The sequence below is a fragment of the Pseudomonas sp. FG86 genome (genome assembly GCF_057808775.1).
Window position 1 is genome coordinate 1 of record NZ_JBMDIS010000011.1, and the last position, 55,000, is coordinate 55,000.

Consider the following 55,000-nt stretch of genomic DNA (forward strand, 5'->3'; position numbering starts at 1 on the left):
GCCAGTGGTTGCCTGGGCGTGCGGGTAGCGGGCGATGCCCAGCGTTTTCCGGGAGTGCAGGTTGCGGTCGATGCGGATTGTTCCCCGGATGTGCCGGCTGCGGGCGGTTGCTGCTGTTGTGCGGCGGGCGTTGCCAGTCGTCTTGCGCAGGTTGCCAGTGGTTGCCTGGGCGTGCGGGTAGCGGGCGATGCCCAGCGTTTTCCGGGAGGGCAGGTTGCGGTCGATTCGGGTTATTACCCGGGCGCGCCGGCTGCGGGCGGTTCCAAGCGTAGTTCGCGTTATGGGGCTGTTGGGATGACGGTGGTCTGTAACCGTTCTGGCCGCGTGCGGATGGACAGGTGTCTGCAGTTTCCGGAGAGGGCGTGTTGAACGGCAGGAATCGCAACGCCATTGATCCATTTATCTGTGTCGACATAGGGCTCTCTATTATTTATCGATCATGAATGGCCTGCCTCTTTTGAGTGTGCTCCATGGGGAGACACCCCCTCATCTGGCAGGTGTCATGTAGTGGGTGATAAATCGCGAGACGTTCCGGAAATATCCTGTTGTGGCGTGCCGATCCTGGCGGCCTTACAGGAAAAGTCCTAACGTGGAAGCCATTATTCAGGGGCTAGGCTGGCAGGAGGGCGAACCGACTGACGTCATTCGCAGATCGGTCAACGAACGTAAGGCAATGTCGGAACAGCAAAAGGTTCTCCGCACACACCGCGTAGCTGGTTCTCGAACTGCTCGATAATTGCCGGCCAGCCCTGGTGACTGGCATGCCGACGGGCATTGAGACGTGCCCTGCGTAAATGCTCACGATCTTCCAGCAGCCAATTGGCCGCATCGCAGAACGCTTCCTCATCGCCGGGCATCGCCAGCACACCGTTGTAACCATGGCGGATGTGCTGGGTCGCGGCCGCTTGGTCGTATGCCACCACCGCGAGCCCGGAGGCCATGGCTTCCAGCACCACATTGCCGAAGGTTTCCGTCAGGCTGGGAAACAGGAACAGATCCCCCGAGGCGTAGTGTCGCGCCAGTTCTTCGCCGCGCCGGGTACCGCAGAATATGGCTTGCGGCAGGTCGTGCTCCAGCAGCGCACGTTGCGGCCCGTCACCGACCACGATCAGTTGCAGGCGACGCTGTGGATAAGTATCGCGCAGGGTATCGAAGCAACGCTTGAGCATGCCCAGATTCTTTTCCTGCGCCAGGCGCCCGACATGCAGCACCGCAATATCGTCATTGCCCAGGCCCCAGCTCTCGCGCAATGCGTTATCGCGCTTGGCCGGGTTGAACAGTTGGCTGTCCACCCCACGCGACAACATCCCCAAGCGCTCGAAGTGCCGGCGTTCCAGTTCCAGGCGTTGGCTGGCGCTGGGTACCAGGGTCAAGGTCGAGCGGTTATGAAACCAGCGCAGGTAGTGCGTGACCATGCGGCTCAACAGGCTCATGCCGTACTGGTTCGAGTACTGTTGGAAATTGGTGTGAAAGCCGCTGACCACGCTGATCCCCAGGCGACGCGCGGCGCGTAGCGCCGATAACCCGAGCGGGCCTTCTGTGGCGATGTACAGCACGTCCGGGCGTTGGCGTGTCCAGCGTCGTAGCAGCTTGTGCATTGACGACTGCCCCCACTGCAGGCCTGGATAGCCAGGCAACGGCCAGCCGCGACACAGCAACAACTGGTCGTCGCTGGTCCGGCTCTGATCGGTGCCTTGGCGTGGGCGCACCAGCTCGACCTGATGGCCGCGTGCGCGCAAACCGTCACACAGGCGGCCAAGGGTATTGGCCACCCCGTTGATCTCTGGCGGGAAGGTTTCGGTGATCAGGGTGATGTGAAGCGAAGCTGTCGTCATGACCCACAGTGTCGCCGTGGGCCATGTCGTCATTGTGTCATTGAGATGATGGATTTATGACTTGATTGCCTTTGGCGTGGCCATCGACTCGGCGCCCTGCTCGCGCACCCAGAACAATGTGGCCCCGGCCACTGCCGCCGGCATCATCAACAGGTTGACCACCGGCACCAGCAACACCAGGTAGACGATGCCGCCGAAACTCATGCTCTGCCAGCGTTTCTGGCGCAGCCAGGCGAGCATTTCGTTCCAGCCCAGCTTGTGGTTATCCGCCGGGTAGTCGATGTACTGGATTGCCATCATCCACACGCCGAACAACAGCCACAGCGGCGCGGCGATCAGGTTCACCACCGGAATGAATGACAGGATAAACAGGCCAATGGCCCGTGGCAGGAAGTAGCCCAGCTTGCGCATTTCCCGGGCCAGTGTGCGAGGGACCATGGCCACCAGTTCGCCCCAACTGAACGGCGGGAAGTCATCGGTGCCCCGCACCACGACCTCGACCTTCTCGGCGAGAAAACCGTTGAACGGTGCCGCGATGATATTGGCGAGCATGGTGAAGGTGAAAAACACCATCAGCACCACCAGCACCACGAACAAGGGCCACAGGATATAGCTGAGGAAACTCAACCAGCCGGGCAGGGTCGGCATCAAGGTGTCGACCCACAGGCTGAACTGATGGCCGGCGAAATAGATCAAGCCGACGAACAGCACCAGGTTGATCGCCAGCGGCAGCAGCACAAACAGGCGCAGGCCAGGGCTGAGGACCAGTTTGAGGCCTTCGCGCAAATATTGCGGACCGGAAAGAGCGGGGGCGGGCATGGAGGACTCCGAACAGGATGACGAACGCGCCGACCTTACCGGCTTTGTCGACAGGGCGAAAGCGCGGCTGGTATGACGACATCAACGGTAACAAAGGCGTCGATTAATCGGGTCGACAGCATAGAGACCACCTATGAGCTGGATTGTTATTCCGTATTTCCTTAATCTTGCCTCCCTCGATACGCTGCACCCATTATTTTTCAGGGGCTGCGAGTGAAAGCCTTCCCCAAGTGCTTCGTGGTCCCTTTTTTATTCCAGCCGTCTTGTGGTCCGGGCGGTCGATAGGAGTGATTCATGTCTGATACCCGTCATTCGCGAGTGATTATTCTCGGTTCCGGCCCTGCCGGTTACAGTGCTGCTGTCTACGCTGCCCGGGCCAACCTCAAGCCGCTGCTGATCACCGGCATGCAGGCGGGCGGTCAGTTGACCACCACCACTGAAGTCGACAACTGGCCGGGCGATGTCCACGGCCTGACCGGTCCGGTGCTGATGGAGCGTATGAAAGAGCACGCCGAGCGCTTTGAAACCGAGATCGTGTTTGATCACATCAACAGCGTCGACTTCTCGAAAAAGCCTTACAGCCTGACCGGCGACAGCGGCGTCTACACCTGTGATGCGCTGATCATCGCCACCGGCGCCAGCGCCCGCTACCTGGGCCTGCCTTCGGAGGAAGCGTTCATGGGCAAGGGCGTGTCCGCCTGCGCGACCTGCGACGGTTTCTTCTACCGCAACAAGCCGGTCGCCGTGGTCGGTGGTGGCAACACCGCGGTGGAAGAAGCGCTGTACCTGGCCAACATCGCCAGCACCGTGACCCTGGTTCACCGCCGCGAAACCTTCCGCGCCGAGAAGATCCTGATCGACAAACTGCATGCCCGTGTCGCTGAAGGCAAGATCATCCTCAAGCTCAATGCCACCCTGGACGAGGTCCTGGGCGACAACATGGGCGTGACCGGTGCCCGCCTGAAAAACAACGACGGCAGCTTCGACGAGCTGAAAGTCGACGGCGTGTTCATCGCCATCGGCCACACCCCGAACACCTCGCTGTTCGAAGGCGTGCTGGACGCCAAGGACGGTTACCTGGTGGTACAGGGCGGCCGTGAGGGCAATGCCACCGCGACCAACATCGAAGGTATCTTCGCTGCCGGTGACGTGGCCGACCACGTCTATCGCCAGGCTATCACCTCGGCCGGCGCCGGCTGCATGGCGGCGCTGGATGCCGAGCGTTACCTCGACGGTTTGGGCAACGCTTCGCTCTAAATCCGTTGAGCAAAAAAAAACCGGCTGCGAGGCCGGTTTTTTTGTGAGTGCGATTTAAATGTGGGAGGGGGCTACACCCCGATAGCAGTCTTTCAGCCAAGTATTCGTTAGCTGAGACACCGCTATCGGGGGCAAGCCCCCTCCCACATGTTGATCGACATCTGACTCAGGATTTGCGGGTCAGTGGCTGGGCGGCGAACTTCACGCCTGCCAACCCATGGGCAATCAACGCCCGAATATTGCCATGGTCGCTGCCCTCGGGCGTCGCCACCACCGAGCGGTAATGCTCGCCGAAGGCCAGCAGTGCTTCCTGATCGCTCAAGCCTTCCAGCAGCGCCAGGCCCAGGGTCTTGCATGAACCTTCGTTCTGCCCGGCGGCGTTTTCCACGGTGCCATTGGTAAAGGCCTGCGGCTGGTAGTCATAACCGGCAGTGACGAACGCCAGGGTATCGGCAAAGGCATGTTCGCCGCTGTTGAGGCTGGCGCGCAGGGTATTCAAATCAGTCATGGGTTTTTCCTTGGGCAAACGCCGCCTGTTGCTCGGCGCTGGCTTCTTTCTGGTATTGGGCTTTCCACTCGGCGTACGGCATGCCGTACACCACTTCGCGGGCGTCATCGAGGCTCAGCTCGATCTGGCGCTCGTCGGCCTCGGCCTTGTACCACTTCGACAGGCAGTTACGGCAGAAACCGGCGAGGTTCATCAGGTCGATGTTCTGCACATCCTTGCGGCTGTCCAGGTGCGCCACCAACCGGCGAAAGGCGGCGGCTTCAAGTTCGAGGCGTTGTTGGTCGTTCATAGGGCTCACGCAGATTCAAGAGGTTAGCGGCTGGCCGCCAGGGTAATCGACACCGACTCGGCAAAGCGCAGCGCATGGGGCTTGTCCACTTCGACTTCGGCGTACAGCACCGATTCGTTGCTCATCACCAGGTCCAGCAGTTCCTGGGTCAGGCGTTCGAGCAAGGCAAAGCGGTTGCCTTCGACATGGGCGATGATCGCCTTGGTGATGGTGCGGTAGTTCAGCGCGTGGTCGATATCGTTGTCACGCACGGCTTCCTGGGCGGCATACAGGATGGTCAGGTTGATCAGCACATCCTGCTTGTTGAGGATTTCGTCCTCGTTGATGCCGATAAAGGTGCGCAGGCACAGGTCCTTGACCCGGATGCGCGCCATGCCTGGTTGAAGTTGTGGCATTGCTACTTGCTCCGTCCAATCAGTTGCAGGAACTCCATGCGCGTGGTGTTCGACTCGCGAAAGGCGCCGAGCATCACCGAGGTGTTCATGGTTGAATTCTGTTTCTCCACGCCGCGCATCATCATGCACATGTGCTTGGCTTCGATCACCACGGCCACGCCGGCGGCCTGGGTCACTTCCTGGATGGCGTCGGCGATCTGCCGCGTAAGGTTTTCCTGGATCTGCAGGCGCCGCGCGAACATGTCGACGATGCGCGCCAGCTTTGACAGGCCCAGCACCTTGCCGGTCGGAATATAGGCCACATGGGCCTTGCCAATGAAGGGCAGCAGGTGGTGCTCGCACAGCGAGTACAACTCGATGTCCTTGAGGATCACCATCTCGTCATTGTCGGAGGCGAACAGCGCGCCGTTGACGATTTCTTCGAGGTTCTGCTCGTAGCCATGACACAGGTACTGCATGGCCTTGGCGGCGCGCTTGGGGGTGTCGAGCAAGCCTTCGCGTTCCGGGTCTTCGCCCAGGCCCTTGAGGATCTCGCGGTAATGGTGGGGCAGGGATAAGGTCATACAACATCCTCACAAACGGCTTACTTGATATGCCGCCCGCCGTTGACGGTCAGGGTGGTACCGGTGACATAGGGGTTGTCCAGCAGGTAACGCACGCTCTGGTAGATCACCTCGGGCCCGGGCTCGATGCCCAGCGCCGACTTGGCGAGGACCTTGGCGCGGTAGGCCGCGTCATCGCCCTCGTTGAACATCACCATCGCCGGGGCGATGCCGTTGACCTTGATCCGCGGCGCAAATTGCGCGGCAAACGAAAGCGTGAGGCTATCGAGCCCGGCCTTGGTGGCGCAGTAGGCGATGTGCTGGCGGCTACCTTTGCGCACGACATCATCGCTGATATGCACGATGTCGGCGGGTGAAGAACGTTGCAGCAAGGGTGAACAATGCAGGTTGATCAGGTACGGCGCAAGCATGTGCACACTGAACATGTCGGTCAAGGCACGGCTTTCATCGCCAGGGGTTTCTGCAACCCAGGCCGAGGCGTTGTGGATGATGGCCCGCAGGCTATCAGTTTGGCTCTTGAGTTCAGCGATAAAGGCCAGGATGCCGGCCTCGCTGGAGAAATCGGCAAACAGGCCGATCGCACCACGCTCGCGCAGGGCGTGTACACCGGGGCGTTCACTGCGGTAACTGAAAATGACCGGTTGCCCTTCATCCAGCAAGCGCTGGGCGCAATGCAGGCCGACGCGCTGGCCGGCACCGGTGATCAGGATAGGGGCGTTTGGTGCGGTCATGGGAGGCTCGAATCGCTGGCAGGTTGGAACTATACCAGCGACCGGCCGCCCCTGTATTCACGCTGCGGCTTCGGTGGCCTTGCGCGGTGGCGGTGTGGGATGCAACCAGTTCGCCAGCAGGTGTGTCGACAGTGGGATGAACCAGTACACCATCAGCGGCGTAAGGGCCAGGGTGCTGACCAGCACGCGCGGAGCCAGCTCCAGCTCGCTGAGCAGCGGGTTCAGGACGAAATTGAACAGCAGCGACACCGGGAAAAACGCCAGCCAGATCGCTACCGCCTGTTTCCAGCGTGGCGGTCGCGCACCTGCGGCGCCAAACCAACCGTCGATGCCACGCACGCGATGCTCGGACGGGTCGGCAAACAGTTCGCTGCCACGGCCCAACCACGCGCTGCGTGAAGCGGAGAACTCCCAGGCATGCAAGGTGGTTTCATCGGCGAAACGGAAAATGATCTGGAATTCATCGTCATCGGGCGGTGGGGCCAGCACGCCGGAGCCCAGGTAACCGGGGAAATCGGTGGCCAATTGCTCGCCTTCGCGCAGCCAGGCCATCAGTTCTTCATAGCGCCCTTTGGCCACGCGGCGCGCAACCATCAGGGTGACGGGTGAGGTAGACATTGTGTATCTCCAATATTCGGGTGTGCGGAACCGGGTAGGTGGCACACAGGCGTAGTCGCGGGGTGTTGCGGCTGCGCAAAAAAACAGGCAAGGATTATTCCCGTTTTACCCAAATACACCAGCGACATTGGTCCGAAAATCGGAGAACTTGAAAAAGACAGGTGTAAAGGCGTTAAATGAGCGCCCAGTTAACGTTGGTTTTTTGGTCAAAAATGCCCGTGATTACTGCTCCGCATGATAGTGCTTCGCATCTGGATTCAACCGTTTCCGATAAGCTGTTTCCGATCCGTGAAGTCTCGAGACTGACAGGCATCAATCCGGTCACCTTGCGTGCCTGGGAGCGTCGTTACGGCCTGATCCAGCCCACGCGCACTGAAAGTGGGCATCGCCTCTATTCCCAGGGCGATATAGAGACAGTCCATCGTATTCTCGATTGGATCGAGCGCGGCGTAGCCGTGAGCAAAGTGGGCAAGATTCTCGCTCGCGACGATCAGCAGGCCAAGTCCGTTCGTGCGGAGCGCGATGTCGTCGAAGAGGGCGAATGGCCGCAGTGGCAGGCGCGGCTGATACAGGCCATCAGCGACTTTGACGACCGTCAACTGGAACGTTTGTATGGGCAGGTTCTGGCTACCTACCCACTCGACGTGGTGTTCCAGGACATTCTGATGCCTCTGTGGAATGAGCTGTTGCGTCATGAGGGGCGTTTCGGCCAGGCGAGCGAATGGTTGTTCTTCGACAACTTCCTGCGCGTACGTGCCTTGGAGCGCCTGCAATTGGCGGGTGCTTCACCCGTGCCGCGGGTATTGCTGGCGGCCATGGCTGGCGAGTGCCGTAAGTTGGAGTTGCTGGTGGCGGCGCTCTTGATGAGTCGAGATGACCTGGCCGTTAAAGTGCTGGGCATGGGGCAGCCGTTTGACGAGTTGACACTGGTCTGCGAGAAGACTCGCCCACAGGCGCTGATCCTCTTCTCCAATTACTCGCATAACCATGACTTTGCCGGGCGCTTGAACCGCTTGGCGTTGACCCTGGATTGCCCGCTGTTTCTTGCCGGTGCGGCTTCGGATCTTGCCCAGGACAACCTGGCCGGCACGTCCGTTGGCTGCCTTGGTAATGAAGGTCGCCTGATGCGGCGCCGCTTGCAACAGTTTCTCAGCGGCGGGCTGGATACCTGATATCAGGCATGCATTTGTGGGTGGACCAGGCGGTGCTGGTGCAGGATGAATTGGCGCAGGCGCTCGGTTTCATCCACGTCACCTTGGCTCAGGCGATAGGCAAACAGGCCTCGTGCGGTTTCCCGCTCGAAGGTGCCGCGCAGGGCAATACGTTCATAGCCCGAGGGGCTGAACCACAGGGAAAAGGTTTTCGGCGGCCTGAGCCGGCCACGAATCTCCACCAACACGCCTTTGAAAGACACCTCATGCACCCAGAGTGCGCTGGGTGTTCCCCTGATATTTTCCAGTGCTACCGGTGTTTCCAGGGCCAGGCGCCATGGGCGGATCATCGGCCCGTCTTCGAAAATGCTGGGTACGCCCAGGCGCAAATGCACCGCATGAAACTCATCTTCCACCAAGTGCAGGGGAAAGGTGAGTTGCTGGTTATCGAATTGCGCCTGGAGAGTGACGTGGTCGTGAGCGGCCAGTCGCGTGAGCAAGTCGCGAAGCTGCGCACCGCCGTTGACAGTCAGGCTCGACGACGGATCCCGCAGGTTGAGCTGCGGGTTGTGCTGCATGTTCTGGATGAAATCCAGTTCGTCCTGAGTCAGAAGCGTGTCGCGTTGCATCGGTCATGCCCACGGGGGGAAGTATTAAAATGCCATTATCCGCTTTAATGACCGTATTTTCTAAATTTTGTTAGATCCGCTCGTCGCCTTGAGCGCCGCCAGCTCGGCCTTGACGCTGGCCAGTTCGGCTTCCAATTGCGCGACGCGCTGCTGGGCCTTGACCTGGAGGGTCACGTCCTTTTGCACACCGACGAAATACGTCTGCTTGTCGGCCTCGTTGTACACCGTCGACAACGACAGTTCGTTCCAGAAGTGGCTGCCGTCCTTGCGGTAGTTGCGCAGGATTTCGCGGCAGGTACCGCCCTGTTCCAGGGCATCGCGGATGGCTATCAGGGCCGGTTGGTCGCGGTCGCCCGATTGCAGGAAACGGCAGTCCTGATAGAGGATTTCATCCAGGGTGTAGCCGGTCAGGCGTTCGAATGCCGGGTTGACGTAGATAAGTGGCTTGTCCTTGCCTTCACGCTCCGCGACAACGATGCCGTCGTTGGAAGCGTTGATCACCATTTGCATCAGTCGGGCGTTAATCATTGAGCGGTCCATGGCTTGTGGGTGGAACTGGCAGTTTATGACATGCCCTGAATGTTGCACGGCGTGCGCCGAAAATTTTGCGCCAGCTGCTAATATCCCAGGCTTTCGCTCAACCACAGGATCAGATTGATGAAAGTCGCCATCCTTTCCGGCTCGGTGTACGGCACGGCTGAAGAAGTCGCCCGCCACGCCGCCGGCATCCTCAACGCGGCCGGTTTCGAAGCCTGGCACAACCCGCGCGCCACCCTGGCGGACGTGCAGGCATTTGCCCCTGAGGCGTTTCTGGCGGTGACCTCCACCACCGGCATGGGCGAGCTGCCTGACAACCTGCAACCGCTGTACTCGACTATTCGCGACCAGTTGCCCGCTGCCTGGCGTGGCTTGCCCGGTGCGGTGATCGGCCTGGGTGACGCCAGCTACGGCGACACCTTCTGTGGTGGCGGCGAGCAAATGCGCGAGTTGTTCGCCGAACTGGGCCTGCGTGAGGTGCTGCCGATGTTGCGCCTGGACGCCAGCGAAAGCGTCACCCCCGAAACCGACGCCGAGCCGTGGCTGGCCGAACTGGTCACTGCACTGCGCGGTTGACCGGGAATTCGCGCAGCAATGCCAGCCAGGCCTGCGCGGCTCTCGAAAGATAGGCGCCCTCGCGCCAGATAAAGGCAATGTCCCAGCGTAGGTAGTCCGGCGCCTTGAGCGTCAGGCGTACCACCCCCGGGCGCACCAGCCCACGGGCGACCACGCTGGGCAACAACACCACTCCTTGACCAGCGGCGACCAGCGCCGCGAGAAAATCTGCCTGGCCGCTGCGGCCGATTTCCTTCGGGGTAAAACCCAGTTGCCGGCACGCCTGCATCAGTCGGTCGTTGAGCACAAAGCTGCGCTGGTACATCAGGAACGGCGTGTCGGCCAGTTCCTCCAGGCGTACCTGGGCGTTTTCCGCCAGGGGATGATCAATCGGCAGCAACGCGTCCAGCGGTTCATCGCAGAAAGCCTGCCAGGCGAACGCCGGGTCATTGGGCTTCAAGCTACCACCGACTTCCAGTTCACCATTGAGGATCGCCTGCTCGATATTGCGACTGCCGCCCTCCAGCAACTGGATCGTCACGTTCGGATAACGCCGCCGGTACTCGGCAAACAGTCCGGCAAACAGCGTATCGCCGCCCAGCAGCGGCAGGCCCAGGCGCAGTTCGCCGCGGGTCAGTTGGTGCATGTCGTCCAGCTCGCTGAGCAACTCGGTTTGCAGGCGCAGCATCGCTTCGGCACGTTGCAGCACCACCTGGCCGGCGGCGGTCAGGCGGATCTGCGAGCCGATGCGGTCCAGCAGCGGCGTGCCGAGGCTTTGTTCCAATTGCGCGACCTGCTTGCTGACGGCCGACTGGCTGATATGCAGGGTTTTCCCGGCCTGGGTAAAACCACCCCGGTGGATCACTTCGACAAAGCTGCGCAGCTGTCTGAATTCCATGGTTCATGATTCCAGATTGGAATGGCTGGCAGTCTAACAATTCGCTGTGGGGATGGGGGAAGCTTCTCTAAAATGGAGGCCTGCGAGGATCCAAAGCCCATGAAACGTTTCCGCTTCAAACATTTCAGCCGTTTACTCACCGAACTGGTCGTGCTGCTGGCCATTTACCTGCTGGGCACCCAGTTGGCCGTTTGGCTGGCGTGGCCAGTCCCCGGCGGCGTGGTTGGCCTGGGCCTGTTGCTGGCGACCTTCGCTACGGGCCTGGCCAAGCCGGCAGCCTTGCAATTGGGGGCCGGTGTGTTGATGGCCGAGATGCTGCTGTTCTTTATTCCGGCCTTGATGAGCCTGCTGGACTACGGTGGTCTGCTGCGCAGCGAGGGCTGGCGCATCTTGTTGGTCATTGGCCTGAGCACCTTGGCGGTGATGCTGGTCACGGCGTTCACCGTGGAATGGGTGTGCCGTTGGAGGCTGCGCCATGAAGCTTGAACTGATGCCGGTGTTCTGGCTGGCCTTGACCCTGGGCACCTATGTTTTCAGTCGCTGGATTTACCGGCGAACCGGTCGCTACCTGTTGTCGCCGCTGATTCTGGTGCCAGTGCTGCTGCTGGCGGTGGCCGTACCGCTGAAAACCGCCTACGCCGAATACGCGACCGACACCCACTGGCTGATGGCGGTGCTGGGCCCGGTTACCGTGGCGTTCGCCGTGCCGATCTGGCAGCAGCGGCGCTTGCTGGCGCGGCATTGGCCGGCGCTGTTGATGGGCATGGTCGCGGGCAGCGCGGCGTCGATCGGCACCTCGTTCGGCCTGGCCAAAGCGCTGGCGCTGGACAGCGCTGTGACAATGTCCCTGGTGCCGCGCTCCATCACCACACCGTTTGCCATGCCCGTGTCGTCCGACCTGGGCGGCGTACCGGAACTGACGGCGGTGTTCGTGATGCTCACCGGCGTGTTCGGCGCCATGCTCGGCGGCGTATTGCTCAAGTGGCTGCCGCTGCGTACACCGCTGGCGCGCGGTGCGTTATTTGGCGTGGGCGCCCATGGTGCGGGCGTCAGCCGCGCCCATGAAGTGGGCGGCGAAGAGGGCTCTGTCGCGGGGCTGGTGATGGTGTTGACAGGGTTGCTCAACCTGTTCGCCGCGCCTTTATTGGCGGCGCTTCTCTGACGCGAATTAAACAAAGTTCAACTATTCTCTGTGCTGACTCGTTCGGTCATCAAGCTGGCTGCCAAGGCAACTACGGCAGCCATGAGGTCTGACTAGACTGGCCCTTCACTCAAGAAAAATAATAAAAAACGTGTCAAGGAGGTCATTGCCGTGAGCCTAGCCCCTGCACCATTGCCACAGAACGTCAAAGACCAGGTCAGTGCCGTCGAATGGCAAACCCGTGTCGACCTGGCCGCCTGCTACCGCCTGGTGGCGATGCATGGTTGGGATGACCTGATCTTCACCCATATATCGGCCAAGGTGCCGGGTACCGACGATTTCCTGATCAACCCGTACGGGCTGATGTTCCATGAGATCACTGCTTCGAGCCTGGTCAAGGTCGATCAGGCCGGTAACAAACGGATGGACAGTCCCTACGAGATCAACCCGGCGGGCTACACCATCCACAGCGCGATCCACGAAGTGCGCCATGACGTGGTCTGCGTGCTGCATACCCACACGGCCGCCGGTGTCGCGGTGGCCGCGCAAAAGCAGGGCGTATTGCCGATCAGCCAGCAGTCACTGTTCGTGCTGTCGAGCCTGGCCTATCACGCCTACGAAGGCGTGGCGCTGAACCATGAGGAAAAGGCCCGCTTGCAGGCGGACCTCGGTGAAAACAACTTCCTGATGCTGCACAACCACGGTCTGTTGACGTGTGGCGGCACCATCGCCGATACCTTCCTGATGATGTTCATCTTCCAGCGCGCCTGCGATATCCAGGTGCTGGCGCAAAATGGCGGGGCTGAACTGATTACCATCGCGCCGCAGATCCTTGCCGGTGCCAAGGCAATGGCGGCGGCGGTCACAAAGAGTGTCCAAGGCATGGGGGGCGCGCTGGCCTGGCCGGCGCTGCTGCGCAAACTCGAGCTTCAAGACCCCGGGTATAAAAGCTGATGCCACTCGCCGAGATCCCGCTCAGAGCCTGGCGCAAGCGTGGCCAGGATTTCGTCTTTCGCGGCCGTACCCTTCGTTACTGGGTGGCCGGGCAGGGCGAGCCGTTGCTATTGATCCATGGCTTCCCAACCGCCAGTTGGGACTGGCATTACCTGTGGCAGCCCCTGGCCCAGCGTAACCTGGTGATCGCCTGCGACATGCTCGGGTTTGGCGATTCAGCCAAGCCGCTGGACCACACCTATTGCCTGTTGGAACAGGCGGATCTGCAACAGGCGCTGCTCGAGCACCTGGGCGTGCAGCAGCCGGTGCACGTGTTGGCCCATGACTACGGTGACAGCGTCGCCCAGGAGTTGCTGGCGCGGCACTACGAAGGCCGGTTTCAGATGGCCAGTTGTGTGTTTCTCAACGGCGGGTTGTTCCCCGAAACCCATCGCGCGGCGTTGGTACAGAAACTGTTGCTCAGCCCCGTGGGCTGGATGATCGGCCGCGCGTTCGGGCGCAGCGCCTTGTCCGACAGCTTCAACCAGATTTTCGGCCCCGACACCCTCCCCAGCGAAAGCGCCCTCGATGATTTCTGGAGCTTGATCAACTGCAACGACGGCCCGCGCATCCTGCACAAGTTGATCGCCTACATTCCCCAGCGTCGGCGCCTGCGCGAGCGGTGGGTGGAGGCGATGCAGCGCGGCGAGGTGCCGTTGCGCGTGATCGATGGGGAAATCGATCCGATCTCCGGTGCCCACATGGTCGAGCGCTACCAGCAATTGGTGCCCCACGCCGACACGGTATTGTTGGCCAATATCGGCCACTACCCGCAGATCGAGGCGCCGGTACAGGTGCTCAAGCATTATCAGGCCTTTCGCGAGCGGATTGGGCAAGTGGCGCCGCGCAGGGCTTATTCCTGAGAGGTGCTTCCCCTTGTAGGCGGGTGATCATCCTGCTGCCTTATCGCGCACCATTCAGCCGTGGCTGTATTTATTGTGACTGCAAACGCGGTGCCTGACACTCGACCCATTCCCATTGTCCCCATTGGAGTTCGGTATGAGTCAGTCAGTGCAGTTCCAGGATAAGGTCGTGATCGTCACCGGCGCCGGCGGCGGGTTGGGCCGTGCCCATGCACTGCTGTTCGCGCGGCACGGAGCCAGGGTGCTGGTCAACGACCTCGGCGGTTCCACCCAGGGCGAGGGGGCGAACGCATCAGCGGCCGACCGCGTGGTGGCCGAGATTCGCGACGCTGGCGGCATTGCCGAAGCCAACCATGATTCCGTCACCGACGGCGAGAAAATCGTCCAGAACGCCTTGGACGTCTTCGGCCGTGTCGACGTGGTGGTCAATAACGCGGGCATCCTGCGCGACAAAACCTTCCACAAGATGGACGACAGCGACTGGGACCTGGTTTACCGCGTGCATGTCGAAGGCGCCTATAAAGTCACTCGCGCCGCCTGGCCTCATCTGCGTGAGCAAAGCTATGGCCGGGTGATCTTTACGGCGTCCACCTCGGGCATCTACGGCAATTTCGGCCAGTCCAACTACGGCATGGCCAAGCTTGGCCTGTATGGCCTGACCCGTACCCTGGCCCTGGAAGGCCGCAAGAACAACATCCTGGTCAATGCCATTGCGCCCACCGGCGGCACGCGCATGACCGAAGGCTTGATCCCGCCGCAGGTATTCGAGCGCCTCAAGCCGGAACTGGTCAGCCCACTGGTGGTGTACCTGGGCAGCGAGGCATGCCAGGAAACCGCCGGGCTGTTCGAAGTCGGCGGCGGCTGGATCGGCAAGACCCGCTGGGAGCGCAGCCTGGGTGTGGGCTTCGACCCGGAGGCCGGGTTCTCGCCGGACGATGTGGCCGCGCACTGGCAGCAGATCTGTGACTTCGAAGGCGCCGCTCACCCCAAGGACAATATCGAGGCGTTGAAGGAGATGATGGCCAATTTGCAGAAATTCAGCCTTTGATCATTACGTGATCGTTGTTAAATACTACGGGGCGCTGAGGGCGCCCCGTTTTATTGCGGGCATAAAAAAGGCCGCTGCAAAGCAGCGGCCGAAGTAAGACGTTGGATCAAGGAGCGATAAATCAACGTCAGTGAACAGCGGTAACAGATTGAAAACAGGCACCAATCTATCGAAGTCTGGCTTGTCTCCCGGTTGCGGGAGTGGGCTGTTTGCCCTGAAAGCCAGGTAAGAATAGTCGCTTGTAACAAAATGAGTAATCCCGCTTCGTGACAAGGACTGTTACTGAATCAGCAACAGTACCTTCGCGGTGCCCGTCCTGCCGCCAAGCCGCCCATCCATTCCCCTGATAACCCGCCATCCACCCAATCCATGGCCCCGCCCAAACCCCGGCCAGAGCGCCCATTCATCCTTTCGAGCGACAACACGAATACCTCCTTGGTGCGCTTATCGCTCCCGTTGGGCGGCAGTAGGGTGAGGCCTTCTGTCACTCACCGGGGAAGACGCATGACAAAAACAACAATGCGCGCCATCTTCACGCCACAGGCGCTGGCTGCAGCGGTTGCACTGGGCTGCTGCGCCCAGGCACAGGCTGTTTCGTTCAATATTGGCGAGATCGAAGGGCAATTCGATTCCTCACTGTCGGTTGGCGCCAGCTGGGGCATGCGCGATGCCGACAAGAAGCTGGTGGGCGTGGCCAACGGCGGTACCGGCCAGGCGTCGACCGGGGATGACGGACGGTTGAACTTCAAGAAGGGCGAGACCTTCTCGAAAATCTTCAAGGGCATTCATGACCTGGAGCTCAAGTACGGCGACAGCGGTGTGTTCGTGCGCGGCAAGTACTGGTACGACTTCGAGCTGCAGGATGAAGACCGTGAGTTCAAGCAGATCAGTAACCACCATCGCGACGAAGGCGCACGTTCTTCCGGCTACGAGCTGCTGGACGCGTTCGTCTATCACAACTATTCCATCGGCGACCTGCCGGGCAACGTGCGCGTGGGCAAGCAGGTGGTCAGCTGGGGTGAGAGCACCTTTATCGGCAACTCCATCAACAGCATCAACCCCATCGACGTCTCGGCCTTCCGCCGCCCCGGTGCGGAGATCAAGGAAGGGCTGATCCCGGTGAACATGCTGTTCGCCTCCCAAAGCCTGACCAACCAATTGACGGTGGAAGGTTTCTACCAGTTGAACTGGGAAAACACCGTGGTGGATAACTGCGGCACCTTCTTTGGTAACGATGTGGTGGCCCACGGCTGCAACAACAACTACACCGTCGGCAGCGCGGCGGCGGCGGGCTTCCAGCCGCTGGCCAATGCGTTCGGGCAAGGCTACCAGGTGACGCAGGAAGGCATCGTGGTGCAACGCGGCAAGGACCGCGATGCCCGGGACAGCGGCCAATGGGGCGCAGCATTGCGTTGGCTGGGGGACGACACCGAGTACGCGGTGTACTTCATGAACTACCACAGCCGTACGCCGACCGTCGGCACCACCAGCGCAGGGCAGGGCACGCTTACTGCTTTGGGCGGCATGCTACCTCTGGTGCCGGGCGCGCTGCGTCCTTCGCTGGCTTCAAGCGTGATGCTCGGCCGTGGCCAGCACTACCTCGAATACCCGGAAGACATTCGGCTCTACGGCGCCAGCTTCTCGACCACCTTGCCCACCGGCACCGCCTGGAGTGGTGAGATCAGCTACCGGCCGAATGCACCGGTGCAGTTGAACACCACCGACCTGACCCTGGCCCTGGTCAACCCGGCCGCTCCCGGCACCTCGGTGATCAGTTCCTCGGCGGGTGCAGACAACACCGGTTACCGCCGCAAGCAAGTCACCCAGGCGCAAACTACATTGACGCAGTTCTTCGACCAAGTGATGGGCGCCGATCGCCTGACGCTGGTGGGCGAAGCCGGCGTCACCTACGTGGCGGGCCTGGAAGCCAAGAGCAAGCTGCGTTATGGCCGTGACTCGGTCTACGGCGTCTACGGCTACCAGGGCGATCATGATGGCTTTGTCACCGCGACCTCATGGGGCTACCGCGCCCGCGCGATCCTCGACTACAGCAACGTGTTCGCCGGGGTCAACCTCAAGCCCAACCTGTCGTGGTCCCATGACGTCAAGGGTTATGGCCCCAACGGCTTGTTCAACGAAGGGGCCAAGGCGGTCAGCATTGGGGTCGATGCCGACTACCGCAACACCTACACCGCCAGCCTGAGCTACACCGACTTTTTCGGTGGGCACTACAACACCCTGACCGACCGCGACTTCCTCGCCCTCAGCGTCGGCGCGAACTTCTGATCACGGTTTGATAAGGACGACTTTATGCGCAAGATGATTCTGCAATGTGGCGTATTGGCCCTCAGCCTGCTGGCCGCCAACGTGATGGCCGCGGTATCGCCCGAGGAAGCCGCCAAGCTCGGCACCACGCTTACCCCCGTCGGCGCGGAAAAAGCCGGTAATGCCGACGGCTCGATCCCGGCCTGGACCGGCGGTATCCCGAAAAACGCCGGTGCCGTGGACAGCAAAGGCTTCCTCGCCGACCCGTTCGCCAACGAAAAACCGCTGTTCGTGATCACCGCCGCGACGGTGGACAAGTACAAGGACAAACTCTCCGATGGCCAGGTGGCGATGTTCAAGCGCTACCCCGAGACTTACAAGATCCCGGTGTACCCCAGCCACCGCACGGTGAACCTGCCGCCGGACATCTACGAGTCGATCAAGCGCAGCGCGCTGAACGTGCATGCGATCAACGACGGCAACGGCCTGGAAAACTTCACCGGTAACCGTTACTACGCCTTCCCGATTCCGAAGAATGGCGTGGAGGTGCTGTGGAACCACATCACCCGTTACCACGGCGGTAACCTGCGGCGCATCATCACCCAGGCCACCCCGCAGACCAACGGCAGCTACACGCCAATCCGCTTCGAGGAAGAAGTGGCGGTGCCCCAGGCGATCCCGGATATCGACGCGGCCAAGGCGGCCAACGTACTGAGTTTCTTCAAGCAATCGGTGACGGCGCCGGCGCGGTTGGCGGGCAACGTGCTGCTGGTGCACGAGACCCTCGACCAAGTGAAGGAGCCGCGCCTGGCCTGGATCTACAACGCCGGCCAACGCCGTGTGCGGCGTGCGCCGCAAGTGTCCTATGACGGTCCGGGCACGGCGTCGGACGGCCTGCGCACCACCGACAACTTCGACATGTTCTCCGGCGCCCCCGACCGCTATGACTGGAAACTGGTGGGCAAGAAAGAGATGTATATCCCCTACAACAGCTACAAGCTCGATTCGCCGACCCTCAAGTACGACGACATCATCAAGGCCGGGCATATCAACCAGGACCTGACCCGCTATGAGCTGCACCGTGTGTGGGAAGTGGTCGGCACCGTCAAGCCGAGCGAGCGGCACATCTACGCCAAGCGCCACATGTACATCGACGAAGACAGCTGGCAGGTGGCGCTGGTGGATCACTACGACGGCCGTGGCCAGTTGTGGCGCGTCGCCGAGGGGCATGCGCAGTTCTACTACGACCATCAGGTGCCGGCGTACACCGTGGAAACCCTGTACGACATCATCGCCGGGCGCTACATCGCCCTGGGCATGAAGAACGAGGAGAAGAGCAGCTTCGTGTTCGGCTTCGCGGCGAAGGCGGCGGATTACACACCGGCGGCCTTGAGGTCTGAAGGCGTGCGCTGATGCCTGTTTGAAATGCAATCCCAATGTGGGAGGGGGCTTGCCCCCGATGGCGGTGTATCAGTCAGCTATCTGTAGCTGACACTCCGCTATCGGGGGCAAGCCCCCTCCCACATTGGGTTTTGTGCATGGCTATTAATCAGTGCGCTGAATACTTCTTCAACAACCGCCGCCCACAGGACTAGGGTAGGGATCAAGTTGCATAACAATAAAAACGCAGGATGCAGCAATGACCGCCATGACACGCTGCCTGGACCGTCCTGGATTCATGCCACGGCTGTCCGCCCACCATCTGTTGCGCCCACGCCTGGCCGAGCCGTTGCTGGCGGCGCAGGTTCGGGTCAAGTTGTTGTGTGCGCCGGGTGGCAGTGGCAAGAGCGCGCTGTTCGCCGAGTGCGCGTTGCAGGCGCCGGCGGGGTGCCAGGTTTACTGGATGGCGCTCAATGGTGTCGTGCTCAGCCCCATCGAACTCTGCCAGCGTCTGGCGCAAAACCTTGGCCTGGGGTTTACCGACGAAGCCACGCTACTGCTGGACCTCAGCCGCTGGCAAACGCCTGCGTGGCTGTTCCTGGATGATTTCTGCCGCCTGCCCGCACCCGAACTGGATGCCTTGCTCGACCGCCTGCTCAGCGCCAGTAGCCCGGCGCTGACCTGGTGGCTGGGCGCGCGGCGGCGTCCGGCGTGCAACTGGCCACGGTTGCTGCTCGATGATGAGCTGTTGGAATGCAACGGCGCCGAGTTGGGGTTCAACGCCGAGGAGATCCAGCAACTGCTCAGCCAGGCGCCCGGCCAGACGCTCGAGAACGTGCTGCACTTCAGCGCCGGCTGGTGCGCCGGGGTGCGTATCGCGCTGCTGGGCGACGGTCATCCCGACAAGACCTTGCTCGATTACCTGCAACACGAACTGTTCAGCACCTTGCCGGCGGAACTGGCCGAAGCCTGGCGCGTGCTGGCCCATCTGCCGCGCTTCAATGTGAGTTTGTGTGAGCACCTGTTCGGCTTTGGTGATGGCGCGCACTACCTGCGCGAATTGCAGGCCCTCGGCGCGTTTATCCAGCCCTGTGAAGATGCCACCGACTGGCTGCAGGTGTTTGCGCCGCTGGCGCGATTGCTGCGTGATGAGCCCTGGCCGGCCAAGCGCTCCTGGCACCGGCGCGCCTGTCAGTGGTTCAGCGCCCAGAGCGACTGGCAAGCTGCCTTCGAACAGGCGCTGTTGGCCGAAGAGTACGAAGTGGCGGTCAGCCTGTTGCAGCACTTCAGTTTCGAAGACCTGTTCCGCCAACAGAACGCCGTGCTGCTGTTGCGCCTGCATGAGCAGCATGGCGATGAACTGATGCTGTGTTCCGCGCAATTGGTGGGGCTGGTCACGGCGGCGTTGCTGTTTGCCGGGCGTTTCGACCAGGCGGCGTTATGCATCGATCAACTGGCGCGTTTCGCCCCGCAACCCACGGCGGCGGCGCAGCGGCACTTGCTGGCGCGCTGGCAGGCGCAATGGGGTTGGTTGTTGCACCTGGGGGGCGATGCCGAACGCTCCCGCGAGCATTTCCTCGAGGCGCTGCAAGCCTTGCCCGACAGTGCATGGACATCGCGCCTGATGTGCCTGTCGGGGTTGACCCAGCAAGCCTTGCTGCGTGGCGAGCTGGACGTGGCCCAGGCCCTGAATCGCGAAGCGTTGTGCCTGGCCCGCGCCCATGGCTCGTTGTTGCTGGAGGCGCTGTTGGAGTTGGATCACGCCCAGTTGCTGGAACAGCGCGGTGCACCGTACCGGGCGCAGAGCCTGTTGGAGAGCGTGCAGGCAATGTTGCTGCAGCAACACCTCAAGGCTGGGCCGTTGGTGGGGCGCATCGCGCTGCGCCGTGGGCACCTGGCGTTGCGCCAGGGGCAGGACGCGTTGGCGGCCGAGTGCTTCGAGACAGGCTTGACGATGTGCCTGCACAGCCAGGACAAGCGCGTGTTGTACGGCTTCCTCGGCCTGGCGCTGCTGGCGGCCAACCGCGGCGATTACGCCCAGGCCTTTATCCAGCTGCGCGAGGCTGAGCGCCTGATGCAACAACGCCAGGTACCGGACACGGTGTATCGCGCGGTGTTGCTATTGGTCAGCGGGCATTTCTGGTTGCAGCAGGGCCGCGCCGAGTTGACGGCGCAAGCGGTGCGCCGGGTGCTGCGCCACTTCCGCGGGCCGAATGCCAAGCAGGCACCGCCGGCCACCCTGGAATTGATCCCGCGCCTGGAATACCTGTTGGTGCTGGCGGAAGTGAAACTGGGCGGTGCCGACCAACCGGTCGCGCGGCTCAATGCGTTGCTGGAGACCACCCGACAACGCGGCATGCTGTGCCTGGAAACCGAATTGCAGCTGGTGTTGGGGGAGGTGGCCTGGCAACTCGGTGACGGAGCGTTGGCCCGTCGCTCGTTGCAGGCGGGCCTGGAGCTGGCGGCGCGCTGCCAGGTGCAGCAGGCGATCCGTGAACTGCGTTTGCGTTCGCCCGGCCTGCTCAGTGAACTGGGCCTGGAGCCACAGGCATCTGCGACAAGCGCGACGGACAACCCCCTGAGCCAGCGCGAACTGGAAGTACTGCAACTGATCGCCCTGGGCAATTCCAACCTGGAAATTGCCGATCGGCTGTTTATCTCCCTGCATACCGTCAAGACCCACGCGCGGCGTATCCACAGCAAGCTGGGGGTGGAGCGGCGCACCCAGGCGGTGGCCAAGGCCAAGACGTTGGGCTTGATGGCCTAGGCGCAGAACGCCTGGCGATATTCCCCGGGTGTCGCGCCCAGGGCCTGGCGAAAGCGGTGGGTGAAGTGGCTGGCGCTGGAGAACCCGCACGCCAAGGCAATTTCGCCCAGGGGCAGGCTGGCGCCGCGCAACAGGGTTTGCGCACGGGCCAGGCGGCGCGCCAGCAGGTATTGATGGGGCGGCAAGCCGAAGCTTTGGCGAAACATCCGCGCGAAGTGATATTCCGACAGGGCGCACATCCCGGCCAATTGGCCGAGACTGATCGGGTCTTCCAGGTGATGCTCGATGTACTCCACCAGGCGTCGGCGCAGGTGGGCCGCCAAGCCGCCCTTCAAGTGCAGCCCATCGCGCACGCCGACCTGGCTGAGCAGGGTGTGGCTGAGCATTTCATGGGCCAGGCTGCTGGTCAGCAGGCGCTCGGCAGGCTCTTGCCAGTTGAGGGCGATCAACTGGTGAAAGCGCCGGGCCTGGCTGGGGTCTTCGAGAAAGGTGCTTTCCCGCAATTGCAATGTGCGCGGTTCGCGGTCAAGCAGGGTGACGCAGCCGAGGGCAAATTGCTCCGGGCTGAAGTACACATGGGCCAGGCGAATTTCACCATTGATCACCCAGGCCGACTGGTGCTCAGCCGGCAGGATGCACAACTTGTCCGGCCCACCCTTGGTGCCCGGCTGCTCGCGGCGAAAGGTGCCAGTGCCGCCGCCGATGTAGCAGGACAGTGTGTGATGACTGGGCGCCTGGTAGTCCTGGGCGTCGTGATGGTTGCTCCACAGGGCCGCAGACACGCCGTCACCCAGCTCGGCGCAGGCTTCGAGGCGTGCGTTGGGCGAGCGGTTGAGGGCTTGAAAGACGTGCAGGGATTCCAGTGCTGGCATGGTGTGTACTCTCCGACGCCTTGCATCCTACTCCGCCGGGCTGGCGCTGTGATCACTCGGGCCGACAAAAGCGCAAGATTGTGCAAGTGCCCGTGCGTGGTTGAAGGTGACACTGTGGCTCAACCACCGGAGCCCGCCATGAACCTTTTCCTGTATTTACTCACCGTGCTGATCTGGGGTACCACCTGGATCGCCCTCAAGTGGCAATTGGGCGTTGTCGCGATCCCCGTGTCGATCGTCTATCGCTTCGGCCTGGCGGCGCTGGTGCTGTTTGCCCTGTTGCTGCTCAGCCGTAAGTTGCAGGTGATGAACCGGCGCGGGCACCTGATCTGCCTGGCCCAGGGACTGTGCCTTTTTTGCGTCAACTTCATGTGTTTCCTGACCGCCAGCCAATGGATCCCCAGCGGGTTGGTGGCGGTGGTGTTTTCCACGGCTACGCTGTGGAACGCCCTGAATGCCCGGGTGTTCTTTGGCCAGCGCGTGGCGCGCAATGTCTTGATGGGCGGTGCCCTTGGCTTGCTGGGGCTGGGTCTGTTGTTCTGGCCGGAATTGGTGGGGCATACCGCCAGCCCACAGACGTTGCTTGGCCTGGGCCTGGCGCTGCTCGGCACGATGTGTTTCTCGGCCGGCAATATGCTGTCGAGCCTGCAACAGAAGGCCGGGCTCAGGCCGTTGACCACCAATGCCTGGGGCATGTTGTATGGTTCTTTGATGCTGGCGACCTACTGCCTGGTGCGCGGCATTCCGTTCGAAATGGACTGGAGTGCGCGGTATATCGGCGCGTTGTGGTACCTGGTGATCCCAGGGTCGGTGATCGGCTTTACCGCCTATCTCACCTTGGTGGGGCGCATGGGGCCGGAGCGTGCGGCGTATTGCACGGTGTTGTTCCCGGTGGTGGCGCTGAATGTGTCGGCCTTTGCCGAGGGGTATCAGTGGACCTTGCCGGCGTTGGCGGGGTTGGTGCTGGTGATGCTGGGGAATGTGCTGGTGTTCCGTAAGCCCAGGCCTATGAGCCCTGCCCTCAAGGCGAACGCCGTCTAACAATGTAGGCGGTCCCGCTAACGTGGCGAGCGGGCTTGCCCGAATGCCAGTCAGTGAAGGCTTTTTTTGTAGGAGCGAGCTTGCTCGCGAAGAACTCACAGGCGCCGCGTTCATTCAGGAAGCACGCATTATCGTTGACGTTTTTCGCGAGCAAGCTCGCTCCTACAAAAGGCGATGCACGCTTAACTGACTGGCATTGTGGCAAGCCCGCTCGCCACAGCAGCTTGCTTGCCACACAGTTCGGTCGTTTGATAAAGATTTTAATCCTTATTAATCAATAGGTTATTTTGCATTTGATAAACGTTGACCTGGCTATTTTATTCCAAGGCGCTTGGCCATTCGCCCGAGGTTGGCGCGGTCCAGCCCCAGTTCACGGGCGGCGCTGGCCCAATTGTGCTGGTGGCGTTCCAGGCAGGCGTTGATGACTTGACGCTGGTAGTGCTCGGTGGCCTGGCGCAGGTCGCCGCTGACGAGGGGGGCGGCATCGGCTGGCGCTTCGACCTGGGGCGCGCTGACGCCTGGCAAGTCCAGGTCCTGGGCGCTCAGGCTCAAAATCTTCGGACGCTCGCGACAGTTACCCAGGGCCTTCAGCGCGCTGCGCCCGATCAAGTGTTCCAGCTCCCGGACATTGCCCGGCCAGTTATAAGCCAGCAACGCCGCCTGGGCGTCGCTGGTCAGGCGCAAGCTGCCCAGGCCCATGCGTGAGCGGTTCTGCTCCAGGAAGAAGCCGGCCAGCAGTAACACATCACGCCCGCGCTCGCGCAGGGCAGGCACTTGCAGTGGGTACACACTCAGGCGGTGGTAGAAATCGGCGCGGTAGCGGCCGTTGCGGACCTCTTCGGCCAGGTCGCGGTTGGTGGCGGCGATCAGGCGCACATCCACTTGATGTTCCTTGTCCGAGCCCAGCCGCTGCAACTGGCCGCTTTGCAGCACGCGCAGCAACTTGGCCTGCACGCTCAGCGATAACTCGCCGACTTCATCCAGGAACAAGGTGCCGCCGTTGGCCAGTTCGAACTTGCCCCGGCGCTCGTTCAATGCGCCGGTAAAGGCGCCGCGCACATGGCCGAACAGCTCGCTCTCCACCAGGGTTTCCGGCAGTGCTGCGCAGTTGAGGCTGATCAGTGGTTTGTCGGCGCGGGACGATGCCGCGTGGATCGCCTGGGCCACCAGCTCCTTGCCGACCCCGGTTTCGCCGGTGATCAGCACCGTCAGGTCACTGCCGCCCACCAGGTTGATCTCTTCCACCAGGCGCTTGTGGGTCTTGCTCTGACCGATCATTTCCTTGTGCTGCTGGCCGCTGGCCTGGCGGTAGATTTCGGCGCGCTGTTGTTCGTCTTCCACGCGCAAGGCCAGGCGTTCGATGCGCTCGGCGACGTTGACCGTGGCGGCGGCGAGGCTGGCAAAGGCTTGCAGGGCGTCGAGCTCGACCCGCTCGAAGCGCTCCGTGTCGAGGGCGTCCAGGGTCAGCAGGCCCCAAGGGCGATCATCGACAAACAGCGGGCAGCCCATGCAGTCGTGAACTTCGAGGTGCCCGTGCAGGCCGTCCACCAGGCCATCGTAGGGGTCGGGCAATTCGCTGTCGCTGTCGAAACGCGTCGGGCCGGGGCTGCCGAGCAGCACGGCGAAACGCGGGTGTTCGCTGACCTTGAAACGTCGGCCCAGGGTATCGGCGCTCAAGCCGTCTACCGCCAGCGGTACCAGCGACTCACCGTCCAGGCGCAACAGCGCGGCGGCGTCGCAGGGCAGCAAGGCGCGCATGGCTTGCAACAGGCGACGGTAACGCTCGCCTTCGGGGAGTTCGCGGGACAGGTCGGCGACGAGGGGGAGCAGGGTGGTGAGCAGCGATTGCGCAGTCATAATGACTCCTTGTAGTCCTTATGACTATAAGGTGTAGGAGGTCATACTGACTACGCGTAATTTAAGCTATTGAATTTAAACGTTTTATTAGTTGGCACGAATACTGAGTACTCCATGGCAATCAGTAAAGAAGCCCAGGAGGCTCCATGCTTAGTGCCCAAGACCGTGCCATCGTCAAATCTACCGTGCCCTTGCTGGAAAGCGGCGGCGAAGCGCTGATCACCCATTTTTACCGCATGATGCTCTCCGAGTACCCGCAGGTTCGCCCGCTGTTCAACCAGGCCCACCAGGCCAGCGGCGACCAGCCTCGCGCTCTGGCCAACGGCGTATTGATGTACGCGCGGCATATCGACCAGTTGGATCAGTTGGGCGACCTGGTTGCCAAGATCATCAACAAGCACGTGGCTTTGCAGATCCTGCCGGAACACTACCCGATTGTTGGCGCGTGCCTGCTGCGTGCCATTTCCGAAGTACTGGGCAGCGAAATTGCCACCCCTGAGGTCATGAGTGCCTGGGGCGCTGCGTACGGCCAGTTGGCGGATATCCTGATTGGCGCCGAAGCGGCCATTTACGAAGAGAAAGCCCAGGCGCCGGGCGGCTGGCGCGGTGCGCGGCCGTTCAAGCTGGTCAAGCGCGTGGACGAGAGCGCCGAGATCACGTCGTTCTATTTTGCCCCGCTGGACAACGCCCCGATTCTCGCGGCCGCGCCAGGCCAATACATCGGCATGACGTTACACCTGGATGGCGAGGAAGTGCGCCGCAATTACTCCCTGTCGGCCTTGAGCGATGCCGGCCAGTACCGTATCAGCGTCAAGCGCGAAGCCGGTGGCCGGGTGTCCAACTACCTGCACGACCAGTTGCAGGTGGGGGCGACCCTTGACCTGTTCCCGCCATCCGGTGAGTTCACCCTGGCCGCCAGCGATAAACCACTGGTGCTTATCAGTGGCGGGGTGGGCATCACGCCAACGCTGCCCATGCTCGAGGCCGCCCTGGCCACCGAGCGCCCGGTGCACTTTATCCACTGCGCGCGTAACGGCGGGGTGCATGCGTTTCGGGAGTGGGTGGACGCCTTGGCGGTCAAGCACCCGCAGCTCAAGCGCTTCTATTGCTATGACGAGGATGATGGCGTGAGCCCGGCGGCGGACAAGGTCGGCCTGCTCAGCCAGGAGCAACTGGCGGCGTGGTTGCCCGAGCAGCGCGACCTGGATGCCTACTTCCTCGGCCCTAAAGGCTTCATGGCGGCGATCAAGCGCCACCTCAAGGCATTGGGTGTGCCTGAGCAACAAAGCCGCTATGAATTCTTCGGCCCGGCGGCGGCCCTGGAATAACATCTCCAGCGCAACACTGCTCAAGATGTAGGAGGGGGCTTGCCCCCGATAGCGGTGGATCAGTCAGCTTATCGGTGGCTGGCACACCGCCATCGGGGGTAAGCCCCCTCCCACATTCAGTTCTCCATTCCTCCCGATTAATCCCCCGTTAACCCCTCTCTGTTTAAACCACTCTCTGTGTGTAAACTTGCGGCCATCAGGCCAACCACAATCAGGCAAAGGGATACGGAGATGAGTGACGAAATGCGTTTGGGCAGGGAGCGGCGCTTTCTGGTGTTGCTGGGCATCATCTGCCTGGCGCTGATCGGCGGCGCGTTATACATGCAAGTGGTGTTGGGCGAGGCGCCTTGCCCGCTGTGTATCCTGCAACGCTACGCCTTGCTGTTGATTGCGATTTTTGCGTTTATCGGCGCGGCGATGCGCACCAAGGGCGCGATCACGCTGTTTGAAGGCCTGGTGGTACTCAGCGCCCTCGGTGGGGTGGCGGCGGCTGGCCATCATGTGTACACCCAATTTTTCCCGCAAGTCAGCTGTGGCGTCGATGTGCTGCAACCGATCGTCGACGACCTGCCCCTGGCCAAGGTCTTCCCCCTGGGCTTCCAGGTCGACGGCTTCTGCAGCACGCCTTACCCGCCGATCCTTGGCCTGTCCCTGGCGCAATGGGCGCTGGTGGCGTTCGTGCTGACGGTAATCCTGGTGCCCCTGGGCATATACCGGAACCGCAAGCGCGCAGCCTGAGCCTATCGACCAAAACGCCCCGGTCCTTTTGAAAGAAGGCCGGGGCGTTTTTGTGTGTAGGGATTTGTGAAAGGACAGTGACGCCGGACAATTTTGACGGCGGGCAGCGTGCGACATGTTGTCACACAGAAGCTGTCGCAGGACATTTCTGACGCGTTGAACCGTCGCATAAATTTGCGCCAGGCGGTCAATTTATGCTGTCAGTTCGTCGTCTGGGCGACCCCGCGAATGTCGCGCCGTCCAAGCCTTTGAGGGCTCTGTGAATGCCTTGTTTTATGGGGACTTGGATGCGATTTGCAGGCCTTTGTGGAGGCGGCGGGGTGTGGCGCTTTGCCCAATAACACGGCAATTTTTGTGGTTTTTGTTGAGAATCTAACGCGATAAGATCGCGAACCTTTGCGATATTGGTGAAGGATTGTTGCTGGAATCAATAAAAATTATTTCTTTATAAGACATGGTTTATACATCGCTAGCTAACTACAATCGCCCGCACTGAATGTCCGGTGCTGTTCAAACTTTGAGCATTGGAGCGGTCGAGGGGCAGATGGATGGCTCTGTGCGACCCCAGGTTCCGGCAGCCTTTCAACTATCCGCACCAAATGGAATTGGTCTGTAACAAGGCCTTTAACCACGAAATCGAATAAGAACTCACCGCAGGTCCGTGACACGTCCGATTAGGGCGCGCGGGCAGGCTCTTATTCAATCGAAGAGAAATGCCAACCCTTGGCAGGGTGAAGTGTTGGCGATCAAAACCCAACTGCATTGCGCAAGCTGCTTTAGAGGTCGTGAGATGAGTAAAAACAGGTACCCCCGATTACTAGGCTTTTTGCCGCTGCTTGGCATGATGTTAATGCTGGGAGGCTGCAAGTGGACCTTGCTCGACCCAAAAGGACAGGTCGGTCTGGATGAACGAAACCTGATCATCACCGCCACCCTGCTGATGCTGCTGGTCGTGGTCCCCGTGATCATCATGACCTTCGCCTTCGCCTGGAAATACCGCGCGTCGAACACCAGCGCCACCTACGCGCCGAAGTGGTCGCACTCCACCAAGATCGAAATCGCGGTGTGGTTGGTCCCGATCCTCATCATCATTGCCCTGGGTTATGTGACCTACAAGTCCACCCATGCGCTGGACCCATACCGTCCGCTGGAATCGGACGCCAAGCCGATCAATATCGAAGTGGTCGCGCTGGATTGGAAGTGGCTGTTCATCTACCCGGACCTGGGTATCGCCACCGTCAACCAGATCCGGTTCCCGGAGCACACCCCGCTGAACTTCAAGATCACCTCCGACGCCGTGATGAACTCGTTCTTCATCCCAGCCCTGGGCGGCCAGATCTACGCGATGGCAGGTATGCAGACCAAGCTGCACCTGATCGCCAACCAGAAAGCTGAAATGGAAGGCATCTCCGCCAACTACAGCGGCGCTGGCTTCACCGGCATGAAATTCAAAGCGATCTCGACGAGCCAGGAAGATTTCGACGCCTGGGTAGCCGAAGTCAAGGCCGCACCTAAACAGCTTGATCAAGCTGAATACGAAGCCCTTGCCAAACCAAGCCAGAACAACCCTGTCGCGCTGTACTCCGCTTACACGCCTGACCTGTTTCAGAAGATCGTCGACAAGTACGAAGGCATGAAACCAGGCAAGCCGGTCAAGCACGAGAAGAAAGAAGTGGCTGCGGTTGAAGGTTCTGACACGGGCTCGCATTCAACTGCTGGGGCAGAGGAGTAAACGATGTTTGGTAAATTAAGTTGGGATGCGGTCCCGTTCCACGAGCCGATTGTGATGATTACCATCGCCATGATCGCGCTGGGTGGTCTGGCACTGTTTGCAGCAATCACTTATTTCAAGAAGTGGACCTACCTGTGGACCGAGTGGCTGACGTCGGTCGACCACAAGAAAATCGGCGTGATGTACATCATCGTTGCCATGGTCATGCTGCTGCGTGGTTTTGCCGACGCCATCATGATGCGTACCCAGTTGGCCATGGCCACCGAGGGTTCGCCTGGCTACCTGCCACCTGAACACTATGACCAGATCTTCACCGCTCACGGTGTGATCATGATCATCTTCATGGCGATGCCATTCTTCACCGGCCTGATGAACCTTGCAGTGCCGCTGCAGATCGGCGCGCGTGACGTTGCCTACCCGTTCCTGAACTCCCTGAGCTTCTGGCTGCTGGTTTCCGGCGTGGTGCTGATCAACGTTTCCCTGGGCGTCGGCGAATTCGCCAAGACCGGTTGGGTTGCGTATCCGCCATTGTCGGGCATTCAGTACAGTCCGGGCGTGGGTGTGGACTACTACATCTGGGCGCTACAGTTATCAGGACTGGGGACGACGCTGACGGGGGTCAACTTCCTGGCCACCGTCCTGAAAATGCGCGCCCCTGGCATGAAACTGATGGACATGCCGATCTTCACCTGGACCTGCACCTGGGCAAACGTACTGATCGTGGCTTCGTTCCCGATCCTGGCCGCTACCATGGCGCTGCTGTCGCTTGACCGTTACCTGGATTTCCACATTTTCACCAATGAACTTGGTGGCAATCCAATGATGTACGTGAACCTGTTCTGGGCATGGGGTCACCCTGAGGTGTACATCCTGATCCTGCCAGCGTTCGGTATCTTCTCCGAAGTGATCTCGACCTTTACCGGCAAGCGCCTGTTCGGTCACCACTCGATGGTCTACGCCTCTGGCGCGATCTCGGTACTGGGCTTCATGGTGTGGCTGCACCACTTCTTCACCATGGGTTCGGGGGCCAGCGTCAACGCCTTCTTCGGCCTGGCGACGATGCTGATTTCCATCCCGACGGGGGTGAAGCTATTCAACTGGCTGTTCACCATCTACCACGGCCGTCTGCGTATCACCAGCCAGGTTCTGTGGACCCTGGGCTTCATGGTGACCTTCGCCATCGGCGGCATGACCGGCGTACTGCTGGCCATCCCGGGTGCTGACTTCGTGTTGCACAACAGCCTGTTCGTGATCGCGCACTTCCACAACGTGATCATCGGCGGTGCGGTATTCGGTTACATCGCTGGCTTCAGCTTCTACTTCCCGAAAGCGTTCGGCTTCAAGCTGCACGAAGGCTGGGGCAAGGCTGCATTCTGGTTCTGGATCTCGGGCTTCTTCGTCGCGTTCATGCCGCTCTATGCACTGGGCTTCATGGGCATGACCCGTCGTCTGAACGCCACCACCAACCCTGAGTGGGTGCCGTACCTGTACGTCGCCATGTTCGGTGCGCTGATGATCGCGGTCGGTATCGCCTGCCAGCTGATCCAGCTGTATGTCAGCGTGCGTGATCGCAAGCAGAACATGTGCGAGTCGGGCGATCCATGGAACGGCCACACCCTGGAATGGTCGACCTCGTCGCCACCACCGTTCTACAACTTCGCTGTGATTCCTACTGCGACCACCATCGATGCGTTCACCGAAGCCAAGGAAGACGGTACTGCGTACCAGCAACCTAAGCACTACGAACCGATCCACATGCCAAGCAACACCGCCACTGGCGTGGTGATGGGCGCGCTGTTGACCGTGTTCGGTTTCGCGATGATCTGGCACATCTGGTGGCTGGCAATCGTGAGCCTGGTGGGCACCATCGGCTACTTCATTGTCCACGCTGCACGTGATGATCAAGGCTACATGGTGCCGGTCGAAACGATCGAGCGCATCGAAGCCGAGCAGCACGCTCGTCTGGTCGCCGAGAAGAAAATCCCGGCCAACCGTGTCGAAACCTCGTTGGAACAGGCTTAAACCATGTCGAACTTAGTGACCAATGCTGGACACGCCCATGTCGATGACCATGGGCACGATGACCATCACCACGACTCGGGGCCAATGACCGTCTTCGGTTTCTGGCTCTACCTGATGACCGACTGCATCTTGTTTGCGTCGATCTTCGCGGTGTACGCGGTACTGGTAAACAACGTAGCGGGTGGCCCGTCGGGCCACGACATCTTCGAACTGCCTTACGTGCTCGGCGAAACCGCCTTGCTGTTGTTCAGTTCGATCACCTACGGCTTCGCCATGTTGGCCTTCTACAAGGGCAACAAGAAGGGCGTACTGAGCTGGTTGGCACTGACCTTCCTGTTCGGCCTGGGCTTCATCGGCATGGAGATCAACGAGTTCCACCTGCTGATCTCCGAAGGCTACGGCCCGCACCGCAGTGGTTTCCTGTCGGCGTTCTTCACGCTGGTAGGCACCCACGGCCTGCACGTTTCGGCTGGCCTGCTGTGGATGGCGGTGATGATGTATCAGGTCAATAAGCACGGCCTGACCAACACCAACAAGACTCGCCTGAGCTGCCTGAGCCTGTTCTGGCACTTCCTGGACGTAGTCTGGATCTGCGTATTCACCGTCGTCTACTTGATGGGGACTCTGTAATGGCTAATGCACACTCCCATGACAGCCATGATGCGAGCCACGGCAGCGTAAAGTCTTACGCTATCGGCTTCATCCTGTCGGTCATCCTGACCCTGATCCCGTTCGGCCTGGTGATGTACCCAACCCTGCCGAAGTCGATCACGTTGATGATCGTCCTGGCGTTCGCGGTCATTCAGGTCCTGGTTCACCTGGTGTACTTCCTGCACCTGGACCGCTCCGAGGCCCAGCGTGAGAACGTGATTGCGTTCGTGTTCGCAGGCCTGGTGATCGTTCTGCTGGTTGGTCTGTCGCTGTGGATCATGTTCAGCATCCACACCTACATGATGGCGAAGTGAGGTAAGACCCGATGTCGCTTAAGCACTTTATCCAAATCACCAAACCGGGGATCATTTTCGGTAACGTGCTTTCTGTGGCAGGCGGTTTCTTCCTGGCCTCCAAGGGACATGTCGATCTGGCCATCTTCCTGGCTGCAATGATCGGTACGTCCCTGGTGGTAGCTTCCGGTTGTGTGTTCAACAACTGCATCGACCGCGACATCGATATCAAGATGGAACGCACCAAGAATCGCGTGCTGGTCCAGGGGCTTATCTCCCTGAAACTGGCACTGATCTTCGCGACCGTCCTGGGTGTTGCCGGCGTGGTGTTGTTGTACAAGGTGGCCAACCCGCTGGCGGCGCTGTTTGCCGTGATCGGCTTCGTCATCTACGTTGGCCTCTACAGCCTGTACCTCAAGCGCAAGTCGGTTCACGGCACGCTGGTGGGCAGTCTGTCGGGGGCGATGCCGCCGGTGATTGGTTATGTAGCTGTGACCAATAGCTTCGACATGGCCGCGCTGGTGCTGCTGGTGATGTTCAGCCTGTGGCAGATGCCGCATTCCTATGCCATCGCGATCTTCCGTTTCAACGACTACCTGGCTGCGTCGATTCCGGTTCTTCCGGTCAAGCGCGGCATCCAGGTGGCCAAGAAACACATCCTGCTCTACATCCTGGCCTTCCTCGTGGCGACCTTGATGTTGACCTTCAGTGGCTACGCCGGCATGAGCTACCTCGCTGTCGCCGCCGCCATGGGCATGTACTGGTTGTACATGGCCTGGACCGGCTACAAGGCGGTGGACGACACCGTCTGGGCACGCAAGCTGTTCGTGTTCTCGATCTTCACCATCACCGCGCTCAGCGTGATGATGTCCCTGGATTTCCAGGTGCCGAGAGAGTTGTTGCTGACCTACGCGCCCTGAGTGGTTCCAAGCAGTGAACAAGCCCCGCCTTCGTGAGAAGCGCGGGGCTTTTTCTTGGGCGCGGGTTAAATCGGCTGGCGGCTTTCTCGTCATACCTCACTGTATGAGCCGTGCGAATCCATTACCCGCGTACAAGGAGTTGTCACCATGGTCAGCGTCAGTCGTCGCTCCCTTCTCGCCCTGGGCGCGGCCCTGCCCTTGTTGGGGCGCCTGGATTGGGCGGTTGCCAGCCCGCCGCCGGCCAAGGCGGACAAGGTGCGGCTCAACTACAACGAAAGCCCCTACGGCCCTTCAGGTGCTGCCCGCGAAGCGATGCGAGAGGCGATTGCCACTGCCGGACGCTATCCCTACGGCCACATGTACGGCCTGGCCGCGCTGTTCGCCCAGCAGCAGGGGATTGCCGAAGAACAGGTCGCGGTGTTCTCCGGCTCCATGGCGGCGCTACGCTATGCCGTCCTGGCGTTTACCGGTGAAACCCGCGGCCTGGTGATGGCTACGCCGTCCTACGAGGTGCCGCGCCAGGCGGCCGAGTCGCGCAACGCACCGGTGCGCGAGGTGGACCTCAATACCGAGCACGCCCACGACATCCCCGCCATGCTCGCCGCCGATCCCCGGGCCGGTATGCTCTACGTGTGTAATCCCAACAACCCGACCGGCACCATGACCCCGACCGACGCCATCCGCCAGGCGCTGGCGGACAAGCCCAAAGGCAGTGTGTTGGTGGTGGATGAGGCCTACATCGATTTCTCCGACGCCCCCAGCTGCGTGAGTTGGGTCAAGGAACACGACGACCTGCTGGTGTTGCGCACCTTCTCGAAAATCTACGGCATGGCCGGCGCCCGCGTTGGCCTGGCAATCGGTGCCCCGGCGCTGCTGGAGCGCCTCGCGGTGTTCGGCGGCGACAACGTACCGGCAGGCACCGGCTTGCTCGGCGCGCGCGCCAGCCTGGAAGACGTCAAGCTGTTGCCGCAACGCAAGGCGCTCAATGCTCAACTGCGTGAGGAGACCATTACCTGGCTCAAGGTCCGTGGGTTCACCTGCACGGCGTCCCAGAGCAACTGCTTCATGATCGATGTGAAGCAACCGGCCGAGCAGGTGATCGAGAAGCTGGCCGGGCAAGGTGTGCTGATTGGACGGGTATGGAAGAACTGGCCGCAGTGGGTGCGCGTCACGGTGGGGAGCAAGCGCGAGATGGCGCGGTTTCGTGAGGTGTTTGCGGCGCAGATGTCGTCTGTTTAAACAGGCGTACCCTCTTGGCTGACATTTGGGCAGTTCGTCAGAAAGCTGAATTTCGATTTGTAAAACTATAGGCAAGTTGCCTATAGTTTTCCCATGCGTTCTATTTTCTTCGAGACTTCATCGTTTACCGCCACCGTAGGTCATTACCTGACGGATGATGAATATCGATTGCTGCAAAACGAGATGCAGTGGAACCCTTTGGCTGGCGATGTGATGCCCCGTACAGGAGGGTTTCGCAAGCTACGGTGGTCAGATGGCAAGCGTGGTAAAGGAAAGCGTAGTGGCTTACGGGTTATTTACTACTGGCTCACCACTGATGGTCACTTTTGGATGTTTGCTATCTACAACAAAGACGAATTGGAAAATTTGACTGCCGATCAAGAGAAGGCACTTAAAAAGGCCATAGAGGCCGAACTGAAAAAACGAGGTACCCCATGAAAAAGCGCGATCTGTTTGCAGAGTTGATGCAGGGCGTTAGCGACATGACTGCTCACCGAGAAGGCAAAATCACTCTTCGGCAAAGCACCGTGGAGGACAAGCCCGTTCCTGAGGTGTCAGCCCAAGAGATCGTGGCACTGCGGGATAAATTGCATATGTCACAGTCGGTGTTTGCCCGGAGCATACGGACGAGCCCCGGCACGCTGAGAAACTGGGAACAGGACAAATCCAAACCCAATGCTCAGGCCGCACTCCTGATCAGGCTGGTTGAAAAGTTTCCGGATATGATGGATCGATTGGCGACCGTCTGAATCGTCGGCAACAAAAAGCCCCGCATTGGCAACGCCGTGCGGGGCTTTTTGGCTTCAGGTTACTGCTGCGCGATGCTGTACCCATCAAACGCTGTCTGCTGCTGCAATGCGGTGATCACGCTCTTGCGGCTCAGCGGCTGTTCGGCGCCGGAGTTATCCACAAAGCTCTCAACCTCCAGTTCGGCCTCATCGCCTTCACCCACAAAGCTGAAGCCCAGGAACTCGAACGCGGCCCGGTCGACATTCAGTTTGGAGCGTGGCGTGCGCAGTGGCAGGGTGACGCTGATGCCGTCCTTGCTGATCACAAACACTTCGGCTTCTTTCTTGGGCCGTGCGGCCTTGCCCTTGCCGGCGCTTGGGTTGCTGATGGCCTGGTGGGACTGGTTCAGCACCTTGAGGGCCAGTCCGTAGACCAGCTCCTGGAACTCCGGGTCGTCCTTGAAGCTGGACAGGATGCGGCTGATCGAGAACTGGCTGCTCAGGTTTTCCAGGGCGGCGTTATCGGCGGCCTCGGCGTCCTTGAGTTGCTTGAGCTGGCCCATCAGGTCGTAGGCTTTGTCGTCGTCGAAGGCATCGTGAGCCTGGCGGATCGCCACGCGCAGTTCGCGGATCTGGTCGCTTTCCTTGGAGGTGTGGAACGCGTCCAGCACCATCTCGCTGATGATCTTGGCCGCAGGCAGGTGCTGTGAAAGATTGATGGCGTTTTCGTATTCAGCTTTGGATTGCAAGGCGACTACGGATTCTTCGGCGGATTCTGCGGTGTAGGAATCGGACATTGAAATTTCACTACTTCAGTAAGCGGAACAAAAAAGCGTCGCGCATTTTCAGGGGGGGCAGGGGATCAGGTCAAGGCAGGTTCCGGCTGATGGGCAGGTATCTACACAACTTTGACTCAACGCTGAACGTCCGGCAGATAGGGCTGTTGTGGCGAGCGGTGTTGTGGCAAGCGGGCCTGTGGCGAGCGGGCTTGTCCCGCGTTGGGCTGCGTAGCAGCCCCAGTAAAGAAGAACGCGGTGTATCAGACACTCTGTAGAGGCTGGTTTTGGGGCTGCTTCGCAGCCCAACGCGGGACAAGCCCGCTCGCCACAGGGAGATTTGTCAGGGGCTGAAAAGTGGTTATGCCGATTGGCCTCCATGAGAACTTCCCGCTCGGGCAGGGCGGGTTGTCGGACCAGGCCGCTGTGGACGTGGCCGCATACTGCTCGGGCCAACCGCGTCCGGGCTTCCCGGACAAGGTCAAGGACTGGCCCAACGGTGGCAATCTGGCGGATGCCCCCGACTAGTCCAGTTGCTTGAGGCAGGCCTGGAGGATATCCAGGCCTTCCTCCAGCACTGCCGGCTCAATGGTCAACGGTGCGAGCAGGCGGATGATGTGTCGCGATTTGCCGCTGGGCATCAGCAGTAAGCCGGCGGCGCGTGCCAGGCCCAGCAGCTGTGTCAGTTGCTGGGGCGCAGGCGTGCCGTCGGCTTGCGCCAGTTCGATGCCGCGCATCGCACCGACGCCGGTCAGACGGCCCAGGTAGGGTGACAGGCGCTGCGCGCGCCAGCGCTCATAGCGGCTGATGATCGCGGCTTCCTGCTGTGCACCCCACACCTGTAAATGTGCGTCCGTCATGACTTCAAGGGTGGCCAGCGCCGCGGCACAGGCGATCGGGTTGCCGGAGTAGGTGCCGCCGAGGCCGCCCTTGGGCAGGTTGTCCATCAGCGCCTGGCGCCCGACCACCGCCCCCAGCGGCACGCCGCCGGCGATGCTTTTGCCGAGCAGGATCAGGTCCGGTTCGATACCCAGGCGCGAGAAGGCGAAGCGCTGGCCGGTGCGACCGAAGCCGGACTGGATCTCATCGGCAATCAGCAGGATATTTTTCTCATCGCAAAAACGCCGAAGGGCCTGGGCGAACTCGATATCCAGGGCCAGGAAACCGCCTTCGCCCTGCACCGGTTCGATAATGAAACAGGCCACGTCGTTGACGTCGATTTCCACGCTGAACAGACGGTCCATGGCCTTGAGTGCTTCGGCGCAAGTCACACCGTTGTCGGCGCTGGGGTAGGGCAGGTGATACACCGGGCCGGGCAAGACACCGACCTTTTGTTTGTAAGGCGCGACCTTGCCGTTGAGGTTCAAGGTGGCCAGGGTGCGCCCGTGGAAGGCGCCGTCAAAAGCGATGACGGCGCTGCGGCCGGTGGCGCCCCTGACGATCTTCAAGGCATTCTCCGCCGCTTCTGCGCCGCTGTTGGTCAGCATGCCGCTGACCGGGTAGTCCACCGGAATGAAGGCCGTCAGTCGATCCATCAATTCAATGTAGGGCCTATGGGGCGCGGCGTTGAAGGCGTAGTGGGTCAGTTGCGTTGCCTGGTCGCGAATGGCCTCTACCACCGCCGGATGGCAATGGCCGAGGTTGAGCACGCCGATGCCGCCGACGAAGTCGATATAGCGCTTGCCCGTGGTGTCCCAGACCTCGGCGTTCCTGCCGTGGCTGAGGCTGATGGGGTGAACGACGGAAATCGATTGGCTGATGGTTTCGCGGCTCATGAATCTCGGACTCGGCAATGTTGGGCGTGTTTTTATCTAAGCCGTGAGCCCGGCCCTGGGGCAAACGAAATAAAGTCGCCGGGTCATTCCAAATCGGAAGGAGCTGTTGCCAAAAGGTCGTTTGTGGCAACGCCGCAAAGCCCTTGGTACTGCCGGGCAACATAGAGATCGGTGCGATGTGCTCAGCACCGAGCAGCCGGTTCGTTGCCCTCGGGCGTTATTCCGACACGATATCCTTGCCTGCCGCCTTGGATCGGTACAGCGCCTGGTCGGCGCGAGCCATCAGGGCGGCCGGCGGTTCCCCCGTACGCCGCTCCACCACGCCGAGGCTCAGGGTGACGTTGAAATCGCCCACGGCGGGCAGTTGCGCGATCCTTTGGCGGATGCGCTCGGCCAACGCTTTCGCCGCCTCCAGCGGGCTTTTGGGCAGTACCACGATAAATTCGTCGCCGCCCCAGCGCGCAAGCAAATCGCCCGGGCGCATGCAGGTTTCCAACCCTTCCACCACCCGCACGAGGGTCTGGTCGCCCACGCCATGGCCGTGTCGATCATTGATCAGCTTGAAGTCATCGATGTCCATGGCGACCAGGGCCAATGGCAAGCGAAAGCGTTCTGCCCGGTCGCATTCCTCCAGCAGCACTTTCTCTAGGCGATAACGGTTTGCGACGCGGGTCAGGGCGTCACGCTCGGCCAGGGAGCGGTTTTCCTCCAATTGCAATTGCAGTTGCTGATTGACCCGTGACAGCTCGCGGGTGCGCTCGGCCACCAGGGCCTCAAGGGATTGATTGCGCCGTTCGAGCTGCTCGATGGAGCTTTTGCGCGTTTGGATATTGCGGTGGGAGCCCACCATCCGCGCTACCGAGTCATCGAGGTTGCGCGCAATGATGTAGCCACGGTCTTCGATCCACAGGTAAGTACCGTCTTTTTTGCGGCAACGGTACTCGATTTGGTAATGGGGGGACCGACGCTGGAGGTAGTCATCAAACACTGCCATGACGCGAGGGTAATCGTCCGGGTGGATGATGTTCTCCCAGGTGAACACGCTGTTCTCCAGGGAGTGGGGGGGGTAGCCGAGCATTTCATACCAGCCCGGGTTGCGGTAGACGAACCCCGTATTGGCGTTCCAGTCCCAAATGCCATCGCTGACCAGTTCCATGACGGCATGCAACATATCGGCGTTGAGGTCAGAAAAGTCATTCCTCAACGAATTGCTGCCAGGTGTATCGTCCATCTGTGCGCTCCCTGCGTTGGCTGGCACTTGGGACCAGCGATATTGACACCGATACTCCGTGGCTGACGCTACTGTACAACGGGCCTTGCACGCTTTGAATAGGGCGGATGCACGGCTCCAGGGTGTGGCTATGGGCCATTATTTGGGCGCCACCATCCTCGTCCGAGGCTTCCCGTCGGCGTTGTGCTGGTAGATCGCTTCAGGCTGGCCTTGTTCGTTGAAAAACACCTGGCCGATGCCTGCTGAGTTCCATAAACGTTCGCCGGCCTGGGCATGTTCCGGGATATGCGGCACCACTTGCATGGTGCGACGGCGGGTGAACCCGTTGAGGGGGGAACGAGGGGAGTAGAGCCAGCGGTTGAGGCGGTCGAACCATTCCAGCAAGCGTGGCGGGAATTCGTTCTTGATGCCGCTGCTGGTGATCTGCCAGATGTTCGGGCCGGCGTTGCGGTGGCGGATCAGCACTTCGTACACGAACGAGTAATGCACGTCGCCCGAGAGGATCACGTAGTTACCCGGCGTGCGGGAGTGGCGGAAAATATTGAGGATGACTTGGGCGGCGCCGCGATGGGCCATCCAGTTTTCGGCATCCACCAGCAGCGGGTGGCCGCACCAACTGAACACCTTCTGCACGGTCTCGATCAGCTTGACGCCAAAAATCGGCGCGGGCGAGACGATGATGGCCGAGGGGTGGTCCAGCAGTTGCTGTTGCAGTTCGCTCAAGGCCTCCCAGTCCAGCAGGCCGGAGGGTTGTTTGAGGTTGAATTCGCTGCGCCAGCGACGGGTGCGGGTGTCGAGCACCACCAGGGCGGGCGTGGTGGGCAGCCTGTAATGCCATTGCTGGAATTTCAGCAGGGCTTCGAGTAGCGCATCCTGGGCGGCGGCGTCCAGGTGGTTGTCGCGCGCCTGGGCGGCCAACGCCTGGGTTTGCGCTACCAGCTCGCCAAACACCTCGGGCTGGTTACCCCAGCCCTGGCACAGCAGGTAAGCGAGCAGGGCATTGCCGATGATGCGTTTGGAGAAGGGATGGCCGTAGGCGGTTTCTTCCCACTGGGCGCTGAGGTTCCAGTCGTCGGTGATGTCGTGATCGTCAAAGATCATCAACGTGGACAGATGGGCAAATACCCGTGCCACTCCCGGCAGGCCATCGCGAAATCGATCGAGTTGCACCTGCTCTCGGGCATACCGGTGCTGTTCATCGGCACTCAGTTGCGGTGGCTGCGGTGTGATCAGGCGCCAGGGCGTGGGCGACCAGGCCAGCAAATACATCGCCATCACTTCGGCGAAGGTCACCAGGTGGTTGTCGGCAGTGCTGCTGGTGAAGATCGGTTTCTTCACGCCGCCAAAAAAGCGTTCGCGCAGGGTCTCGTTGCTGTCCAGGGCGGGCAAAAGGTCCGCTCGGTGGTAATAGCTCGCACGATGCCCATAGAGGCTGGCGCTATCGTCCACCACCGCGCCTTCCAGGTATTCATCGAACAGGCCCAGGCGCGTGATCAAGGCATGAATCGCCCGCAGCATCGGCCCGGCCACATCGTCGGCGTACACCTGGTCGCCGCTCATCATCAATAGTGCGGGGCGCTCTGCCAGCGTGGGGGCGTTGACCAGCAGGCGATCGACGCAGAGCAAGCCGTCGTCGGCAGGGTGGTGCGGTTTGCGGCAGGAACCGTGCACCAATTGGCGAATGCGGCTATGCAGGACAAAACTCGGGGTGTCGGCGTTGCCATACAGCAAGTGTGGCGCCCACTCGGCAATGCCGGTGTCATCGACCAGCAGGTCGTAGCCGATCATCACATCCTGGGGCAGGGCATCGGCCAGTGGGAGGTCGATCAAATGGATAAACGCATGGCGCCCTACGGGCACGACTTGGCATTGCGCTTGAGTCAGTGGGAACGCCAGTGTCTGCCCGGCAACCTGCAGCTTGAGGGTCAATGCCAGTTCGCGGCTGCCTATCAGCCACATCACCAGGCGCCGGGGCTCGAGGCGTCGCAGCATAGGGCCGGCGAGGACGGCGGGCAGGGTGCCAGCTTGAAGCATAGGAATGACGGCTCGGTGGTAAAGGGCGTCAAGGGTAAACCAGCGGATGTCGCTTTTTTGTCAAGGCGGGATGTCGAGCAATGGAAAGGGGCCGGTAAAAGTGGCCCCTCTCTTTACTGCTTAAAGCAGGTGACCGTTACCCAGGCTCTCCAGGTGGCCAGAGCGAATGTTTCGACGAGGCGTGCCGTGGTTGTTGGCATTAGCGGCCGATTCCTGGGTAGGCGTTTGTTGCCGCGGCGGTCGGTTTTTTGCTTCAGGCGCGGCTTCGATTTGCCGGTGGGCGTTGAAGTAGTTAGCGGTAGAGCCCAAAAAGATATCGATCATGAAAACCTCTGCTCAGTCGGGGCGTTGAATCTACAGAGATGGAAAGGGCTGGCCTATAAACGCCTTGCGTCAAGACATGATCCGGTGATCGTTATCGAGCTGGCCATGCCATGGCATGGCTCGTTCCTCAAGCATCAGGTGTGGGTGTCTTCAATCACCTTGGGCACGGTAAAACGGAACTCACTGCCACGTCCCACCTCACTTTCGGCAACGATTTTCCCCCCGTGGGCCTGGACAATGCCCTGCGTGATATACAGCCCCAGCCCACTGCCGGTGGGGTTGTTTTCGGTCTGGGTCCAGTAGCGATCGAATACATGGGGCAACTGCTCCGGTGCAATGCCATCACCGGAGTCGCGCACCGAGAACACAATTTCTTCACCGTTGCTCATGGCGCTGATGCCGATATTGCCCTGGCGCGGGGTGAACTTGATGGCGTTGCCGATCAGGTTCGACAGCACCTGGAACAGACGCTCCGGGTCGCCATTGATCTGCAGGCCGGGCTCGGCGTTGAAGGACAGGTCGATGCCTTTTTCCAGCGCCAGCGGCGCGAGAAGGGAGTAGGCCTCCTCGAACATCTGGCCAACGTCCAGCGCCACCGGCTTGACCACGTAGCGTCCCGCCTCGATTTTCGAGGTGTCGAGCAAGTCTTCCAGCAGCACATTCATGCGCGCGGCGGCTTGCTGCATGGTGTCGATCGCCGAGGAGATTCGTCGCGAGGTGTGGGGGCCTTCGGAGCTGAACGTCTTTTGCATCATGCCGCAGAGCATCGAGATGACCGTCATCGGGTTGCGCAGATCGTGGGAGACCACCGCCACCAGTTCATCACGGGCACGCACCGCCTGTTGCTCGCGCAGTACCTGTCGCGCCAGGTCATTTTCCAGTGCGGAGCGGCGCAGGTCGTTGGCCGCAAAGCGGTCGCCATGGCTCCACTTGGTGGAGATGCCGGCCATTTCCACTTTCCAGATTTCAAACGAGGTGCGTGGGCGCAGGCGCAGGCCGGCGTCGGAGTTTTCCAGGTCCAGCGGTTTGCTCGGGTCGCCGCTCCAGTTGATGTTTTCTTTCACTTCCGGGCGGAACCACAGCACACCGTTGTCCACCGGCTTAGGCAGGCTCATGGCCAATACCCCGCTGGCGACCTTTTGAAAGGCCGCCGCCGGTGGGTAGACCGAGGCCAGGTGATGGCTGGCGAATACCGGCTCGCCGCTTTCCTGCAACCACTGATGCAGCGCACGGATCTGCGCCGGCTCCGGGCAGTTACCGTAGCGGTGCAGTTGTTTGTCTTCGATGATCGCCACGCCGCCGGACAGGGTCAGGTCCATGAGCCATTGGCCGTGCTGGGCCAGGCCATCGAACACGGTGTTCTCAGAGGCTTTCATGGCGGCATCGAGCAGCGCCAGCGTTTCGACTTTTTCTTCGCGTTGACGGCTCAGGTCGAGGGCCTCCATGGCACTGATCTGCAGCGACAGCACCTGGCCGATGGTCTGGCAGGCGATGCGCAATTCATTGGGCACCAGCAGCGGTTCGCGATTGCCGCAACTGATCAGGCCCCAGAGTGTGTCACCCTTCATCAGCGAGATGCTCATGGACGACAGCACGCCCATGTTCTGCATGTACTGGCAGTGAATCGGCGACACGCTGCGTAGAGTGGCGAAGCTCAGGTCCAGGGGCTTGCCGTTGTCCGGGCGCAGTTTGGGCAGCAGTGGCACCGGCTCGTAGGCGGCGTTCGGGATGATGCGTAGCCAGTTGGTGCGGTACAGCTCGCGGGCCTGCTCCGGGATATCGGACGCGGGGAAGAACAGCCCGTTGAACCGTTCCATGGACGGTGCCGATGCTTCGGCGATCACTTGGCCATGGCCTTCTTCTTCGAAGCGATAGATCAGCACGCGGTCATAGCCGGTCATGGCCTGGATTTCAGTCACGCTGATTTCGTACAGCGCTTGCAGGGTTTTCGCTGATTGCAGGCGTTGCAGCATCTTGCCCAAGTCACTGGTGCGGCCATTCAGCGCCCGTGGGTGGAAATCCTTGAGGTGCGGTTCGAACTCCAGTACCAGCACACCCTGGTGACGGTGCAGCAAGCCTTCGAACGCTGCGCCGTTCAGGCTGACGTGCAGCGGCGGCGCGTCGAAAAAGCTGTTGTGCTCAGCCATGGCCTGTACGGCTTGGCCGTGCTCGGCACCGATCAGCATATGCAAGGGTTGGCCCAGCAGTGTCTCGGGTGCGTGGCCGAACAAGGTGCCCACGTTGGCGCTGACCTGGATGATATTCAGCTCAGGTTCTGACAGCGTCAGTAGCACGCCGTGAGGTTGAATCGCCCCCGGAAAACGGATCGGCTCGTTGGCACAGTTGGTAAGCAGCTTTTCAAAATCTTCGGGTTTCATAGCAGTACCTCCTGGCTGTCGAGCCATTGCTCAAAGCAGCTGAATGTTGAACGGGCCGCGTCTACCGCGCGCTGTCTGGCGGGCGTGTCCAATGGCTGGCGGCCTAGAAAGTCGAGAAAATCCGTCCAGCGCCGACCGGTCTCGGCGCCGTACACATTGAGAAACGCAGCGCCGTTATCCGCGTCCAGGCCCAGGCGCTGAGCCATTTCCCGGCGCAGCACCTGGCCGCCCAGGGTCGCGCCTTCCAGTACATACAGGGCACCGAGGCAGGCAGCGGGAGTGTCGAGGCGGGGCAGGTCTGTACAAGGCGGCAGGGTATGAATGGTAGCGTCACTCAAGCCCAGGGCGTGAAGATCGCTGACCAGAGTGGGCGTTTTCACACGCATGGCCTGGTCGAATCCGTCGGGGATCAAGTCACTGTCGTACAACGCGGCTTCCATCGGGCGATAAAACCCGTAGTACGCCCGGAGCAGGCGCTCGTACCAGTGGGCATCCAGGCGCTCGGAGAAAAATGGCAGACGCTTTTCGAGGGCCACATGCAGCAGGGCAGTGCCCGCCCGCAGCGCTTCGAGTAAGGAGGGCGCATCTACGTCATGGGCCTGTGAGTGCATTCGGTGAGCTCGGACTGTGGGTCTTGCGACCATGAATGACGCGTGGAAATGGGCGGCGATTCTACACAACCGATGGCCGTCAACTGAACGAGAAAGGCGAATGTGCTGACCAGCGGATCAGAAAAGTCGCTCCCTGCCTCATTAATGACCCCGATGCCGGTGCCGAAGTTCGGCACAAGTGATGTCGCGACGCTATTAGTGCATGGAAGATTCCTGTTGGGTCAAGGCCGTTTGCACGCATTCGAGCAGGTGCTCCGTGCTCCACGGCTTGGGCAAAAACCTCACGCTGGCGCCCAATTGCGAAGCCATGGCCCGGTTGCCTGAGGTCAATACCACCGGAACGGATGGCCAACGGTGCGCCACCACGCGGCTCAAGTCATAGCCGTTCAACAGGCCAGGCATCTGGATATCGCTGACAATCAGGTCCACCCGGTCATCGGCCCGCTCCAGGAAAATCATGCCTTCATCCGCCGAAGGAAACGAGGTCACGAGCGCCCCGAATTCCTCCAGTACATCCACCATCAACGATCGAATGATCTCGTCGTCTTCCAATACCAAAATCGATGGCTGAGCCATGATCCTTACTCCACCATCAGGGTTCAGTAGGGTGGAGTGGACGCTGGTCGAATAGGTTCGATTGGAAGTTTTATATGCGATGGATGGTCAATCGATGCCTGGCAGGCCAGGTTCGCTTGTTTGCCTGGCGCAGAGTGCCTGCGCCAGGATACCCTGCGCGAAAATCAGGGACAGGCCCGATATCCGAGCCATTTGAACAAGGTCGTCAACCGTGAATGCCCCCGCCTCGCCCTTACTGGACAACACCCTCGGCAACCGCATGATCAAGGTCGACCACGCGGGTGAGCACGGTGCGATCTGCATCTATAGTGGCCAACGGTTCATGGCGCGGTTGTTCAACCCGGCCCTGGTGGCCGAACTCACGCAGTTTCTCGACGACGAACGCCGCCACCGGGCGGTATTCAAGGCTGAACTACAGCGCCGCGGCTATCCGCGTTGCCGCAGCTATTGGCTGTGCGGGCTTGGTGGCCTGGTGCTGGGGCTGATCACCGGCCTGTGCGGCCGCAAAGCCATCATGACCACCACCGTCGCGGTCGAAAGCGTCGTGCTCAAGCACCTGGCTCATCAGTTGCACACCCTACGTGACATCGACCCGCAGGCGGTCAGTGCCATTGCGTCCATCGTGGCTGAAGAGCAGCACCACCATGACCAATCGGCGGCGCAGATTGATGTGAGTGACCCATGGTTCAGGCTGTTGACGCCCGTGGTCACCGCCTGGACCGAAGCGGTGATCTGGATGGGCATGCGTTCCTGACAAGCAGGCATAATGACCGGTACCGTCCGATGTGGAGTCACTCATGAAGTACGCCTTCCTTTCCCTCGCCCTGGTCCTCAGTACGGGCTCGGCGTATGCCGCCGGTGATGCCGAGGCGGGCGGCAAGCTGTTCGCCAAGACCTGCGGCGGTTGCCACAGCATCGGCGAAGGGGCCCGCGGTGGGTTTGGCCCCGAACTCAACGGCATCATCGGCCGCCCCGCCGGCACCACCACCGACTACCAGTATTCAGACGCGATGAAGAACTCCGGCGTGGTCTGGACCCGAGACAAGCTTGCGGCCTATATCGAGGCGCCGAAGAAGGTGGTGAGCGGCACGCGCATGATTTTCTGGGGCATCAGTGACCCGGAAAAGATCGACAATATCCTGGCCTACCTCGAGACATTCCAACCCCAGTGATCATTCCCGCACATTCCTGAACAGCATCAACCGCGCACTCTCATGCAGCCCCCGGGTCAGCGCCTGCAGGCGTTGAAAGGCCTCGGGGTGCTGGTTGGCGACGTCGTCGCGGGGCGTCGCTGATGCCAGGTCATGCAGGGTGGGTGAACTGCCGTCGTGCTGCATCTGCAACAGGAAGTCCTGGGTTACGCCACCGATGATCGGGAATGTGCCTTCGCGCAACACCAACGGCACCATGCGCTCGCCCTCCGGTGCGGGTTTCTGGATATCCCTGCCCAGTGTGCTGTTGCGAAAAGGAATGCCCGCCATGCCGGCCACCGTGGGCAGCAGATCTGCCAGGCCGACGGCCTCTTCGATGACCCGTGGTGACAGGCCGGGCGCGTGGATCAGCAGCGGCACGTTATTGCTTTCCAAGCCTAACTGCTCGAAAGCCGGCGCCATATGCGGGATCTGGCTGATGCGGGTGTTGTGGTCGCCGAAGAACACAAAAATGCTGTTGTCGTAATAGCCGCCCGCCTTGGCCATCTCCATCAACCGCCCGATGTTGTAGTCCAGCAGGCGCACGGCGTTGTACTGCTCGACACTGCGCGAGCCGGCGGCCTGGACTTGCTCCAGCGACAGGTGTTTGACCTCGAAGCCGTCGTTGAACTTGGGGATCGTAAAGGGCCGATGGTTACCCGAGGTTTGCAGGTAGGCGAAGAACGGTTGGCCCTTGGGCACGGCACGTAACAGCGCGTCACCTTCCTTGAAGAGGTCCAGGTCGGATATGCCCCATACGTCGACCCGGGGCGAGCGCCAGTGGCTTTCTTCAAACAGCTGCACGCCGTCGATGCTCTGGCGGATCAGTGCATTGATGTTCGCCCAGCCGGCATTGCCACCGATCATGTAGAACTTCTGGTAACCCTCGAACGCATTGATCAGCGTGTGTTGCCGGGTGATCAGCGGGTTACGCGTGGCCGTCTCCTGGCGGGTGACATCCGGCACACCGGTGATGCTGGCCCAGACGGTTTTGGCAGTGCCGGTGACGGGGACGTAGAAGTGTTTGAAAAACCAGCTTTGTGTGGCCAGCTGGTCCAGGTTCGGCGTGGGGTTGAGCGGGTTGCCGTAGGCGCCCACGGCGCTGGTGCCGAGGGATTCGAGCATCACGAAGATGACGTTGGGCGGTTGCTCGCCGCCCAGCCGATAGGGTTGCACGCCTTGTTCGCGGATGAAACTCAGGGACTGGGCATCGGGCTGGGCCACGCCCAGGTACTGGGCAACTTGCGGGTAATACTCGCGGACCTGGGCTTCATCGAACTGCGATTGGCCGACCTTGAGTGTGTCGTACAAAAACAGCACCGGGTTCAGGCCCGCGGCGGCCAGTTGGCTGTTGCCGGAAAAGAATGCATCGCTCCAGCGCAGGGGCACCGGGTTTTCCAGGTTGAGATGGGCCACACGCCCGAGCAGGGCGAGCAGCACCGCGACGACACCCATCACACTCACCACCGTCAGTGCCGGTTTGCTGATGGCGGTGGGCGCTCGATCCAGGGTCAACCGCTCCAGGCGGACCAACGCCCAGACCCAAAGCGCCACCGCCGCGAGCCAGCAGGCGGTTATCCACAGCACCGGGTAGGTTTCCCACACCATCTGCTGGGAAATTTGCGCGTCTTGCAGGTAACGCAGCACCGTCGCATTGATACGCACGCCAAGGTAGGCGTAGTGGCCGAAATCGATGATGTAGACCAGCCCCACCACCGCCAGTGCGATGGCCAGATAACCGCGCGCCAGCCAGCGCAGGGCCGGCAGGGTGGTGAGGTTCCAGCGCGGCAACCACGCCAGCACGGCCAGCGGCAGCAGGATCAATACCGCCAGGCGCAGGTCGAAACGCAGGCCGATACCCAGGGTTTCCAACAGCGCCGGGGTGTTCAAATCCAGGCCGGAAAAACCCAGCACAAACACCAGCCGCAATGCCGCCAGCAACACAAACATCAACCCGATCGCGCCCACGCCATAGCGCAGGCGGCGTGATTGCAACGCACTCATCTATTTTCCCATTGTTTAAAACAACACAAGTCCAATGTGGGAGCGGCTTGCTCCCGATGGGGGGCGTTCAGTGCCGGATGTACTGACTGACACGCCGCCATCGGCAGCAAGCGCCCTCCCACAGTTTTAGTTGCATGAGTCCAGCGACCACGCAGTAGCCCGCCAAGAGCGGGTCGACCAGATAATCCCAATAGTTTTCCGACGCCTTGAGCCGTAACGCAAAAGCCAACGTGCCCATCGCCAACATCCACACCGCCAGCGTATTCCGCAGCCACAGCATCAACAGGGCGGTGGCCGCCACCAGTACGATCATCGGCCGCGGGTTGAAACCCCAGCGGTACGGGTCGACATACGTCAGGCCCAACGTGGCCGGATACAGCACCAGGCTCAGCAGGCCAAACAGCAGCAACATCTGCACCTGATGGGGGCGCCTGAGCGGCTGCACTACCCCCAATCGACACAGCCCCACCCACGCCAGCAACACCAACGTGCTGATCGCCAGGTCATCGGTAAAACTGCGTACATACGCTGCCAGTGGCAGCTCGTTGACTGGGATAAAACTCACCGCCACCAGCACCGGCAGCAACCACGGTCGCCAAGGTGCGGTGACGCGCAGGGCGCACAGCGCCACAAACCCCAGCAGCACAAAACTCAAGTGGGCTTGCCACAGAGAAACCATCAGAGACGCTCCTCCAGCCAGGCTTCGTTGAAGCTGACATGTTTGATGAAGGTGTTATTCCATGAGTACACCAGGTGGTACATGCCGTCCGGGCTGCGGCTGAAATAGGGGTACTCGTACTCGAAATCGCAGCCACGGGGTTTGCATACGCGGTAATCCAGGCTGCTGAGAAAGCGCTCTTCCAAGGGCAGGCGCTTGGCGCCGCTGGAGGCGCGGAAGCCTTCGCCAATGATCGCTTTGTAAGCTTCGGGAGAGAACGGTTGACCGAGCGGGTCCGGAGACTGGTCCAACTGCGCCACCGTGCGCCATTGGCTGAGCTGGGCGTCGGTACCGTAGAGGCTGAGCTTGAAGCGGCCGTCTTGCAGGTCATTGAGGGCCACCAGCAAACCATCGTCCACCGTGCCGACTGCCGCCAGCGACGAGTTGGGGTTGGCCGGCTCCAGCGGATAGGGCTCGCTCCAGGTCTGCCCGGCATCTTCGGTGCGGCTGGCCAGGACGCGGTGATGGGTGTCGCCGGCGTAGCGCAGCATTGCAATGGCGCGCTTGCCATCCAGCGGCACGATGGTCGGTTGCAGGGAGTTCTTGCCGCGGCTGATGCGGAATTTATCGATCACTGCGCCATCGGCGCTCAAGTACAGGTACTCGGCAAACTTGCCCATGAACTCGTGGTACACCGGCAGGCCGATGGAGCCGTCAGCGTGGAACACCGGCGCGGCGCGCACCAGGGTGCTGATGTTAAAGAACGGCGAGGTCACCAGTTGCCTCGGCGCCGACCAGTTCGCACCGAGGTCGTCCGACACCATCACGTTGATCGCACTGGTGGCCCAGCCGCCGACCGACACCGACACATAAAACATCCACAGGCGTTTGTCCGGCGCCATGGCGATCACCGGGTTGCCCAGTTTGCGGATATAACGCTGGGTGCCGTCGCGGGTGCTTTCCCGGGTGGCCAGCACCTGCTCGGCGCCCCATTCCCCGGTGCGTGCATCGAAGCGTGCGGTGCGCACCTGCACATCGGCGGCGCCTTCGCGCGAGCCGGCGAACCACACGGCCATCAGGTCGCCGCCAGGCAGGGCAGTGACGGAAGAGGAATGCACAAAGTCGGTGAGCTGGGAGGACACGAACCGGCTGCTGTACTGCGCGGGCGCCGCAACTTTGGCGGTGTTCGGGCTGGCCTCGGCAAACGGTGCCAATACATGGGGCGGATGGCTCTGCCAGGCGGCGAAAAACACCGCGAGCAGGCTGCAAATCAATAGAGCGGAGCGCATAGAGCACCTGTCGGGAAAAGGATTACTGCGCACGCTCATCCGGCAGGCGCTTCCTGCGACCGGTGAGCATGGATAACGGCAGGTTGTCCCGTACCTGGATGCTTTCGAATACCGCCGCCAGCACATGCACGCTCACCAAGCCCAGCAGTAGATTGGCTGCGGTCTCGTGGATCTGCTGCGGCCAGTCGGCGCCCCACAAGGCGTCGACTTCCTGCATCAGGAAACCGCTGATGCCGATGGTCAGCAGGGCCAGCAACATCAGCAGCATCACCAGCGCACCCAGCGGCGAATGGCCCAGGCGGTGGTGCGGCCGGCCATTGAGCAGCGAGCGTACATGGGCATTGAGCCGCTTTGGCGTCGGCCAGAAATCTGCCCAACGCGCACTGCGCGGCCCGATGAATCCCCACACTGTTCGAACCAGCAGCCAGGCCATGGCGTAGTAGCCCAGCCAGACATGCCAGTCGTCGCCTGCTTCGTTAAAGAAGTAATTGGCAACGAAGACCCCGGCGATGGACAGATGAAACAGCCTCACCAGCGGGTCCCACAGGCGCAGGGATTCGCCTGGCATCAGCCCTTGATCTCAGTCTTCACGGCTTTGCCGGTGACCGGGTCGTGGTAGATCTCGACCTTGCGCTTGTCTTTGTCGAAGCCATAGATCTCATAGCAGTTGCCGTCGGTGACCTTGAATTTGCTGATCTCGTAGCCTTCGGCCTTGAGCTTGTCCTGGAAGACCTTTTCGTCTTGCCATTGCGAACGCTCGGCGGTGGTGCACTGCGGGCCGGCGAGGGCCAGGGGGCTGGCGATGACCAGGGACAGCAGGAGAATTTTGCGCATGGAAAAGCTCTCAGCAGTTGTGGGAGATTTCACAGTGCAAAACCAACCTTAGTGCAAGCTTAGTTGGCAACGAGTCGTAACATCTTTCCCGAAATAGCCCCGCTCAGAACCCGGCATGATGCCGCCGTTTCCTACAGAGAATTTGTTATGCGCCTGCTGCTTGTCGAAGATGACCGTGCCCTCGGCCAAGGGATTCGGGTGGCCTTGGGCGCTGAGGGCTACACCCTCGACTGGCTGCAGGATGGCGTCGCGGCCTTGCATGCCTTGCGCACGGAAAGCTTCGATCTGTTGCTGCTCGACCTCGGCCTGCCGCGCCTCGATGGCCTGGATCTGTTGCAGCAACTGCGCGCCGAGCAGCACGACCTGCCGGTGCTGATCCTCACTGCCCGCGACGGCACCGCCGAGCGCATCGCCGGTTTGGACGCCGGTGCCGATGATTACCTGGTCAAGCCGTTCGACGTGGAGGAGCTCAAGGCCCGTGTGCGCGCCTTGTTGCGCCGCAGCCAGGGCCGTGCGCAACCGATGCTGGAACACGCTGGCATCAGCCTCGACCCGGCCACCCAGCAAGTGCGCTATCAGGATGAGGACATCATCGTCACCCCCATGGAATACCAACTGCTGCACCAACTGATGGTGCGCCCCGGCAAAGTCGTGACCCGCGAGCGGCTGTCGCGCGCGTTGTATGGCTGGCAGGACCGTGTCGAGAGCAACACCCTGGAAGTATTGATCCATAACCTGCGCAAGAAGTTATCCACCGAGTTGATCCGCACCGTGCGCGGCGTGGGCTATGTGCTGGTGCTTAAACCATGACTTCCGTTCGCGCGCGCATCCTCGTTCCCGTCCTGGTACTGATCCTGCTCGGCGACGCCCTGATCAGCTGGTTGGTGCTGCGCGACAGTCACCACGAAATCGAAGAAGTCTACGACGCGCAACTCGCCCAGAGCGCACGCTTGTTGCAAGGCGTCCTGCGCCAACGCGACCCCGGCGAAGCGGACTGGAACCGCTTGTATGAGGCGTTTGACCAGGCCATGAGCCGCGTGGGTGAGGAGGGCGTTGCCCATCCCTATGAAACCCGCCTGACCTTCCAGGTGTGGCGCACCGATGGTGAGTTGCTGGTGCGTTCCACCGAGGCGCCCGTGCTGGCGGCCCCACCGGCTACCCTCGGCGCCCATGACATTGTGGACAACGGCAACGACTGGTGCGCGTTCCTCCTCGCCGACCCGCAACAGGGCCTGCTGATCTGGGTGGGTGAGCGCGACGACATTCGCCAGGACCTGATCCAGCGCATCGTGCGCCACACCCTCTGGCCGACCCTGATCGGCGTGCCGCTGCTGGCGCTGTTGATCTGGCTGGTGATCGGCTGGGGCCTCAAGCCCTTGCGGGCCATGGCCCGCAAGATTCGCGGGCGCAACACCGACACCTTGCAGCCGCTGCACCTCAAGCCCTTGCCCAGCGACTTGGAGCCCATGCAAACCGCGCTCAATCGGTTGTTGGTCCAAGTCGACGAACTGCTCGAACGCGAACGCCGTTTTATCGCTGACGCGGCCCATGAGCTGCGCACACCGCTGGCGATCCTGCGGATCCATGCGCAAAACGCCCAAATCGCCGGCACTGAAGAACAACGGCGTGAGGCGTTGGATTTTCTGGTCAATGGGGTCGATCGTGCGACGCGCATTGGCAGCCAGTTACTGACAATGGCGCGCATCGAACCGCAACTGAACAACCCTACGCGCAGCCGTGTGCACTTGACCGAGTTGGTGCGCGAAGAGCTCGCCGAGTTGACCCCGCTGGCCATGGAAAAAGACGTGGAATTGGTGCTGGAAGGGAACGAGGAGTGCTGGGTCGAGACCGACCCCGTGGCGCTGGCCATTGCGTTGCAGAACCTGGTGACCAACGCCCTCAACTTCTCCCCGCTGGGGGGCGAGGTGAAAGTGGTGATTGGCGTCCATTGCTTGAGCGTGGAAGACCAGGGCCCGGGGATTGATGAGGCGCAAATCGGGCGCTTGTTCGAGCGCTTTTACAGCCAGGGCAACGCCAATGGCGCAGGGCTGGGACTGGCGATTGTGCAGATGATCGTCGGCAAGATCGGCTGTCGGTTGGCGCTGCATAATCGTGAGCGAGGCGGGTTGTGCGCGCGGTTGGTGTTTGACGAGAGCTGACGCGAAATGTGTGAACGCAATGTCAGTCGCGACGAAGATCAAATGTGGGAGCTGTCGAGCCCCGGCGAGGCCGCGATGGGATCACCTCGGTAAGCCTGTCAGGCCGCAGTGCTGCATCGCGGACTTTCCACTGCGGAACATTCTGTTTAATCACCGGTCCAGTTATCATCGTCTTTCACCCTGATAAGGACATCCTCCCGTGAAGCGAATCGCGCTGCTCTCCCTCGCCCTGGCCCTGTGCGCCTGCCAATCGAACCAACGTGACTCATCGCCCAGCCTGCTCAAGGACGGTATCCAGTTCCGTCAGAAAACCGTGGCCGTCGACGCGGACCACGCCAAAGTCATCATGAAGGCCAGCGGCGGCACCAACCCCGTCGAATTCGCCATCCGCCGCGAAGGCGACCCCGACCAACGCCCGGAAACGCTTGGCACCGTGATGGACACCGGCGAAGGCAAGGTCTTCAACTGGATCGCCAAGCTCAACCAGACTGTCGCCAGCGCCGGGTTCAAGCGTTTTCCGCAGTTGGAGATCCAGGCGGATCCTGGCAAGAAACTTACCGTGTCCAGCTCGGCGCGCAGCCAGGGCACCGGGGCTTACTACAGCTGCGGGCCGGTGATGAGCACGTTCAGCCCGGAGAAGGCCAAGGTGTATCTGGTGGAGTTCCAGTTCAAGTTTGACCGTTCTGGGTGTGCGCAGCAGGTGTTTGATATTACGGATCCGGCGAATCGGGTGTTGATTGGGGGGGAGGGGAGTGAGGCGAAAGAGGGGTAAGCAGAGTTGATTGAACGGTGGGCGTTGCCCGCCGTTTGCGTGGTGAAGGCTGGGCGAATACCACACCGTTGAAGGTGTGGGTGTAGCCGTCGCAAAATGGTGTCATTTGCTCGGGCGTCAGCTGAGGATTTACCTTTTGCAGTAGGCCATCTTCGTCGACCCACAAGCCGCTGTAGTAGCTGTTTTCATCCGTTCTCACGTACTCCTGCTTGTCACTTTCGTGTAGCGCAACCATCCAGAACACCGGCTCCGGACGATCCAGGCGGGCGTTGGCTTCGCTGAAAACCTGATCCCATGGGTGACCGACTTTGGATAGGAGAAAGCGGAATAGCGGGGTGTAATCAAAACCGTGTCGTTGATGGCTGTGCATCGAACTGCGGTTTGATCGTTTGTTTTTTTCTCTTTTGGTGTGCCGCTCATACCGGTAGGCAAGGCAACTTCCGTGGCGCACGCCATGGGTTCGGGTGTTGACTGAGCGGTAGAGGAGGGGCTTTTGCAGTGTAGGTCTCATTGCATCAAGGTTCCTTCTTGGGTTGTGTTGGTGGTGGTGGCCAGGCGCCTTGGTAGCGGAAGGAAACCTGGTAGTCGAGGCGGTCGGGTTCAATGATGTGCTGGAAGTACGGCTGAATGATCGTTATCCAGCTCGGCAGCACATTGAATACGTCGGCATATATCGCGGTTTCTTCGCCTAAACCCAATGCTTCAAAAACACTGTCTGGATCTGCGATATCCGCTGAATACTCATCTGCCTTCAAGTCATTGCTGTGCTTTTCGTACCATCGCAATCTAATTTTCATCACCACTTCCGAGTTCCTCTTTATCTGTAAATTCGACGTTTCGGGTCCGCCGGTCCTCGACGCTCGGCCGTATAAGGATCAAATGCGCCGAGGTGTTCCAAATCACTGTTTCGATAGACCTCCAGCTCTCCTTTCTTGGAATCCCATTCAAATAGCTTTCTCCTTTTTGTATCTATCCAACGCTCACGTAAGCCAGCCCCGCTTTTTCTTGGTGTTACCGGTTTTTGGGGAATCAAGCCTGGGAAGCCAGTGATGTCCTCGGTTCTGGGCGCAGGAAAGTAATCATGGTCCGGATTCCTAAGCCCCTTCCTAGGCTCATTCACTACCACATACAGCGGCCGAACCCCCGACTCCACCGGGAATACCAGAATAAAATCCCGATACTCCGACGGATAAATCGGGTTCACCAGAATCTGCGCTGCCTTCTCCGTCGGCGGGTAAATCCAGATCACCGGCGCTTGCGGCGCAGCCTCCAAGGCCGGAATACCCAGCGTGTCACTTGGATCAACCGCGGGCGTCCAAATCAGCTCCACGCCCTCATCCAAATCCGCCACGAATTGATCGCCACGGTGTTGGAACTGCACCACATCAATCATCTGCCAATCGGCATGGTTGCCCGTGTAAAACCCATACCCCTTGCCGAGGTTGGCGCTGGGGGAGGGGCGAATATGTCGATTGCCGGAAAATAGGGGGCTGGCGTCGGCTGTCGGCTCAGGATGCGCCGCTTGAGTTGTTCTTCTTCGGTGATGGGATACGCGCGTTCTGACATGACGGGCTCACTTCCTTGTGCGAGGGAGTGAGCCTAAGAGGGGGGAGCGCTGGCAGATATTGGCTTTGTTCGATGGTGGGTGTGGGAAAAGGCCACGGGTTATTAGCGATCAAGAAAGCGAGCGCTTGAGCTCTTTTATCCACATGCGTTATTTAACGGG

At 60.8% G+C, this 55,000-nt stretch carries 56 protein-coding genes and 2 pseudogenes; 28 read left to right on the forward strand and 30 right to left on the reverse strand.

Annotated features, from left to right (window positions below; genetic code table 11):
• The 3 genes from ACODSV_RS09880 to cysZ all read right to left on the reverse strand — a co-directional run.
• The coding region (locus ACODSV_RS09880) for a hypothetical protein (RefSeq protein WP_489045232.1) at positions 1-399 on the reverse strand (399 nt) is incomplete at its 3' end.
• Positions 400-656: 257 nt separating this feature from the next.
• A complete protein-coding gene (locus ACODSV_RS09885; RefSeq protein ID WP_150054763.1) occupies positions 657-1,835 on the reverse strand; it encodes a glycosyltransferase family 4 protein in 1,179 nt (392 codons plus the stop codon).
• A 54-nt stretch (positions 1,836-1,889) separates the two neighbouring features.
• Positions 1,890-2,654, reverse strand: a complete 765-nt coding sequence (gene cysZ / locus ACODSV_RS09890; protein ID WP_150054762.1) for a sulfate transporter CysZ — start codon at positions 2,652-2,654, stop codon at positions 1,890-1,892.
• A 294-nt stretch (positions 2,655-2,948) separates the two neighbouring features.
• Between cysZ and trxB the strand changes: the two genes are divergently transcribed.
• Positions 2,949-3,911: a thioredoxin-disulfide reductase gene (gene trxB / locus ACODSV_RS09895; protein ID WP_024077363.1), complete on the forward strand. Its 963-nt coding sequence runs from the start codon at positions 2,949-2,951 to the stop codon at positions 3,909-3,911.
• A 166-nt stretch (positions 3,912-4,077) separates the two neighbouring features.
• Here trxB and ACODSV_RS09900 read toward each other — a convergent pair whose 3' ends face one another.
• The 6 genes from ACODSV_RS09900 to ACODSV_RS09925 are packed head-to-tail and all read right to left on the reverse strand — an operon-like array spanning position 4,078 to position 7,015.
• Positions 4,078-4,419, reverse strand: a complete 342-nt coding sequence (locus ACODSV_RS09900) for a HopJ type III effector protein (protein WP_024077362.1) — start codon at positions 4,417-4,419, stop codon at positions 4,078-4,080.
• On the reverse strand, positions 4,412-4,708 hold the full coding sequence (locus ACODSV_RS09905) for a DUF1244 domain-containing protein (protein ID WP_024077361.1): 297 nt from the start codon (positions 4,706-4,708) through the stop codon (positions 4,412-4,414). Before ACODSV_RS09905 ends, ACODSV_RS09900 begins: the two co-directional genes overlap by 8 nt.
• 23 nt (positions 4,709-4,731) lie before the next feature.
• A complete protein-coding gene (gene folX, locus ACODSV_RS09910) occupies positions 4,732-5,103 on the reverse strand; it encodes a dihydroneopterin triphosphate 2'-epimerase (protein WP_003194073.1) in 372 nt (123 codons plus the stop codon).
• A 2-nt stretch (positions 5,104-5,105) separates the two neighbouring features.
• On the reverse strand, positions 5,106-5,666 hold the full coding sequence (gene folE, locus ACODSV_RS09915) for a GTP cyclohydrolase I FolE (RefSeq protein WP_024077360.1): 561 nt from the start codon (positions 5,664-5,666) through the stop codon (positions 5,106-5,108).
• A gap of 20 nt (positions 5,667-5,686) precedes the next feature.
• On the reverse strand, positions 5,687-6,397 hold the full coding sequence (folM, locus tag ACODSV_RS09920) for a dihydromonapterin reductase (RefSeq protein WP_150055720.1): 711 nt from the start codon (positions 6,395-6,397) through the stop codon (positions 5,687-5,689).
• Positions 6,398-6,454: 57 nt separating this feature from the next.
• Positions 6,455-7,015, reverse strand: a complete 561-nt coding sequence (locus ACODSV_RS09925; protein WP_024077358.1) for an antibiotic biosynthesis monooxygenase — start codon at positions 7,013-7,015, stop codon at positions 6,455-6,457.
• 212 nt (positions 7,016-7,227) lie between these two features.
• Between ACODSV_RS09925 and ACODSV_RS09930 the strand changes: the two genes are divergently transcribed.
• Positions 7,228-8,187, forward strand: coding sequence for a MerR family transcriptional regulator (locus ACODSV_RS09930; protein ID WP_150055719.1), 960 nt, complete (start codon positions 7,228-7,230; stop codon positions 8,185-8,187).
• A gap of 2 nt (positions 8,188-8,189) precedes the next feature.
• On the opposite strand, the gene ACODSV_RS09935 is transcribed toward ACODSV_RS09930, so the two are convergent.
• Complete coding sequence (locus ACODSV_RS09935; protein ID WP_024077356.1) at positions 8,190-8,795, reverse strand: hypothetical protein; 606 nt, start codon at positions 8,793-8,795, stop codon at positions 8,190-8,192.
• Between the two features lie 60 nt (positions 8,796-8,855).
• Entirely contained in the window at positions 8,856-9,323 is a 468-nt protein-coding gene (locus ACODSV_RS09940) for a PAS domain-containing protein (protein WP_024077355.1), read from the reverse strand.
• A gap of 129 nt (positions 9,324-9,452) precedes the next feature.
• On the opposite strand from ACODSV_RS09940, the gene ACODSV_RS09945 reads away from it, so the two are divergent.
• Entirely contained in the window at positions 9,453-9,908 is a 456-nt protein-coding gene (locus tag ACODSV_RS09945) for a flavodoxin (protein WP_150055718.1), read from the forward strand.
• On the opposite strand, the gene ACODSV_RS09950 is transcribed toward ACODSV_RS09945, so the two are convergent.
• On the reverse strand, positions 9,889-10,785 hold the full coding sequence (locus tag ACODSV_RS09950) for a LysR family transcriptional regulator (RefSeq protein WP_150055717.1): 897 nt from the start codon (positions 10,783-10,785) through the stop codon (positions 9,889-9,891). The genes ACODSV_RS09945 and ACODSV_RS09950 overlap by 20 nt on opposite strands.
• A 99-nt stretch (positions 10,786-10,884) precedes the next feature.
• On the opposite strand from ACODSV_RS09950, the gene ACODSV_RS09955 reads away from it, so the two are divergent.
• The 8 genes from ACODSV_RS09955 to ACODSV_RS09990 all read left to right on the forward strand — a co-directional run bounded on the left by ACODSV_RS09955 (position 10,885) and on the right by ACODSV_RS09990 (position 21,242).
• Positions 10,885-11,271, forward strand: coding sequence for a CidA/LrgA family protein (locus tag ACODSV_RS09955; RefSeq protein ID WP_150055716.1), 387 nt, complete (start codon positions 10,885-10,887; stop codon positions 11,269-11,271).
• Positions 11,261-11,947, forward strand: a complete 687-nt coding sequence (locus tag ACODSV_RS09960) for an LrgB family protein (protein ID WP_150055715.1) — start codon at positions 11,261-11,263, stop codon at positions 11,945-11,947. Before ACODSV_RS09955 ends, ACODSV_RS09960 begins: the two co-directional genes overlap by 11 nt.
• Before the next feature lie 150 nt (positions 11,948-12,097).
• Positions 12,098-12,880 (forward strand): class II aldolase/adducin family protein, encoded by a 783-nt coding sequence (locus ACODSV_RS09965; protein ID WP_150055714.1) that lies wholly within the window; start codon positions 12,098-12,100, stop codon positions 12,878-12,880.
• Positions 12,880-13,782: an alpha/beta fold hydrolase gene (locus tag ACODSV_RS09970; RefSeq protein ID WP_150055713.1), complete on the forward strand. Its 903-nt coding sequence runs from the start codon at positions 12,880-12,882 to the stop codon at positions 13,780-13,782. The genes ACODSV_RS09965 and ACODSV_RS09970 overlap by 1 nt, the downstream gene beginning before the upstream one ends.
• Positions 13,783-13,918: 136 nt before the next feature.
• A complete protein-coding gene (locus ACODSV_RS09975; protein WP_024077348.1) occupies positions 13,919-14,830 on the forward strand; it encodes an SDR family oxidoreductase in 912 nt (303 codons plus the stop codon).
• 519 nt (positions 14,831-15,349) lie between these two features.
• Positions 15,350-17,116: a DUF1302 domain-containing protein gene (locus tag ACODSV_RS09980; RefSeq protein ID WP_489045281.1), complete on the forward strand. Its 1,767-nt coding sequence runs from the start codon at positions 15,350-15,352 to the stop codon at positions 17,114-17,116.
• A gap of 24 nt (positions 17,117-17,140) precedes the next feature.
• Entirely contained in the window at positions 17,141-18,508 is a 1,368-nt protein-coding gene (locus tag ACODSV_RS09985; RefSeq protein WP_024077346.1) for a DUF1329 domain-containing protein, read from the forward strand.
• Between the two features lie 226 nt (positions 18,509-18,734).
• Complete coding sequence (locus ACODSV_RS09990; protein WP_150056069.1) at positions 18,735-21,242, forward strand: LuxR C-terminal-related transcriptional regulator; 2,508 nt, start codon at positions 18,735-18,737, stop codon at positions 21,240-21,242.
• On the opposite strand, the gene ACODSV_RS09995 is transcribed toward ACODSV_RS09990, so the two are convergent.
• On the reverse strand, positions 21,239-22,114 hold the full coding sequence (locus ACODSV_RS09995; protein ID WP_024077344.1) for a helix-turn-helix domain-containing protein: 876 nt from the start codon (positions 22,112-22,114) through the stop codon (positions 21,239-21,241). The genes ACODSV_RS09990 and ACODSV_RS09995 overlap by 4 nt on opposite strands.
• 138 nt (positions 22,115-22,252) lie before the next feature.
• On the opposite strand from ACODSV_RS09995, the gene ACODSV_RS10000 reads away from it, so the two are divergent.
• Positions 22,253-23,155: a DMT family transporter gene (locus ACODSV_RS10000; protein ID WP_150056068.1), complete on the forward strand. Its 903-nt coding sequence runs from the start codon at positions 22,253-22,255 to the stop codon at positions 23,153-23,155.
• A gap of 312 nt (positions 23,156-23,467) precedes the next feature.
• On the opposite strand, the gene norR is transcribed toward ACODSV_RS10000, so the two are convergent.
• A complete protein-coding gene (norR, locus tag ACODSV_RS10005) occupies positions 23,468-25,012 on the reverse strand; it encodes a nitric oxide reductase transcriptional regulator NorR (protein WP_024077342.1) in 1,545 nt (514 codons plus the stop codon).
• A gap of 146 nt (positions 25,013-25,158) precedes the next feature.
• On the opposite strand from norR, the gene hmpA reads away from it, so the two are divergent.
• The 10 genes from hmpA to ACODSV_RS10055 all read left to right on the forward strand — a co-directional run bounded on the left by hmpA (position 25,159) and on the right by ACODSV_RS10055 (position 34,684).
• On the forward strand, positions 25,159-26,340 hold the full coding sequence (gene hmpA / locus ACODSV_RS10010; protein WP_102624124.1) for an NO-inducible flavohemoprotein: 1,182 nt from the start codon (positions 25,159-25,161) through the stop codon (positions 26,338-26,340).
• A 231-nt stretch (positions 26,341-26,571) separates the two neighbouring features.
• The gene (locus ACODSV_RS10015) at positions 26,572-27,078 is read left to right on the forward strand and encodes a disulfide bond formation protein B (RefSeq protein ID WP_024077340.1); all 507 of its coding nucleotides are present in this window, start codon (positions 26,572-26,574) and stop codon (positions 27,076-27,078) included.
• 790 nt (positions 27,079-27,868) lie between these two features.
• Positions 27,869-28,810 carry a ubiquinol oxidase subunit II gene (cyoA, locus tag ACODSV_RS10020; RefSeq protein WP_041161019.1) on the forward strand — a complete coding sequence of 314 codons (942 nt, stop codon included), beginning with the start codon at positions 27,869-27,871 and terminating at the stop codon, positions 28,808-28,810.
• A gap of 3 nt (positions 28,811-28,813) precedes the next feature.
• On the forward strand, positions 28,814-30,832 hold the full coding sequence (gene cyoB / locus ACODSV_RS10025) for a cytochrome o ubiquinol oxidase subunit I (RefSeq protein ID WP_024077338.1): 2,019 nt from the start codon (positions 28,814-28,816) through the stop codon (positions 30,830-30,832).
• 3 nt (positions 30,833-30,835) lie between these two features.
• Positions 30,836-31,462, forward strand: coding sequence for a cytochrome o ubiquinol oxidase subunit III (locus ACODSV_RS10030; protein WP_024077337.1), 627 nt, complete (start codon positions 30,836-30,838; stop codon positions 31,460-31,462).
• Complete coding sequence (gene cyoD, locus ACODSV_RS10035) at positions 31,462-31,797, forward strand: cytochrome o ubiquinol oxidase subunit IV (protein ID WP_003176003.1); 336 nt, start codon at positions 31,462-31,464, stop codon at positions 31,795-31,797. Before ACODSV_RS10030 ends, cyoD begins: the two co-directional genes overlap by 1 nt.
• An 11-nt stretch (positions 31,798-31,808) precedes the next feature.
• Positions 31,809-32,696, forward strand: coding sequence for a heme o synthase (cyoE, locus tag ACODSV_RS10040; RefSeq protein WP_024077336.1), 888 nt, complete (start codon positions 31,809-31,811; stop codon positions 32,694-32,696).
• A 147-nt stretch (positions 32,697-32,843) separates the two neighbouring features.
• Positions 32,844-33,935, forward strand: a complete 1,092-nt coding sequence (ptaA, locus tag ACODSV_RS10045; protein WP_150055477.1) for a pyoverdine biosynthesis transaminase PtaA — start codon at positions 32,844-32,846, stop codon at positions 33,933-33,935.
• A gap of 93 nt (positions 33,936-34,028) precedes the next feature.
• Entirely contained in the window at positions 34,029-34,373 is a 345-nt protein-coding gene (locus ACODSV_RS10050) for a toxin HigB-2 (protein WP_024077334.1), read from the forward strand.
• On the forward strand, positions 34,370-34,684 hold the full coding sequence (locus ACODSV_RS10055) for a helix-turn-helix domain-containing protein (RefSeq protein WP_150055478.1): 315 nt from the start codon (positions 34,370-34,372) through the stop codon (positions 34,682-34,684). The genes ACODSV_RS10050 and ACODSV_RS10055 overlap by 4 nt, the downstream gene beginning before the upstream one ends.
• Positions 34,685-34,743: 59 nt before the next feature.
• On the opposite strand, the gene ACODSV_RS10060 is transcribed toward ACODSV_RS10055, so the two are convergent.
• Positions 34,744-35,460, reverse strand: coding sequence for a hypothetical protein (locus ACODSV_RS10060; RefSeq protein WP_024077332.1), 717 nt, complete (start codon positions 35,458-35,460; stop codon positions 34,744-34,746).
• Between the two features lie 342 nt (positions 35,461-35,802).
• Between ACODSV_RS10060 and ACODSV_RS10065 the strand changes: the two are divergent.
• Positions 35,803-35,967, forward strand: a pseudogene (locus ACODSV_RS10065) (hypothetical protein); the annotation flags it as partial.
• Here ACODSV_RS10065 and ACODSV_RS10070 read toward each other — a convergent pair.
• From ACODSV_RS10070 to ACODSV_RS10100, 7 genes are all read right to left on the reverse strand, one after another.
• Entirely contained in the window at positions 35,964-37,214 is a 1,251-nt protein-coding gene (locus ACODSV_RS10070; RefSeq protein ID WP_024077330.1) for a 2-aminoadipate transaminase, read from the reverse strand. The pseudogene ACODSV_RS10065 and the gene ACODSV_RS10070 overlap by 4 nt on opposite strands.
• 217 nt (positions 37,215-37,431) lie before the next feature.
• Entirely contained in the window at positions 37,432-38,445 is a 1,014-nt protein-coding gene (locus tag ACODSV_RS10075) for a sensor domain-containing diguanylate cyclase (RefSeq protein WP_150055703.1), read from the reverse strand.
• Positions 38,446-38,583: 138 nt separating this feature from the next.
• Positions 38,584-40,479, reverse strand: coding sequence for an alkaline phosphatase D family protein (locus tag ACODSV_RS10080; protein WP_150055702.1), 1,896 nt, complete (start codon positions 40,477-40,479; stop codon positions 38,584-38,586).
• Positions 40,480-40,599: 120 nt separating this feature from the next.
• A complete protein-coding gene (locus tag ACODSV_RS10085; protein WP_150055701.1) occupies positions 40,600-40,803 on the reverse strand; it encodes a hypothetical protein in 204 nt (67 codons plus the stop codon).
• Between the two features lie 134 nt (positions 40,804-40,937).
• Positions 40,938-43,181 carry an ATP-binding protein gene (locus ACODSV_RS10090; protein WP_150055700.1) on the reverse strand — a complete coding sequence of 748 codons (2,244 nt, stop codon included), beginning with the start codon at positions 43,179-43,181 and terminating at the stop codon, positions 40,938-40,940.
• Complete coding sequence (locus ACODSV_RS10095; RefSeq protein ID WP_150055699.1) at positions 43,178-43,792, reverse strand: biliverdin-producing heme oxygenase; 615 nt, start codon at positions 43,790-43,792, stop codon at positions 43,178-43,180. The genes ACODSV_RS10090 and ACODSV_RS10095 overlap by 4 nt, the downstream gene beginning before the upstream one ends.
• Before the next feature lie 195 nt (positions 43,793-43,987).
• The gene (locus ACODSV_RS10100; RefSeq protein WP_024077325.1) at positions 43,988-44,368 is read right to left on the reverse strand and encodes a response regulator; all 381 of its coding nucleotides are present in this window, start codon (positions 44,366-44,368) and stop codon (positions 43,988-43,990) included.
• A 211-nt stretch (positions 44,369-44,579) separates the two neighbouring features.
• Here ACODSV_RS10100 and ACODSV_RS10105 point away from each other — a divergent pair, with 211 nt between their 5' ends.
• Together ACODSV_RS10105 and ACODSV_RS10110 are read left to right on the forward strand one after the other, a co-directional pair.
• Positions 44,580-45,122, forward strand: a complete 543-nt coding sequence (locus ACODSV_RS10105; RefSeq protein ID WP_223817888.1) for a demethoxyubiquinone hydroxylase family protein — start codon at positions 44,580-44,582, stop codon at positions 45,120-45,122.
• A 43-nt stretch (positions 45,123-45,165) separates the two neighbouring features.
• Entirely contained in the window at positions 45,166-45,540 is a 375-nt protein-coding gene (locus ACODSV_RS10110; RefSeq protein WP_024077322.1) for a c-type cytochrome, read from the forward strand.
• Here ACODSV_RS10110 and ACODSV_RS10115 read toward each other — a convergent pair whose 3' ends face one another.
• From ACODSV_RS10115 to ACODSV_RS10135, 5 genes are all read right to left on the reverse strand, one after another.
• On the reverse strand, positions 45,541-47,562 hold the full coding sequence (locus ACODSV_RS10115; RefSeq protein WP_150055698.1) for an LTA synthase family protein: 2,022 nt from the start codon (positions 47,560-47,562) through the stop codon (positions 45,541-45,543).
• Positions 47,563-47,629: 67 nt separating this feature from the next.
• The gene (locus ACODSV_RS10120; RefSeq protein ID WP_069076976.1) at positions 47,630-48,241 is read right to left on the reverse strand and encodes a hypothetical protein; all 612 of its coding nucleotides are present in this window, start codon (positions 48,239-48,241) and stop codon (positions 47,630-47,632) included.
• A complete protein-coding gene (locus ACODSV_RS10125) occupies positions 48,241-49,509 on the reverse strand; it encodes a sialidase family protein (RefSeq protein ID WP_024077319.1) in 1,269 nt (422 codons plus the stop codon). The genes ACODSV_RS10120 and ACODSV_RS10125 overlap by 1 nt, the downstream gene beginning before the upstream one ends.
• 22 nt (positions 49,510-49,531) lie before the next feature.
• Positions 49,532-50,077 carry a cytochrome b/b6 domain-containing protein gene (locus ACODSV_RS10130; protein ID WP_150055697.1) on the reverse strand — a complete coding sequence of 182 codons (546 nt, stop codon included), beginning with the start codon at positions 50,075-50,077 and terminating at the stop codon, positions 49,532-49,534.
• Positions 50,077-50,343: a PepSY domain-containing protein gene (locus ACODSV_RS10135; protein ID WP_041161018.1), complete on the reverse strand. Its 267-nt coding sequence runs from the start codon at positions 50,341-50,343 to the stop codon at positions 50,077-50,079. The genes ACODSV_RS10130 and ACODSV_RS10135 overlap by 1 nt, the downstream gene beginning before the upstream one ends.
• A gap of 147 nt (positions 50,344-50,490) precedes the next feature.
• On the opposite strand from ACODSV_RS10135, the gene ACODSV_RS10140 reads away from it, so the two are divergent.
• From ACODSV_RS10140 to ACODSV_RS10150, 3 genes are all read left to right on the forward strand, one after another.
• Complete coding sequence (locus tag ACODSV_RS10140) at positions 50,491-51,153, forward strand: response regulator (RefSeq protein WP_024077316.1); 663 nt, start codon at positions 50,491-50,493, stop codon at positions 51,151-51,153.
• On the forward strand, positions 51,150-52,502 hold the full coding sequence (locus ACODSV_RS10145) for a sensor histidine kinase (protein ID WP_024077315.1): 1,353 nt from the start codon (positions 51,150-51,152) through the stop codon (positions 52,500-52,502). The genes ACODSV_RS10140 and ACODSV_RS10145 overlap by 4 nt, the downstream gene beginning before the upstream one ends.
• Positions 52,503-52,701: 199 nt before the next feature.
• A complete protein-coding gene (locus ACODSV_RS10150; protein ID WP_024077314.1) occupies positions 52,702-53,274 on the forward strand; it encodes a hypothetical protein in 573 nt (190 codons plus the stop codon).
• Here the strand turns inward: ACODSV_RS10150 and ACODSV_RS10155 are convergent.
• The 3 genes and pseudogenes from ACODSV_RS10155 to ACODSV_RS10165 form a co-directional block, all read right to left on the reverse strand.
• Positions 53,213-53,785: a hypothetical protein gene (locus ACODSV_RS10155; RefSeq protein WP_454843128.1), complete on the reverse strand. Its 573-nt coding sequence runs from the start codon at positions 53,783-53,785 to the stop codon at positions 53,213-53,215. The genes ACODSV_RS10150 and ACODSV_RS10155 overlap by 62 nt on opposite strands.
• Before the next feature lie 4 nt (positions 53,786-53,789).
• Positions 53,790-54,077, reverse strand: coding sequence for a colicin E3-like toxin immunity protein (locus ACODSV_RS10160; protein WP_454843130.1), 288 nt, complete (start codon positions 54,075-54,077; stop codon positions 53,790-53,792).
• 14 nt (positions 54,078-54,091) lie between these two features.
• A pseudogene (locus tag ACODSV_RS10165) lies at positions 54,092-54,709 on the reverse strand (colicin E3/pyocin S6 family cytotoxin); the annotation flags it as partial.
• Between the last annotated feature and the right edge of the window lie 291 nt (positions 54,710-55,000).

Excerpts from the sequence above, each read along its gene's own strand:
- ACODSV_RS10115 (WP_150055698.1), bottom strand. The coding sequence starts at position 47,562 with ATGAGTGCGTTGCAATCACGCCGCCTGCGCTATGGCGTGGGCGCGATC.
- ACODSV_RS10125 (WP_024077319.1), bottom strand. The coding sequence starts at position 49,509 with ATGCGCTCCGCTCTATTGATTTGCAGCCTGCTCGCGGTGTTTTTCGCC.
- folE (WP_024077360.1), bottom strand. The coding sequence starts at position 5,666 with ATGACCTTATCCCTGCCCCACCATTACCGCGAGATCCTCAAGGGCCTG.
- ACODSV_RS10085 (WP_150055701.1), bottom strand. The coding sequence starts at position 40,803 with ATGATCGATATCTTTTTGGGCTCTACCGCTAACTACTTCAACGCCCAC.
- cysZ (WP_150054762.1), bottom strand. The coding sequence starts at position 2,654 with ATGCCCGCCCCCGCTCTTTCCGGTCCGCAATATTTGCGCGAAGGCCTC.
- folX (WP_003194073.1), bottom strand. The coding sequence starts at position 5,103 with ATGCCACAACTTCAACCAGGCATGGCGCGCATCCGGGTCAAGGACCTG.
- ptaA (WP_150055477.1), top strand. The coding sequence starts at position 32,844 with ATGGTCAGCGTCAGTCGTCGCTCCCTTCTCGCCCTGGGCGCGGCCCTG.
- cyoE (WP_024077336.1), top strand. The coding sequence starts at position 31,809 with ATGTCGCTTAAGCACTTTATCCAAATCACCAAACCGGGGATCATTTTC.
- ACODSV_RS09905 (WP_024077361.1), bottom strand. The coding sequence starts at position 4,708 with ATGAACGACCAACAACGCCTCGAACTTGAAGCCGCCGCCTTTCGCCGG.
- ACODSV_RS09990 (WP_150056069.1), top strand. The coding sequence starts at position 18,735 with ATGACCGCCATGACACGCTGCCTGGACCGTCCTGGATTCATGCCACGG.
- ACODSV_RS10130 (WP_150055697.1), bottom strand. The coding sequence starts at position 50,077 with ATGCCAGGCGAATCCCTGCGCCTGTGGGACCCGCTGGTGAGGCTGTTT.
- cyoA (WP_041161019.1), top strand. The coding sequence starts at position 27,869 with ATGAGTAAAAACAGGTACCCCCGATTACTAGGCTTTTTGCCGCTGCTT.
- ACODSV_RS10120 (WP_069076976.1), bottom strand. The coding sequence starts at position 48,241 with ATGGTTTCTCTGTGGCAAGCCCACTTGAGTTTTGTGCTGCTGGGGTTT.
- ACODSV_RS09940 (WP_024077355.1), bottom strand. The coding sequence starts at position 9,323 with ATGATTAACGCCCGACTGATGCAAATGGTGATCAACGCTTCCAACGAC.
- ACODSV_RS10030 (WP_024077337.1), top strand. The coding sequence starts at position 30,836 with ATGTCGAACTTAGTGACCAATGCTGGACACGCCCATGTCGATGACCAT.
- ACODSV_RS10135 (WP_041161018.1), bottom strand. The coding sequence starts at position 50,343 with ATGCGCAAAATTCTCCTGCTGTCCCTGGTCATCGCCAGCCCCCTGGCC.
- ACODSV_RS09930 (WP_150055719.1), top strand. The coding sequence starts at position 7,228 with ATGCCCGTGATTACTGCTCCGCATGATAGTGCTTCGCATCTGGATTCA.
- ACODSV_RS09925 (WP_024077358.1), bottom strand. The coding sequence starts at position 7,015 with ATGTCTACCTCACCCGTCACCCTGATGGTTGCGCGCCGCGTGGCCAAA.
- hmpA (WP_102624124.1), top strand. The coding sequence starts at position 25,159 with ATGCTTAGTGCCCAAGACCGTGCCATCGTCAAATCTACCGTGCCCTTG.
- ACODSV_RS09955 (WP_150055716.1), top strand. The coding sequence starts at position 10,885 with ATGAAACGTTTCCGCTTCAAACATTTCAGCCGTTTACTCACCGAACTG.
- ACODSV_RS10055 (WP_150055478.1), top strand. The coding sequence starts at position 34,370 with ATGAAAAAGCGCGATCTGTTTGCAGAGTTGATGCAGGGCGTTAGCGAC.
- folM (WP_150055720.1), bottom strand. The coding sequence starts at position 6,397 with ATGACCGCACCAAACGCCCCTATCCTGATCACCGGTGCCGGCCAGCGC.
- ACODSV_RS10090 (WP_150055700.1), bottom strand. The coding sequence starts at position 43,181 with ATGAAACCCGAAGATTTTGAAAAGCTGCTTACCAACTGTGCCAACGAG.
- ACODSV_RS09960 (WP_150055715.1), top strand. The coding sequence starts at position 11,261 with ATGAAGCTTGAACTGATGCCGGTGTTCTGGCTGGCCTTGACCCTGGGC.
- ACODSV_RS09975 (WP_024077348.1), top strand. The coding sequence starts at position 13,919 with ATGAGTCAGTCAGTGCAGTTCCAGGATAAGGTCGTGATCGTCACCGGC.
- norR (WP_024077342.1), bottom strand. The coding sequence starts at position 25,012 with ATGACTGCGCAATCGCTGCTCACCACCCTGCTCCCCCTCGTCGCCGAC.
- ACODSV_RS09900 (WP_024077362.1), bottom strand. The coding sequence starts at position 4,419 with ATGACTGATTTGAATACCCTGCGCGCCAGCCTCAACAGCGGCGAACAT.
- ACODSV_RS09945 (WP_150055718.1), top strand. The coding sequence starts at position 9,453 with ATGAAAGTCGCCATCCTTTCCGGCTCGGTGTACGGCACGGCTGAAGAA.
- ACODSV_RS10000 (WP_150056068.1), top strand. The coding sequence starts at position 22,253 with ATGAACCTTTTCCTGTATTTACTCACCGTGCTGATCTGGGGTACCACC.
- ACODSV_RS10015 (WP_024077340.1), top strand. The coding sequence starts at position 26,572 with ATGAGTGACGAAATGCGTTTGGGCAGGGAGCGGCGCTTTCTGGTGTTG.
- ACODSV_RS10145 (WP_024077315.1), top strand. The coding sequence starts at position 51,150 with ATGACTTCCGTTCGCGCGCGCATCCTCGTTCCCGTCCTGGTACTGATC.
- cyoB (WP_024077338.1), top strand. The coding sequence starts at position 28,814 with ATGTTTGGTAAATTAAGTTGGGATGCGGTCCCGTTCCACGAGCCGATT.
- trxB (WP_024077363.1), top strand. The coding sequence starts at position 2,949 with ATGTCTGATACCCGTCATTCGCGAGTGATTATTCTCGGTTCCGGCCCT.
- ACODSV_RS09980 (WP_489045281.1), top strand. The coding sequence starts at position 15,350 with ATGCGCGCCATCTTCACGCCACAGGCGCTGGCTGCAGCGGTTGCACTG.
- ACODSV_RS10100 (WP_024077325.1), bottom strand. The coding sequence starts at position 44,368 with ATGGCTCAGCCATCGATTTTGGTATTGGAAGACGACGAGATCATTCGA.
- ACODSV_RS09950 (WP_150055717.1), bottom strand. The coding sequence starts at position 10,785 with ATGGAATTCAGACAGCTGCGCAGCTTTGTCGAAGTGATCCACCGGGGT.
- ACODSV_RS09985 (WP_024077346.1), top strand. The coding sequence starts at position 17,141 with ATGCGCAAGATGATTCTGCAATGTGGCGTATTGGCCCTCAGCCTGCTG.
- ACODSV_RS10050 (WP_024077334.1), top strand. The coding sequence starts at position 34,029 with ATGCGTTCTATTTTCTTCGAGACTTCATCGTTTACCGCCACCGTAGGT.
- ACODSV_RS09970 (WP_150055713.1), top strand. The coding sequence starts at position 12,880 with ATGCCACTCGCCGAGATCCCGCTCAGAGCCTGGCGCAAGCGTGGCCAG.
- ACODSV_RS10075 (WP_150055703.1), bottom strand. The coding sequence starts at position 38,445 with ATGGACGATACACCTGGCAGCAATTCGTTGAGGAATGACTTTTCTGAC.
- cyoD (WP_003176003.1), top strand. The coding sequence starts at position 31,462 with ATGGCTAATGCACACTCCCATGACAGCCATGATGCGAGCCACGGCAGC.
- ACODSV_RS10140 (WP_024077316.1), top strand. The coding sequence starts at position 50,491 with ATGCGCCTGCTGCTTGTCGAAGATGACCGTGCCCTCGGCCAAGGGATT.
- ACODSV_RS10095 (WP_150055699.1), bottom strand. The coding sequence starts at position 43,792 with ATGCACTCACAGGCCCATGACGTAGATGCGCCCTCCTTACTCGAAGCG.
- ACODSV_RS09935 (WP_024077356.1), bottom strand. The coding sequence starts at position 8,795 with ATGCAACGCGACACGCTTCTGACTCAGGACGAACTGGATTTCATCCAG.
- ACODSV_RS10080 (WP_150055702.1), bottom strand. The coding sequence starts at position 40,479 with ATGCTTCAAGCTGGCACCCTGCCCGCCGTCCTCGCCGGCCCTATGCTG.
- ACODSV_RS10060 (WP_024077332.1), bottom strand. The coding sequence starts at position 35,460 with ATGTCCGATTCCTACACCGCAGAATCCGCCGAAGAATCCGTAGTCGCC.
- ACODSV_RS10070 (WP_024077330.1), bottom strand. The coding sequence starts at position 37,214 with ATGAGCCGCGAAACCATCAGCCAATCGATTTCCGTCGTTCACCCCATC.
- ACODSV_RS09885 (WP_150054763.1), bottom strand. The coding sequence starts at position 1,835 with ATGACGACAGCTTCGCTTCACATCACCCTGATCACCGAAACCTTCCCG.
- ACODSV_RS09995 (WP_024077344.1), bottom strand. The coding sequence starts at position 22,114 with ATGCCAGCACTGGAATCCCTGCACGTCTTTCAAGCCCTCAACCGCTCG.
- ACODSV_RS10155 (WP_454843128.1), bottom strand. The coding sequence starts at position 53,785 with ATGAGACCTACACTGCAAAAGCCCCTCCTCTACCGCTCAGTCAACACC.
- ACODSV_RS10110 (WP_024077322.1), top strand. The coding sequence starts at position 45,166 with ATGAAGTACGCCTTCCTTTCCCTCGCCCTGGTCCTCAGTACGGGCTCG.